The organism is Modestobacter caceresii (assembly GCF_000761485.1).
Lineage (GTDB): Bacteria > Actinomycetota > Actinomycetes > Mycobacteriales > Geodermatophilaceae > Modestobacter > Modestobacter caceresii.
The window spans coordinates 56,688-102,720 of record NZ_JPMX01000021.1; the positions used below are offsets into that span (position 1 = coordinate 56,688).

The following is a 46,033-nucleotide window of genomic DNA, read 5'->3' on the forward strand; positions in this document are numbered from 1 at the left end:
GTCGGCCTCCGCGCCGCCCGGCACGTCCGTCGACCGTGGTGTCGTCGCGTGCTCGCTCATCCCACCCAGCTTGGCATCCCGGCCCCGGCCGGCGACAGGCCCGCCGGGGCGGCCGGGGCGGCCGCCGGCGCCGGGCGGGGCCCGATCCGCCGGCCGCGCACGAGCCGCACCTGCACCCCGACGTAGCAGTGCGCTCCCGAGGGGACCCACGGGCCGCCCCCCAGACCGTCGAGACGACGCACCTCGGCCGGGTCGGCGATCAGCCGGGACGGTCCCACCACGGTGACGTTCCACCCGGTGCGGGCGCCGACGTCAACCTCGTCCACCTCGAAGGCGACGACGGCACCCCGGCTGGCTGCGGCCACCGCACTGCCCGGGTGGGTGGGGACGTAGATCTCCCGGCCGCCCCGGACGAAGGTGACCGGCTGGACGGCGGGCAGCGCACCCTCGGTGAAGGCGATCCTGCCGATGGCGGCGGTGTCCAGCAGGCGCAGGCACTCGGCCTCGTCCAGCGCCCGTGCGTCGCGGTCGTCGTCCAGGGTGTCCACGGGGCCTCCTCGGGGTCTGTGCCGGGACGGGCCCGTAGGCCGCCGTCCCGCCCATCGTCGCGAGCCGGGTCGATCGGTGCCGGTGTCCTTGGTCCTCTCCTGGGGTCCTTGGTCCTCTCCCGGGTCCTCGCTCGTCTCGCCGGGTCCTGAGGCCGCTCCTGGCGTAGTCGGGAGCTCGGCGCCCACGGTTCTTGTGATCGCGGCCACATGGTGACTAGCCTGTGGCGGACTTCGAACGAAGCGCTCGATGATCGAGCTGCGGTCAAAGGAGACCTCATGGGACGAAGGACCGCGACGACGCGCACCGCCGCACTGCTGGCGGCGATGACACTCAGCCTGGCGGCCTGCGCCGAGTCCGACGACGGCGGTGGCGGCGGCGGCGGGGGCAGCGCCGAGGAGACGGGCCCGATCAAGATCGGTGCCGTCCTCGACATCACCGGCGCCGGGGCGTCCCTCGGGGTGCCCGAGCGCCAGGCCCTCGAGCTGCTCGCCGGGCAGCTGGAGGAGGAGGGCGGCATCGACGGCCGCGAGGTCGAGCTGATCATCGAGGACAACCAGTCGACCGAGGACGGCGCCGCCAAGGCGATGAACAAGCTGGTCAACGAGGACGAGGTCGACATCGTCCTGGGCGCCAGCCGCACCGGTCCGAGCCTGGCGATGCGGCCGATCGCGGAGTCCACCGAGACGCCGATGATCTCGCTCGCCGCGAACCAGGCGATCGTCGAGGGCTCGGAGTGGGTCTTCAAGACCGCCCAGAACGACCGGGTCGTGATCGAGCGCATGATCGATTACATGGCCGAGCAGGGCTGGAGCACCATCGGCCTGGCCCGCGACGCCTCGGGCTTCGGCGAGGGCGTCGCCGAGATGTTCGACGAGATCGGCGCGGAGCAGGGCATCTCGGTCGTCGCGACGGAGAAGTTCGCCCCGGACGCCACCGACTTCACCGCGCAGATGGTGAACCTGCGCAACGCCGGTGCCGACGTCAACGTGATCTGGGGGATCCCCCCGGCCGCGGGTCTGGCCCAGCGGGCGTACGACCAGCTGGGCATCGAGACGCCGGTGATGCAGAGCCACGGCATCGGCAACCAGGTCTTCCTGGACACCGCCGGGGACGCCGCCGAGGGCATGGTCGCGCCGCTGGGCCGCCTCGTCGTCGCCGAGCAGCTGCCCGACGACGACCCGCAGAAGGAGATCATCACCACCTTCATCGACGACTACACCGCCGAGTTCGGCGCCGGGCCGTCCACCTTCTCCGGGCACGCCTACGACGCCTGGCAGCTGGCCGTCGACGCCCTGCGCGAGGAGGGCACCGACCCCCAGGCCATCCGCGACCACCTGGAGAGCGTCACCGACTTCACCGGCATCAGCGGGGTCTTCACGATGACCCCGGAGGACCACGCGGGGCTGTCGAAGGAGGCCCTCGCGCTGGTCACCGTGGAGAACGGTCAGTGGCAGCTGGTCCCGGACCAGGGCGACTGACGCCCGCCGTGAGCGTCGTCGCCAGGTCCTGCAGGGGCTCCTTGCCCCCGGTCCAGCCGGCGGACGGGTGCGAGGTGGGTCGGTGACCGACCTGCTGCAGCTGCTGTTCGCCGGGCTCAGCCAGGGTGCGGTCTACGCACTCGTCGCCATCGGCTTCGTGGCGATCTTCACCGTCAGCGGGGTCATCAACCTGGCCCAGGGCGAGTTCGCCGCCCTGGCCGGGTTGGTGGCCATCTCCGCGGTGGGCAGCGGGCTCCCGCTGCTCGCCGCGGTGGTCCTCGCCGTGGTGTCGGTCGCCCTGGTCGCCGTGATCATGGAGCGGCTGGTCATCTTCCCGGTCAAGCGGATGACGACCCTGGTGTCGTTGATCCTCACGCTGGGTGTCTCCACCGGGCTGAAGGCCCTGATGCTGCTGGTCTACGGCCCGAACGCGGAGGGGCTGACCCCGCTGACCCCGGGCGGCTTCTCCGTCGCCGGGGTGAGCATCCGCTACCAGGAGCTGTGGATCCTGCTGATCGCCGGGATCGTCTCGCTGGCGGTCTACTGGTTCTACGAGCGCACCCTGGCCGGCAAGTCGCTGCGCGCCTGCGCCGAGCAGCCGGTGGCCGCCCGGCTGGTCGGCATCTCGCTGACCAAGGCCTCGCTGATCAGCTTCCTGATCGCCGGGACCGTCGGGGCGATCGCCGGCGTGCTGGCCAGCCCGATCTTCTTCACCTCCTGGGAGTCCGGGCTCACCCTCGGGCTCAAGGGCTTCGTCGCGGCCACCCTGGGCGGGCTGATCTCGGTGCGCGGTGCCGTGCTCGGCGGGCTCCTGCTGGGCGTGCTGGAGACGCTCACCGCCGGTTACATCAGCACCGGCCTGCGGGACGCGGTGGCCTTCCTGCTCCTGATCATCGTGCTCGTCGCCCGGCCCGCCGGGATCTTCGGGCGTTCTGCGGAAGCGAGGGTCTGACCCATGGCCGGTCGACCGGTCCGTCGGCTGCCCCGCATTGGGGCACACAGCCGCCGCAGTCGCCGCGGCGACGTCATCGGCATCGCCGTCGTGGCGCTGCTGATGCTGGCGCTGCCCCTGATCGCCTCCTCCAGCGTCATCAACGTCGGGGTGTACGCGCTCATCTACGCCCTCGCCGCGCTCGGGCTCTCGCTGCTGATGGGCCTGGCCGGTCAGGTCAGCCTGGGGCAGGCCGGCTTCTTCGCGATCGGGGCCTACACCCAGGCGGTGCTGGTCACCAAGTACGAGTGGAGCGGGCTGCCGGCGTCGGTCCTGGCGGTCGCGGTGACGATGCTGGCGGCGCTGCTGGTCGGGCTCCCGCTGCTGAGGCTGCGTGGCCACTACCTCGCCCTGGCCACCCTCGGTTTCGGCGTCATCGTCACCGTGCTGGCCACCGAGTCCGACTTCCTGGGCGCCACCTCGGGCATCTACGGCATCACCAAGCCGGAGATGAACGGCCGCACGTACAACTCGCCGACCGAGTACTACCTGCTGCTGGTCCCGGTCGTGCTGCTGGGGCTGTGGCTGGCCCGCAACATCGTGGAGAGCCGCATCGGCCGCGCGCTGGGCGCGGTCAACGACTCGGAGGTGGCCGCGGAGTCCCTCGGCGTGGACGCCTTCCGGCTGCGGGTGCAGGTCTTCGTGCTGTCGGCGGCCTACGCCAGCGTCGCCGGAACGGCGTTCGCCCACTGGCTCGGGGTGATCAACCCGAACGCGGCCAACTTCCCGCTGTCGGTGAAGTTCCTGCTGATGGCGGTGCTCGGCGGGGTGGGCAGCGTCTACGGCGCGGTCGTCGGCGCCTTCGCCGTCGAGGGGCTGGACGACGGGCTGCGCCGGCTGATCCCGGAGCTGCTGCCCGGCGCGGTCGGTGAGGTGCAGCTGATCGGCTTCGGCATCCTGCTCACCACGATCATGATCTTCCTGCCCGGTGGTCTGCACCAGCTGTGGACCGGGGCGCGGCGACGGATGGCCGGCAGTGCGCCGGAGCCCGGCGACGACGAGGAGGAGATCCACCTGGAGCCGGTGGCCGACGACGTCCCGCTGCTGGCGCGGGAGGGCCGGCCGGCCGCGGGCACGCCGCTGCTGGAGGTACGCGGGCTGACCAAGCGCTTCGGTGGCGTCACCGCCGTCGACGACTTCGACCTCACCGTCTCGGCGGGGGAGATCGTGGCGCTGATCGGGCCCAACGGTGCCGGCAAGACCACCGCCTTCAACATGATCAGCGGTGCGGTCACCCCGACCGCGGGTGAGGTCACGATGGCCGGCACCCGGGTCGAGGGGCGCAAGCCGCACGTGTTCGCCCGGGCCGGGGCGACCCGCACGTTCCAGAACCTGCAGATCTTCACCTCGGCCACGGTGTTGGGCAACGTGATGGTCGGCCGCCACCTGCGCAGCCGCTCGGGGATGCTCGGGGCTGCGCTGGTGCTGCCGGCCCGGCGGGAGGAGCGTGCCGTCGAGGAGTCGGCGCGCGAGCTGCTGGACCTGCTCGGCCTCGGGGAGGACGCCGATCGGCTCGCCGCCGACCTGCCCTTCGGCCGGCAGCGGCTGGTCGAGATCGCCCGGGCCCTGGCCCTGGACCCCGACCTGCTGCTGCTCGACGAGCCGATGGCCGGCCTGTCCGGCACGGAGCGGCGCGAGCTGGCCCGGTTGCTGCGTCGGCTCCGCGCCGGGGGCATGGCCATCGTGCTGGTCGAGCACGACGTCGAGGCGGTGCTCGCCCTCGCCGACCGGGTCGCCGTGCTGGAGGACGGCGTCCGCATCGCGCTGGGCACGCCCGACGAGGTGCGGCACGACCCGGCGGTGGTGGCGGCCTACCTGGGCGTCGAGCCGGAGGACGGCGCCGCGGCCGCGGTCGCCGAGGCGGGCGCACCGTGAGCCGGTCGAGCGTGGGCAGACCGGTCCGTGCCGGGTCCAGGGAGGGACGGCCATGAGCCTGGAGGTCCGTGGACTGCACGCCGGCTACGGCCGGCTGGCGGTGCTGCACGGCATCGACCTGAGCGCGGGGGAGGGCGAGCTGGTCGCCGTCATCGGCGCGAACGGTGCGGGCAAGACGACCCTGCTGCGGGCGCTGTCCGGGCTGCTGCCGGTCACCGCCGGCACGGTGCACCTGGCCGGCACCGACGTCACCGGGTACGGGCCGGAGAAGCTGGCCCGCACCGGGCTGGCGCACGTGCCGGAGAACCGGCTGGTGTTCCCGTCGCTGAGCGTGGCCGACAACCTGGTGCTGGGTGGCTACACCCGGCGGCGGGGGCCGGCGTCCGCCCGGGCGGAGGCCCGCGACCGGGCGATGGCGCTGTTCCCGCGGCTGGAGCCGCGGCTGGAGCAGGCGGCCGGGACGCTGTCCGGCGGTGAGCAGCAGATGCTGGCGATCGCCCGCGGGCTGATGGCCCAGCCCCGGGTCCTGGTGCTGGACGAGCCCAGCGTCGGGCTGGCGCCGCGGCTGGTGGGGGAGATCTTCTCCGCCCTCGGCCAGCTCCGCGACGACGGGCTGACCCTGGTGGTCGTGGAGCAGAACGCCCGGGCCGCCTTCGCCGTCGCCGACCGGGTCTCGGTGATGGACCGCGGGCGGGTGGTGCTCGAGGGCGACCCCGCGGCGCTGTCGACCGACCCGCGGGTGTCCGGCGGCTTCCTCGGCGGCGGCTTCGCGGCCGACGCCGACGCCGATGCCGCCCCTGCTGCCGAGGCTCCCGGTGGGACCCCGGTGGTCCCCAGGTCTGGGAGCGGTGCGACCCGGGCGACCGAGCGGACGTGACCCCGGCGGAGATGGTCGCGCTGCTGCGCGTGCAGCGGCCGGAGCTGGACGGCGACCGGCGCCGGCTGGCCCGCTGCCACACGGTCGCGGACCTGCGGGCCACGGCCCGCCGGCGGCTGCCGCGCGCGGTCTTCGACTACGTCGACGGCGCGGCCGAGGACGAGGTCACGATGCGCCGCAACCGGGCGGCCTTCGACGAGCTGGAGCTGGTGCCCTCGGTGCTCTGCGACGTCGGGGAGGTGGAGCTCGGCACCGAGGTGCTCGGTGCCCGCTCGGCGCTGCCGCTGGTGCTGGGCCCGACCGGGTTCACCCGGATGGTCCACCCGGACGGCGAGCTGGCCGTGGCCCGGGCGGCCGCGGCCCGCGGCATCCCGTACACCGCGGCCACCCTGGGCACGACGTCGCTCGAGGACATCGCCGCCGCGGGCAGCCCGCCGCAGTGGTTCCAGCTCTACGTCTGGCGCGACCGGGGGCTGTGCAAGGAGCTGATCAGCCGGGCCCGGGAGGCCGGCTACCGGGCCCTGGTGCTGACCGTGGACACCCCGGTGCCCGGGGCCCGGGAGCGGGACCTGCGCAACGGCCTGACGATCCCGCCGGAGCTCGGGCTGCGCACGCTGGCCGACGGCGCCCGGCGGCCGCACTGGTGGTGGGGCCTGCTCCGCTCGGAGGCCGTCACCTTCGCCAACGTGCGGCACGTGGCCGGCGGGCCGCAGGCGGTGATGGAGTTCGTGGGCCGGCAGTTCGACCCGACCGTCACCTGGGACGACATCGAGTGGATGGTCGAGGCCTGGGGCGGGCCGTTCGTGGTGAAGGGCGTGCTGACCGCGGCCGACGCCCGGCGGGCCGCGGCGGCCGGGGTGGACGCCGTCGTGGTGTCCAACCACGGCGGCCGCCAGCTGGACCACGTCGGGGCGACGGTGACCGCGCTGACCGAGGTCGTGGACGCCGTCGGCGACGAGCTCGAGGTGCTGGTCGACTCCGGTTTCCGGCGGGGCACCGACGTCGCCAAGGCCCTCGCCCTGGGCGCCCGCGCGGTGCTGCTGGGCCGGCCGCAGCTGTACGGGCTGGCCGTCGGTGGCCAGGCCGGGGTCGAGCGGGCGGTCGACCTGCTCGCCGCCGAGCTGCGCCGGGCGCTGCAGCTGCTCGGGGTCACCGACGTGGCGCAGCTCGACCGCTCGGTGCTGCGCCGCCGCTGAGCCCGCGCCCGGGGGCAGCTCAGCGGGGCTGGGCTGCCCCGTCCCGTCGCGCCCGCGCGGCCGGGCCGATCCGCTGCTCCAGCAGCTCCTCGGGCATCACCACCTGCACCGTCGTCCCGCGGCCGAGCTCCCGGCCCTGGGCGTCGGTGGCCGTGCACGCGCAGGTCAGCCGGTTGCCCGAGACCTCCGTGCAGCGGGCCACCACCGTGACGGTGTCGCCGACCCAGCTGGGCCCCAGGTGCTCGACCGCCACCGACCGGCCGATCCCCGCCGAGCCGGGTTCGAGGTACTGGAGCAGCAGCTTGCGGCCGGCTTCCTCGAAGTGCTTGGCCATGCTGTACGTCGCGTAGACCGGGTGCACCGGGCCGAGTTCGTCGAAGTGCACGGTGAGCTCGGGGGTGACGGCGACCTCCAGCGTCGCGGTCGCCCCCACGGGGATGTCGAGCGCAGGTACGTCGGGCACGGGTCTCCTCAGACAGCGGGGCCGGCGGGGACCACGGGGGTCCCCGCCGGGCGGGCGGGCAGCGGCCGGCCGGTCACAGCCGGGGGATGGCCGACGCCGGGTCCTCGATCGCGTCGGCCACCGCCCGGATGAACCCCGAGGCGGTCCCGCCGTCGCACACCCGGTGGTCGAAGACGAACGACATCTGGGTGATCTTCCGGACCACGATCTCGCCGTCCACCACCCACGGCCGGTCGAGGATGCGGCCGAAGCCGAGGATCGCCACCTGCGGGTGGTTGATGATCGCCGCGCTGCCGTCGACCCGGAACCCGCCGTAGTTGTTCAGCGTGAAGGTGCCGGCGCTCAGCTCTTCGGCGCTGGCGCGGCCCTCGCGCGCCCGGGTGGTGACCGCCCGGATCTCCCGGTCGAGCTGCTCGGTGGTCATCGTCTCCGCGCCCAGCACCGCCGGGACGACGAGCCCGCGGTCGCTCTGCACGGCCAGCCCCAGGTTGACCCGGTCGTGCTCGACGATCTCCTGGCGCTCGGTGTCCAGCCGGGAGTTGAGCACCGGGTACTGGCGCAGGCCGGCGACGACGAACCGGGCCAGGTAGGCCAGCAGCCCCGGCCCGGGATCGCTCGCGGTGCGCGTGCTCTCCCGCAGCGCCACCAGCGGCGTGGCGTCCACGTCGACCCAGACGGTCGCCTCGGGGATCTCCGACCGGCTGCGGGACAGCGCGGCCGACACCGCCCGGCGGAACCCGTTCAGCGGGATCCGACGCTCGCCGCTCTGGGACGCGGCGGGCGCGACGGGCTCTGCGGGGGAGTCCGGTGCCGCCGGCTCGGCGGCGGCCAGCTCCACGTGGGCCCGGGTGATCACCCCACCGCCGTTGGCGGCGGCCAGCCCGTGCAGGTCCACGCCCTTCTCCCGCGCCAGCCGGCGGACCAGCGGGGAGACGACCTGCGGGACGCCGCGGCGGGCACCGGGCTCCTCCTCGGCAGCGGCGGCCGGAGCGGGCTCGGGCTCGGGAGCCGGCTCGGGAGCGGCGGTGGCGGGTGCGGGGTCCGGCCGCCCGGACGGACGGGGGCGGCGGCGCCGTCCCGAGCCGGTGCTGGCCGGCGTGCCGTAGCCGATGAGCACGTTGCCGGAGCCGGCCTGCTCCTCCTCCCGGTATGCCTCGGCCTCCGGGGAGTCGGCGGCGTCGGGCTGGACCGGCGCGGCGGCCGGCTCGGGCGCCGACTCCGCCGCGGTCACCGTGATCAGCGGTTTGCCGGTGAGCACGGTCTCGCCCTCGGCGGCGTGCAGCGTGGCCACCCGCCCGGCGAACGGGGTGGGGACGTCGACCACCGACTTCGCCGTCTCGACCTCCACCACGATCTGGTCGACGGCCACGACGTCGCCCTCGGCCACCAGCCAGCGGACCACCTCGACGTCGGTGAGGCCCTCGCCCAGGTCGGGGAGCAGGAAGGTCTCCGCGCTCACGACAGGTCCCACTGCAGGTCGTCGACGGCGTCGAGCACCCGGTCGACCCCGGGCAGCTGGACGTGTTCGAGCTTGGGCGAGGGGAAGGGGATGTCGAAGCCGACGGCCCGGCGGACCGGTGCGGCCAGGGAGTGGAAGCAGCGCTCGGTGACCCGGGCGACGATCTCGGAGGCGACGCTGGCGAAGCCCGGGGCCTCGGCGACCACCACGGCCCGCCCGGTGGAGCGGACCGCGGCGCAGACCGTCTCGTCGTCGAACGGCACGATCGAGCGGAGGTCGACGACCTGCAGGCTGCGCCCCTCCTGCGCGGCGACCTCCGCGGCCTCCAGGGCGACCGGGACGGAGGGGCCGTAGGCGATCAGCGTGGCGTCGGTGCCCTCGCGGCGGACCATCGCCCGGCCGATGCCGGGCAGCTCGGCGCCGAGGTCGACCTCCTCCTTGGTCCAGTAGAGCTTCTTGGGCTCCATGAACACCACCGGGTCCGGCGAGGCGATGGCCGCGCGCAGCAGGCGGTGGGCGTCCGCGGCGTTGGCCGGGGTGACGACGTGCAGGCCGGGGGTGTGCGCGTAGTAGGCCTCGGAGGAGTCGCAGTGGTGCTCGACCCCGCCGATCCCGCCGGCGTAGGGGATCCGGATGACCATCGGCAGCGAGACCTTGCTCCGGGTGCGGTTGCGCATCTTGGCCACGTGGCTGGTGATCTGCTCGAACGCCGGATAGGCGAAGGCGTCGAACTGCATCTCCACCACCGGCCGCATGCCGTTCATCGCCATCCCGACGGCCATGCCGACGATGCCGGACTCGGCCAGCGGCGTGTCGAAGCAACGGGTGTCGCCGAACTCGGCGGTGAGCCCGTCGGTGATCCGGAAGACGCCGCCGAGGGCGCCGACGTCCTCGCCGAAGACGACCACCGAGTCGTCCTCGGCCATCGACTCCCGCAGGGCGCGGTTCAGCGCCTGCGCCATGGTGAGCTTCTCGTGCCCGACGGTCCCCGTCGTCGCAGTGCTGGTCATCAGTGCTCGTCCTCTCGGCTCAGCTCGTCGGCCACGACGGCGGCCTGCTCGACCAGCTGTGGGGTCGGGGTGGCGTAGACGTGCGCGAACAGCTCGGCCGGCTCCGGGGTGGCGTCCCGGGCCAGCTCCGTGCGCATCCGGGCGGCGAGCTGGTCGGCGTCGGCGGTGACGGCGGCCAGCTGGGCGTCGTCGAGCAGGTCGTGCTGGCGCAGCCAGGTCTCCAGTCGGGTCAGCGGGTCGCGCTGCACCCAGCCGGCCACCTCGTCGTCCTGGCGGTAGCGCCGGGAGTCGTCGGCATTGGTGTGCGGCTGCATCCGGTAGGTGTGCGCCTCGACGAGCTGCGGGCCCTCCCCGGCCCGGGCCCGCGCCATGGCGGTGCCGAGCACGGTGAGCAGGGCCGCGACGTCGTTGCCGTCCACCCGCTCGCCGGGCACCCCGTAGCCGATGCCCTTGTGCGCCAGTGAGGGGGCGACCGACTGCCGGGCGAGCGGCACCGAGATCGCGTACTGGTTGTTCTGCACCAGGAAGACGACCGGCGCCCGGAACACCGCGGCGAAGTTCAGCGCCTCGTGGAAGTCGCCCTCGCTGGTCGCGCCGTCACCGCACAGCGCGAGCGCGACGGTCGGCTCGCCGCGCAGCCGGGCGGCGTGCGCGACGCCGACCGCGTGCAGCAGCTGGGTGGCCAGCGGGGTCGCCTGGGGCGCGACCTTGTACCGGTGGGGGTCGTAGCCGGAGTGCCAGGCACCCTGCAGCGGCAGGAACGCCTCGGCCACGTCGACGCCCCGGATCACCACCGCGGCGGTGTCCCGGTAGGTGGGGAAGAGCCAGTCGTCGTCGGTGAGCACCTGGGCGGCGGCCACCTGGCACGCCTCCTGACCGTGCGAGGAGGGGTAGACGGCGAGCCGGCCCTGGCGGGCGAGCGCGCCGGCCTGGTCGTTGATCCGGCGGGCGGTGGTCAGCCCGGCGAAGGCGCGCAGCAGTGCGGCGTCGTCCGGCAGCTCGTGCGCGGCCTCGGCCACGGTCTGGCCGGTGGGGTCGATCAGCTCGACCGGGTGAGGTGACGGCAGGAGGAGATCCAGGTCACGTGTCATGGTGGGATCGTGGATCAGGCGTCATCTGCGCGCCAGGAGCTGGCCAGATGCGAGAGGACGTCGCGTCGAACCGCCCCGGATCGAGCCAGATGTCCAGCGCCCGACCGTGAAAAACCCGGAGGAGAAGACACGTGGCCAGTGCCCTGGACGACATCGACCGCCGCATCCTGGACGAGCTGACCGCCGACGGCCGGATGCCCATGCGGGCCCTGGCCGAGAAGCTGCACATCTCCCGGGCCAACGCCTACGCCCGCGTCGAGCGGCTGCGGGCCTCCGGGGTGATCCGGGGGTTCTGTGTCGACATCGACCCGGTCGCGGCCGGGCTGGGCACCTCGGCCTACGTCACGCTGAACACCCGGCAGGCCGACTGGCGGCACGTCCGGGAGCGGCTGCGCGCTCTGCCGGGCATCGCGCACATCGGTCTGGTCGGCGGCGAGTTCGACGTCATCCTGCTCGTCCGCGCCCGGGACAACGCCGACCTGCGGCGGCTGGTGCTCGACGAGATCCAGGGCATGCCCGGCGTGCTGAGCTCGCGCACGCTGCTGGTGTTCGAGGAGCCGCCGCCGCTGGCCTGCGCCCGGGTCTGACGGACTGGCAGTCCTCCGGCGGTCGGTGGCGTTCCTGCCGCTGGCAGCCCGGCGCCCGGGGGGTCATCGTGGAGGCACGGCACCTCGCCCGGGGCGCCGACCTGCTGGACGGGGGAGACCGGTGGAGCTGTTCCTGTTCCTGGCCTTCGGCGTCCTGCTGTTCCGCGCCCTGGGGCGGGGCACCCGGCCGGAGTCCACGCGCCCCCGTCCGAGGACCGACACCTGGATCGACGGGTTGGTCGACGCCGTGGCGCAGTTGGCCGGTGACGTCGGCCGCGGGGTGCGCACGCTGGCCCGGCTGGACGCCGACCACCGGGATCGGCGCGGCCGGTCGCCCTGGAGCTGACCAGCCGGCCGCCGCCGACGTGCCCTCAGGCCAGCACCCCGAGGAGCAGCGTCACCGTACCGAAGACCAGGCCCGAGGCGATCAGCGTGACCGTCGTGTACCCGAGGATGTCGCGCATCTTGAGCCCGGCGATGGCCAGCACCGGGAGCGCCCAGAACGGCTGGATCATGTTGGTCCACTGGTCGCCGTAGGCGATCGCCATGATCGTGATCGCCGGGTCGACCCCCAGGCTCTCCGCGGCCTCGAGCATCACCGGCCCCTGGACGGCGAACTGCCCGCCCCCGGAGGGGACGAAGAAGTTGACCACCCCGGCGGCGAGGAAGACCAGCAGGCCGAACGTGGCCGGCGAGGCGATCCCGACGAAGGCGTCGGAGAACACGGCGATCAGGCCGGTCGTCGACATGATCCCCATGATCCCGGCGTACAGCGGGAACTGGAGCAGGATCTCCCCGACGTTGGCGGCGGCGTTCTTCACCAGCGCGATGAGCTCGAAGGGGTTACGGACCAGCAGGAAGATCAGCGCCAGGAACGTCCAGTTGACGATGTCCAGGGTGGCGCTGCCGCCGTCGACGTAGTGGTGCACCAGGTAGGCGACCAGCGCCACGCCGACCAGGGTGGTCACCAGCCGGCTGGCGTCGACCCGGTCGGCCGGGGTGACGACCTCGTCGTCCAGCGGCACCGCGTCGGCGTCGCGCACGCTCGCCGGGAGCTCGACCACCCGGTCATCGCCACGAGGGGCGACCGCGGCCAGGGCCAGGCCGACGACCAGGATCGTGGCCACGGCGGCGGTGATGTTCCACCAGGTGAAGGTGGTCTCGCTGACCGGGATCGTGCCGCCGAGGGTCTCGGCGAGGAAGGAGTCCTCGGTCGCGGCGGTGAGCGGGCCGGAGCCCGAGTAGCCCATGTGCCAGATGACGTAGCCGGAGTAGCCGGCGGCCACCAGCAGCGGGAAGTGCAGGCGCAGGCCCCGCTCCCGGCCCTGGACGGCGAGCTCCCGGGCCAGCAGTGCACCGACGACCAGGCCCAGTCCCCAGGTGATCAGCGACGCGAGCGCCGCGATGACGAAGACGTAGAGGTAGGCCTGCAGCGCCGTCTTGGGCACGGCGGCCAGCCGGGTGAGCAGCCGCCGCACCGGCCCGGTGTTGGCCAGGGTGTGCCCCAGCAGCAGGATCAGCGCGATCTGCGTCATGAAGGCCAGCAACCCCGACAGCCCATCGCCCCAGCCATCCAGGACGTCGACCGGGCCGGCGTCGGTGAGCAGCAGCGCGAGCAGGGCCACGACGAGGGTCAGCACGACGGCGAAGACCAGCGCGCTGGGGATGTACCGCTCGACGACGGCGTTGACCGGCCGCATCAGCGAGGAGAGGCCGCTCGACCGGCCCGGTGAGCTGGCTCCGGGGTCGGTCTCGGTCCTCGGGGTCCTGGTCATCAGCGCTCGCTCTCGGGGGAGCCGGGTGGTCGGTGGCCACGCCGGGACGGGCAGACAGGGCACCGGCCGCCCGACGGGGAGCCCCGAGGACGGCGGCGGTCCAGAGATCCTGGCATCCGGGCCGGTCCCGCGCGAGGATGAGGCGGCAGACTGGGCAGGTGCTGGTCGCCGAGCGGGACACGGGATGGGACGCGTGAGCGCGAGGCTGAGTGGGGCCCGGACGCTCCGGGACCGCTGGGCGGCCGGGGAGGCGTGCCACGGGATCTGGAGCCAGCTGCCCGGCGTGGTGACCGCGGAGCTGCTGGCCCGCAGCGGCGCGGACTTCGTCGTGCTGGACCTGCAGCACGGCGCGCTCGCCGAGGCGGAGCTGCCCGGTGTCACCGCGGCGGTGACCGCGGCCGGCTCGGTGCCGCTGGTCCGCACCCGCAGCGCGCACTTCGCCGACGTGGGCCGGCCGCTGGACCTGGGTGCCCACGGCGTCCTGGTCCCGAACGTGCTCGGTGCCGACCACGTGCGGGAGGTCGTCGCCGCCTGCCGCTACGCGCCGCAGGGCAACCGGTCGGCCGGGCGGCTGTCCGGCGGGGCGGACGAACCGCTGGTGCTCGTCGTCCTGGAGACCGCGCAGGCGCTGGCCGAGCTCGACGCCGTCCTGGCCGTCGACGGCCTCGACGGGGTCTACGTCGGCCCAGTCGACCTGGCCTCCTCCCTGGGGCTGGCCGGCGACCCGGCGCAGCTGCGGGAGGTCCTCTCCTCGGTCATCACGCGGGCCCGGGCCGCCGGCGTGCCCGTCGGCGTGCACGCGTTCGACGGCGCCGGGGCGGCGTCCTACGCGGCACAGGGGGCCACGATCGTCACCGCGGCCATGGACACCACCGCGCTCGCCACCGCCCTGGCCGAGCAGCTGCGGACGGCCCGCGGGGCCTGAGCGGCCAGGCGCGTGCCACCCCGCCGCCGGACGGGGCGGGTTGAGTCGGCAGCGCTGGGGCAGTGGTGTGGTGCACGCTACATCGAGGACAGGAGCAGGTCATGGACACCGACGTGTCGGCGGTCGTCGAGCAGATCTACCAGGACGTCCTGCAGCGGAACCCCGGGGAGACCGAGTTCCACCAGGCGGTCCGCGAGGTGCTGGACTCGCTGGCCGTCGTGCTGGCCCGGCACCGCGAGTACACCGAGATGAAGACGATCGAGCGGATCTGCGAGCCGGAGCGGCAGGTCATCTTCCGGGTGCCGTGGCAGGACGACCGGGGCGAGGTGTGGATCAACCGTGGTTTCCGGGTGGAGTTCAACTCGGCGCTGGGCCCCTACAAGGGCGGGTTGCGGTTCCACCCGTCGGTGAACCTGGGCATCGTGAAGTTCCTCGGCTTCGAGCAGATCTTCAAGAACGCGCTCACCGGCATGCCGATCGGCGGCGGCAAGGGCGGTTCGGACTTCGACCCCAAGGGCCGGTCGGACGCCGAGGTGATGCGGTTCTGCCAGTCGTTCATGACCGAGCTGTACCGGCACCTGGGCGAGTACACCGACGTCCCGGCCGGGGACATCGGGGTCGGCGGGCGCGAGATCGGCTTCCTGTTCGGCCAGTACAAGCGGATCACCAACCGGTACGAGTCCGGCGTGCTCACCGGCAAGGGGCTGGGCTGGGGCGGCGCACAGGTGCGCACCGAGGCGACCGGCTACGGCGCGGCCTTCTTCGCCGCGGCGATGATGGAGGTGCGCGGTGACTCCTTCGACGGCAAGCGGGTGACCGTCTCGGGCTCGGGCAACGTGGCGGTCTACGCGATCGAGAAGGTGCACCAGCTCGGCGGCACGGTGGTGGCCTGCTCGGACTCGGCCGGCTACGTGGTCGACGAGAAGGGCATCGACCTGGAGGTGCTCAAGCAGGTCAAGGAGGTCGAGCGGGCCCGGATCAGTGGTTACGCCGACCGGGTGGCCTCGGCCCGCTTCGTCGAGGGCGGCAGCATCTGGGACGTCCCGTGCGACGTCGCGATCCCCAGCGCCACGCAGAACGAGCTGGACGCCGACGCAGCCCGCGCGCTGGTCGGCAACGGGTGCCGCTACGTGGTCGAGGGCGCCAACATGCCGACCACGCCGGACGCCGTGCGGGAGCTCCGCGGCGGCGAGGTGGCGTTCGCCCCGGGGAAGGCGGCCAACGCCGGCGGGGTGGCCACCTCGGCGCTGGAGATGCAGCAGAACGCCTCCCGGGACCGCTGGACCTTCGAGCACAGCGAGCAGCGGCTGGAGGAGATCATGCGGGCCATCCACGCCCGCTGCCACGAGACGGCCGAGGAGTACGGCGCCCCCGGCGACCTGGTGCTCGGCGCGAACGTGGCCGGCTTCCTGCAGGTCGCCGAGGCCGTCCACGCGCACGGCCTGGTCTGACCGAGCCCTGGCCTGACCGGAGCTCCGGCCCGCTCGGCTCAGGCGGAGGAGCGGGACGCCGGGACGGCCCCGGCGGGCGCGGGGTCGCCGCCGGGTTCGCCGGTCGCGTTGGCGGAGAAGGCCACGTCCGACCGGCCGCGCTCGAGCTGCTGGGGCCGGGTCCCGCGCGGCGGCGTGGGCAGCGCGCCCGGGTGCGCCCGTCCCCATTCCGTCTCCACGTCGCTGAGCAGCGCCTCGAGGTAGGAGCGCAGCTGCACCCGGCAGGCCTGACTGAAGGCCTTGAGGTAGGCGACCTGCTCCTGCAGCTCCTCGGACTCCGGCTGGCGCGTGTCGCCCATCGGGAGGCCGTTGCCCCGCATCGCCGCCACGGCCTCCTGCGCCGCCTCGATGATCGCGCCGGCCTTCTCCCGCGCCGCGGTGAGCTGCTCCTCGTACTGCGCGCGCGCCTCGCTGGTCATCTGCCGGCTGAAGTCCTCAGCCTCGGCCACGTACTCGTCGGCGGTCAGCTGCGCGGTGGCGAGGATGCCGACGGCCTGGTCGCTGGGGGAGGGCCGGGACGCCGCGGCGTCCACCTGCTCCTGCAGCGACTGCAGGTGCGCGCGCAGCTGGGCGTTCTCCTCGGCGAGCTGGACGTTCTCCCGCGCGAGCCGGCCGTTCTCGTCGGTGAGCTGGGCGAGCCCGTCGGCCGCCCGCGTCACGAAGGCGTCGACCTCGCGGTCGGTGTAGCCGGGGTGCAGCATGCTCGCCGGGGTGAAGTGGACGGCGCGGAGGTCATCGGCCGTGGGCGGCCCCGCCTCGTAGCCGGACCCGGAGTGGCTGGTGGTCATTCGGTCACCTTCCCGTCGAGAGTCGGGCTCGGTCGGCTGGGGCCGAACACCTCGGTGCGGATGCGCGACATGGGCACCCCCGAGTGGATGAGACGGGTCACGGTGTCCTCGATCATGGCCGGGTTGCCGGCGATGTACACGTCCCGGCTGTTCCAGGGGCCGTGCCGGAGGACGACGTCGCCGATGTCCCCGTGCTCGGAGGGCGAGCCCTTCTCCTGGGAGACCGCCGGTGTCACGGTCAGCCACGGGTGCTCCTGCTCCAGGCGGCGCAGGTCGGCCCGGTCGTAGAACGCGTCCTCGGTCCGCGCGCCGACGAAGAGGTCGACCCGCCGGGGCGGTCCGTGCCGGGCGACCTGGTCGACGACCGCCTTCAGCGGCGCCAGCCCGGTACCGCCGGCGACCAGCAGCAGGTCGCGGTCGGACTCGGTGTCCAGGCCGAGGTGCCCGACCGGGGGCCCGAGCCGCATCACGTCGCCCACCTGGGTGAGCCGGACCAGCGCGGAGCTGACCGGGCCGCCGTCGCGGGCCTTGACGTGCAGCTCCAGCACGCCGTCGGGGCGGGGGGCGTTGGCGGGGGAGTACCACCGCCACAACCGCGGGCGCTGGTCGATCTCCAGCGAGATCGCCTGCCCGGGCAGGTACTCCAGCGGCGTCCGCGGGCGCACGTGCACGACGGCGACGTCCAGGGTGCGCCGCTCGTGCGCGACCACCTCGGCCTCCCACCAGGCCGGCTGCTCGGCTGCCTCGTCGGCCGCACCGATCATGACCTCGGCGATCAGGCCGTAGGCCTCGGTCCAGGAGGCGGCCAGTTCCTCGTCCCAGTCGTCGTCGAAGTGCTCGAGGGTGGTCAGCAGGCTGGCCCCGACCGCGGGGTAGTGGGCGGCGAGCGCGCCGAACTTGCGGTGGTCCCGCCCGAGCTGCTGCAGGATCGGCACCAGCGCCTCGAGGTCGTCGACCCGGGCCATGACCTCACCCAGGGCGGCGAACAGCCGGTCGCGCTGGGTCGCCATGGACACCGGGAACATGTCCCGCGTCTCCGGGTGGGTCAGGAACAGGTGGGAGTAGAACCACAGCGGGACCTGGTCTCCGTGGGCGGCCGCCCTGCTGAAGCTGGCCCGCATCGCGGGGATGTCCATGCACCCTCCTCGTCGCTGGTCGGGATCTGCGGTCAGTGGGCCGGCTGGGGAGCGGTGCCGGGCTCGGCCCCGTGGCCGAGCCGTGCCTCGCGCGTCTCGCCCACCTCCGCTCCACCCCCGTGGACGGGTCCTGCGGCCACTGCTGTGCGTCCGGGCGCCTCGCGGCGCACCCGGCGTGCTCCCGACGGCCTCACCGGGCGTAGTCGGGAGGACACGGACATCGGAGGCAGTCTGGTCGACCCCGCCATCGGGTGCCACTCCGGGGGGCCGGCCGTGGGTCGGTTGAGCCGCGACACCCCGGCCGGCCACCGACGCCGGGAGGTCTCTCCGTGCCCGGCCCGGCGGAGCCGGCGGGGTGCTCCAGCAGCGGCGGCTCGCCGGCGGCCCAGGCCTGCAGCACCGGGTCCACGAACCGCCAGGCCTCCTCCGCCTCCGCGGCGCTGACCGCGGTCCGGCTGCTGCCGGAGAGCACGTCGGTGAGCACCGCGCTGTAGGCCATGCGCTCGCCCGGTGCGTGCACCGCCACCCCGGCGCCGGCCTGCTCGGCGCCGTCCAGCGGGACCTGCAGCCGGTCCTCGGCGACCCGCTCGACCCCCGGCGGGCACTGCGCGGGCGCCGGCGCCCGGAGGTGCAGCACCACGTGCTTGCGGTCGGTGGCCAGGGCCTTGCCGGTGCGCAGCACGAACCGGGTGCCGGCCCACCGGGGCGTGTCCACGGTGAACTCCAGCTCGGCGAAGGTCTCGGTGCACCGGGCCGGGTCGACGCCGTCCTCGTCGACGTAGGCCCGGGTGGACGGGCCGGCCGTGTAGCGCGCCCGGCGGGTGGCCCCCACCTCGGGCACCCGCACCGCCCGGAGCAGCTCCAGCCGGACACGGTGCAGGTCGGCCTCGGCCGACGTCGCGGGCAGCTCCATCGCCAGCACGGTCAGCACCTGGACCAGGTGGTTCTGCAGCACGTCGCGCACCGCGCCGGTCCGGTCGTAGAAGCCGGCCCGGCCGCCGACGTCCAGCGTCTCCTCCCAGACGACGTCGACCCGGGCGAGGTGCTCGGCGCTCCACCGCCCGGCCAGGACGCCGCCGGGCTGCCGGAGCTCGAACAGGGCGGCCACCGCCGGCATGCCGAGGAAGTGGTCGACCCGGAAGGCCGCCTCCTCGACGTCGCCGGTCGCCTCCGCCAGCAGCGCGTTCAGCGCCTGGGCGTCGGGCCGGTCCCGGCCGAACGGCTTCTCCACCGCGATCCGGCTGCCCGCCGGGAGCCCGGCCGCCCCCAGGGCCCGGACGGCCGCCGGGAACAGCACGGGCGGCAGCGCCAGGTACCCGGCCACCGGCCCGGTCCCGGGGAACGCGGTCACCGCGGCCGCGACGGTGTCCGGCTCGGCCAGGTCGACCCGGCGGTAGCGGGCGGCGTCCACCAGCGCCTGCCGGGCGCTCGCCGGCAGGTCACCGGCGTGCTCCCGCAGCCGGGCGGCGACGTGCTCGGCGAACCGGGCGTCGTCCCAGTCCTGCTCGGCGGCGCCCAGCAGCTGCAGCCCCGCCGGCAGCCGGCCCGCCGCGAGCGACTCGGCGAGGGCGGGCAGCAGGAAGCGGCCGGCCAGGTCGCCGGTGGCGCCGAGCAGGAGCAGCCGGGTGATCACCGGCCGACGGAGTCCCGCCAGGAGTGCTCGGGCGCGAAGCCGAGCACCCGGCGGGCCTTGTCGATCGACAGCAGCGTGTCGTGCTCGCCGACCTCCCGGCGGCGCGGGACGCCGGGGAACTGCGCGTCCAGCAGCTCGTCGTTCGGCCGGGCGGAGACCGTGTCGGCGTTGGCCACGATGAACACGTCGGCCCCGGGCTCGCGGTGCTCCAGGCCGCGGCGCACCGCCTGGGCGCCGTCGCGGGCGTCGATGTAGCCCCACAGGTTCCAGCGCCGCAGGGCCGGGTCGGCGTCGTAGCCGGGGAAGGCGGCGTAGTCCTCGGGGTACATGACGTTGCTGAACCGCAGCCCGGTCATCGACAGGTCCGGGTGCCAGCGGCACAGCTGCCGGGCCAGCTCCTCCTCCAGCGTCTTGACCAGCGAGTAGGTGGTCGTCGGCCGGGGCGCGTACTCCTCGTCGACCGGGACGTAGGGCGGGGCCTCGTCGAAGGGCAGCCCCAGCACCGTCTCGCTGGAGGCCCACACGATCTTCCGGACGCCGGCCCGCAGCGCGGCGCTGTAGACGTTGTACGAGGCGGTCATGTTGTTGGCGAAGGTGGCCGCGTTCGGCAGGAGGCCGGGAGCCGGGACGGCGGCGAGGTGCACCAGGGCGTCGATCGGCGCGCGGTGCTCGTCGAAGCCGGCCAGCGCCTCGACCGCCTGGCCGGCGTCGGTGAGGTCGACGACCGCGGACTCCACGTCGGCCCGCGGGCTGGGCACCCGGTCCAGGGCGAGGACGTCCCAGCCCTGCTCGACCAGGTGGGTGACCACCGCCCGGCCGAGCTTCCCGCTGCTGCCGGTGACCGCTGCCCGCGCCATGGTGCTCCTCTGTCCGTCGACTGGTCTCGCAGGCGATGTGCCCGGGACAGCCTCACCCGTGCCGGGCCCGGCCGCACACCGGAGCGGGATCATGGCAGCCATGACGGCGAGCGGGAGGTCGAAACCGGTGCCCGACCTGATCGCCCCCGGGCTGGACGTGCTGTTCTGCGGGATCAACCCGTCGCTGCGCTCGGCGGAGACCGGTCAGCACTTCGCCCGGCCGGGCAACCGGTTCTGGCCGGCGCTGCACCTGGCCGGCCTCACCGCGCGCCGGCTGACCCCGGCGGAGGGCCCGGAGCTGCTGCGCCACGGGCTCGGGGTGACCAACGTCGTCGACCGGCCGACCCGGACGGCGGCCGAGCTGGACCCCGCCGAGCTGCGGGCCGGCGCGGAGGCGCTCGAGGCGCTGGTGGCCCGGTACCGGCCGCGGGTGCTCGCCGTCCTCGGGGTCACCGCCTGGCGGCAGGCCTTCGACCGGCCGCGGGCCACGCTGGGGCGCCAGCCCGAGCGGGTCGGCGGGGTGACCACCTGGGTCGCGCCGAACCCCAGCGGGCTCAACGCCCACCACCAGCTGCCCGACCTGGCCCGGCTGTACCGGGAGCTGCGCGACGCCCCGGAGGTCAGCGGCTGAGCTCGCGGAGCACCCGGCGGGCGTGCCGGTCGAGCACGACCTCCTCGTCGGCCGGGACGACGAGGGCGCGCACCGCCGCTCCCGGGGCGGACAGCTCCCCGGGGGCGGACGCCGCGGGGTCCAGGACGACGCCGAGGTGGGCCAGCCGGTCGGCGACGGCGGCGCGCACGGTCGCCGAGTGCTCGCCGACGCCGCCGGTGAACACGAGGGTGTCCAGGCCGCCGAGCACCGCGGTGTACCCGGCGACGGCGACCGCCACCGACCGGCTGAGGACGTCGAGGGCCAGCCGGCTGGCGGTGTCCCCGGCCTCTGCCCGGGTGGTGATCTCACGGACGTCGGTGGAGCCGGCGATCCCGGTCAGCCCCGAGCGGTGGTCGACCAGGTCGCGCAGCTCCTCGACCGACCAGCCGCGGTCGGCCAGGAACAGCAGCGCGTCGGGGTCCAGGTCGCCGCTGCGGCTCGCCGACAGGACGCCGCCGGTGGGGGAGAAGCTCATCGTGGTCGCCACCGACCGGCCCCCGGCCACCGCGGTGACGCTGCAGCCGCCGCCCAGGTGGGCGATCACCGCCCGGCCGAGCTCGGGCACGGTGTCGACCACGTGCTCGAGGTTGAGCCCGTGGAAGCCGTAGCGCCGCACCCCGAGCGCGTCGACCTCGGCCGGCAGCGGCAGCCGCCGGGCCTCCTCGGGCAGGTCGGCGTGGAAGGCGGTGTCGAAGCAGGCGACGTGCGGCAGGTCGGGCCACTGCGCCCGTGCCGCCGCGATCTCCGCGACGTCACCGGGCAGGTGCAGCGGGGCGAAGGGCGCCAACGCCCGCAGCGAGGCGAGCAGGTCGTCGTCCACCAGTTCCGGGTGGACGTGCTCGGGCCCGCCGTGCACCACCCGATGGGCGACCGCGACGAGTTCGATGCCCTCGGCGGCCACCCGGTCGGCCAGCTCGGCGACCGCGGTGCCCGGGTCGTCGACCGGCCGCGCGACGTGCACGTCGAGCAGCCGGTGCCCGGCGGCGTCGTGCACGGCGGCCTTCAGCGACCGGGAGCCGGGGTTGACGGCGAGGACGGCTCCGTCGGTCACCCGCGCCCCGCCCCCCACGTCCAGTCCCGGACCTCGGGCATGTCCTCCAGGTGCTCGCGGACGTACCCGTGGTGCCGGTCGAGCTGCGCGCGGCAGAACCGGACCAGCTCCGCGCCCCGCTCCGGCGCCCGCCGCGAGCGGCGCAGCGCCTCGATCACCAGGTGGTACCGGCTCATCCGGTTGAGCACCACCATGTCGAAGGGGGTGGTCGTCGTCCCCTGCTCCTCGAAGCCGCGCACGTGGAAGCGGGCCGGGTCGGGGCGGCCGTGCAGCAGCTGGTGCACCGCGCGCGGGTAGCCGTGGAAGGCGAAGACGACGTCGGTGTCGCGGGTGAACAGCTCGTCGAACCGCTGCTCGGGGAACCCGTGCGGGTGGTCGTCGTGCGGGAGCAGCGCCATCAGGTCGATCACGTTGACCACCCGCACCCGCATCGCCGGCGCCCACTCGCGCAGCAGCTCGGCGGCGGCGAGGGTCTCCATCGTCGGCACGTCGCCGGCGGCGGCGAGCACCACGTCGGGCTCGGCCTCGCCGTCGTCCTCGGTGCCGGCCCAGTCCCACACCGACGCCCCGGCCGCGGCGTGGGCGTGCGCCTGCTCCAGCGTCAGGTACTGCAGGTGCGGCTGCTTGTCGGCGATCAGCAGGTTGACGTGGTCGGTGCTCTTCAGGCAGTGCTCGGCGACCGACAGCAGGGTGTTGGCGTCCGGCGGCAGCCAGACCCGCACCACCTGCGGGGACAGCGGGATCACCGTGTCCAGCAGACCGGGGCCCTGGTGGCTGAACCCGTTGTGGTCGTTGCGCCAGCAGGTGCTGGTCAGCAGGATCGTCAGCGACGACACCGGTGCCCGCCAGGGCAGCGTCGCGGCGTGCTGCAGCCACTTCACGTGCTGGATCACCATCGAGGCGCTGACCATGGCGAAGGCCTCGTAGGTGGCGAAGACGCCGTGCCGGCCGGACAGCAGGTAGCCCTCCAGCCAGCCCTGGCACAGGTGCTCCGACAGCACCTCCATGACCCGCCCGTGCGGGGAGAGGTGGTCGTCGGTGGGCAGCACCTCGGTCTGCAGGCAGCGGTCGGTCACCTCGAACACCGACTGCAGCCGGTTGCTGGCCGTCTCGTCGGGACAGAACAGCCGGAAGGTCCCGCCGCCGTCCTCCGTGGTCGTGCGGGCGTAGACGTCGCGCAGCAGCTCACCGAGCGGGTGGGTGGTCTGGGCGAAGGTGGCACCCGGCGCGGGGACGTCGACCGCGTAGCGCTCCAGTGCGGGCAGGTCCAGCGGGGTGCGCCGCAGCCCGCCGTTCGCGTACGGCGTCGCCCCCATCCGCAGACCGCCCGCGGGGGCCAGCGCGGCCAGCTCGGGAACCAGCGCGCCGTCGGCGGTGAAGAGCGTCTCGGGGGAGTAGGAGCGCAGCCACTCCTCCAGCAGCGCCAGGTGCGCGCCGTCGGTCTGCACGCCGGACAGCGGCACCTGGTGGGCGCGGAAGGTGCCCTCGACCTGCACGCCGTCGACCTGCGCCGGGCCGGTCCAGCCCTTCGGCGTGCGCAGCACGATCGCCGGCCAGCCCGGGCGCACGTCCTCGGCCCCGCCGCGGGCGGCGGCCTGGATCTCCCGGATCCGGTCGTGCGAGGTGCGGACGGCGGCCTCCAGCTCCCGGAACACCGCGCGCGGGTCGTCGCCGGAGACGAACACCGGCGCCCAGCCCTGGCTGGTCAGGTAGCCGCTGATCTCCTCGTCCGACGATCGGCCCCACACCGGCGGGCTGTTGATCTTGTAGCCGTTCAGGTGCAGCACCGGCAGCACGGCGCCGTCCCGGCGGGCGTCCAGGAAGGCGGGGATCTTCCAGGAGCCGGACAGCGGGCCGGTCTCCGCCTCGCCGTCCCCGACCACGCAGGCCACCATCAGGTCAGGGGAGTCGAAGGCCGCCCCGGCGGCGTGCACCAGCGCGTAGCCGAGCTCACCGCCCTCGTGGATGCTGCCCGGGGTCTGCACGCTCACGTGGCTGGGGACGCCGCCGGGGGTGGAGAACTGCCGGAACAGCCGGTGCACCCCCTCCTCATCCCGGCTCACCTGCGGGTAGACCTCGCTGTAGGTGCCCTCCAGGTAGGTGGCGGCGACCAGTGCCGGGCCGCCGTGCCCCGGCCCGGCGACGTAGAGACACGGGGTGCCGGTGCGCCGGATCAGCCGGTTGAGCTGTGCGTACAGCGCCGACAGCCCGGGGCTGGTGCCCCAGTGGCCGAGCAGCCGCGGCTTGACGTCGGCGTGTGCGAGCGGCCGGCGGAGGAGCGCGTTGTCCCGCAGGTAGATCTGGCCGACGGTGAGGTAGTTGGCCGCGGCCCACCACCGCAGGTCCAGGTCGAGCTCGTCGTCGGGGTAGTCCGCCGTCGTTCCCTGCTCCGTCATGGGCTCCACACTGTCGGTCGCGGGTGAACGCCGGGGGTCCGGCACCGGTTGCGATCGTGTGCGGACCGGGCCGCCGGGCGCACGGGTCGAAGGTCCCGTCACCCCAGCAGGTCAGTGAGCTCCAGGACGCCGCCCTCGGCCTCGAACTCCGCCTTCGCCGCGGCCAGCACGGCCGGGTCGACCAGCGCGTCCAGGGCGGTGAGCGCCAGGCCCACCGCGCCGTCCAGCACCGCCCGGTCACCGGCCGGTGAGGCAGCGGCCTCGGCGAAGCCGGTGGTGTGCATCGAGGTGTCCGGGCCGGCGATGGCGATCATCGGGTGGATCGAGGGCACCCGGACGCTCACGTTGCCCAGGTCGGTCGACCCGGCCAGCGACGCCGGGGTCACCCCGGGCGGGAGGGCGGTGCGGCCGCGGCGGGCCTGGTGACGGGTCCACCGGGCGGCGAGCTCCAGGTTGGCCCGGATCGGCAGGTAGGCCGGCAGCTCGTCCCAGAACAGCTCGTACCCGCAACCGGTCATCGCCGCCGCGGCGGCCATGACCGCCTCCACCCGGCGGCTCAGGTCGGCCAGCGTCTCCGGCGTCGCGGACCGCACGTAGTACAGCGCCTCGGCGGTCTCCGGGACGACGTTGGGCCGCTGCCCGCCGTCGGTGATGACGCCGTGCACCCGGTCGGTGTCCGGGACGTGCTGGCGCAGCATCGCCACGCCGTTGTAGCCGGCGACCACGGCGTCCAGCGCGTTGCGGCCCATGAAGGGCTGGGCCGAGGCGTGCGCGGCGATGCCGGTGTAGACGACCCGCAGCTGGCGGCGGCCGAGGAAGGGCTGCACCGCGGCGTCGTAGGAGAACGGGTGCAGCATCACCACGGCGTCGATGCCGTCGAAGGCGCCGGCGCGGGCCATCAGCTCCTTGCCGCCGCCGCCCTCCTCGGCCGGGGTGCCCAGCAGCAGCGCCGTCCCGGCGACCCCGCCGTCGGCCAGCACGGCGGCCAGGCCGAGGAAGGCGCCCACGGCGGATGCGCAGATGACGTTGTGACCGCAGCCGTGGCCGATGCCGGGCAGTGCGTCGTACTCCGCCAGCACCGCCACCGTCGGCCCGCCGCTGCCGACGCGGGCCCGCAGCGCCGTCTCCAGGCCGAACACCCCGACCTCGGCCTCGATCCCGGAGCGGGCGAGCAGGTCGGCCACCGCCCGGGCCGAGCGGTGCTCCTCGTAGCCCTCCTCGGGATGGGCGTGCAGGTCGTGGCTGAGCCCCAGCAGGTCCGCCGACGCCGCCTCGATCGCCTGCTCCACCATGGCCAGCAGCTCCTCGGGGGCGCCGTCGTGCGCCGAGGAGAGCGGCTCGGCGGACGCGGCCGCGCGGTCGGTGGCCGCCCGCAGCTGGTCCAGGTGGGCGGTGTCGGCCGGGCGGGGGAGCCGGGCGTCGGCGTGGTCGGTCATGTGCCGTGTCTACCCGGTGCCGGGGCACCCGGGAGGGCCAGCGGGGAACGATCTCGGACGGCAGGTGGTTGAGCGCTTGACGGACGGCGCCCCTCGTCGTCCCCGAGCCCCAGGAGGACCCCATGCACCTCGGCGCCGACAGCTTCGTCTCAGCGGTGACCGACCCGACCACGGAGCGCCTCGTCGGCCCCGAGAAGCGGATGGCGGACCTGCTCGAGGAGATCGAGCTCGCCGACCGCGTGGGGCTGTACTCCTTCGGGATCGGCGAGCACCACCGCAGCGAGTACTACGACTCGGCGCCGGCGGTCATCCTGGCGGCCGCCGCGGCGCGGACCTCCCGGATCCGGCTGGGCAGCGCGGTGACCGTGCTCAGCGCCGCCGACCCGGTGCGGGTCTTCCAGCAGTTCGCCACCCTCGACCTGATCGCCAAGGGCCGGATCGACCTGGTGGTCGGGCGCGGTTCGTTCACCGAGGCGTTCCCGCTGTTCGGCCTCTCGCTGGGCGACTACGACACGCTCTTCAGCGAGAAGCTCGACCTGCTGCTGCAGATCCGCGACTCCGAGCAGGTCACCTGGTCCGGTCGGCACCGCCCGGCGCTGACCGGCCAGGGCGTGTACCCGCGGCCGCTGCAGGACCCGCTGCCGATCTGGGTCGGCGTCGGGGGCAGCCCCGAGTCCTTCGCCCGGGCCGGCCTGCTGGGCCTGCCGCTCATGGTGGCGATCATCGGCGGCGAGCCCCGCCAGTTCGCGCCGCTCATCGATCTCTACCGCCGCGCCGGCGCCCAGGCCGGGCATGCTCCGGAGAAGCTGCAGGTGGGGCTGCACGTGTTCGGGTACGTCGCCGACAGCAACCAGGCCGCCGCGGACACCATCTACCCGGGCTGGCACGAGATGTTCGCCAAGATCTCCCGCGAGCGCGGCTTCTCCCAGCCGTCCCGGGCCCAGTTCGACGCCACCAGCGGGCCGAACGGCGCCTTCTTCATGGGCGACCCGGACACCGTGGCCGAGAAGCTGGTGCGGATCTCCGGGCAGCTCGGCGGGGTCGACCGGATCTCCCTGCAGATGACCAACCCGCGGCTGGCGCACGCCGACCTGCTGCGCGGCATCGAGCTGCTCGGCACCGAGGTGGCGCCGAAGGTCGCTGCCGCTTCCTGAGTTCACCGGCGCACCTCGGGTCGTCGCGCCGGGCAGGTGGGGCTGGCACGCTTCCCACCTGGCACCGGGGACGTGACGGCGGCGCAGCAGGTGATGGCGCAGCGTGCGCGGGCGGCACGAGCGCTCCTGGCTGACCGGTGCAGACCCGGATTGCTGTGACTGGGCAGAACTGTCGTACCCCGTCCGTAGGTTCGGGGTGTGTTCGAGGCCGGTGGGTTCGGGGTGGCGGTGACGGTGTCGCCGCGGTCCTCCGTGTCGGCGTCGCTGGCCGAGTTGCCGCCGCCGGTGGGGGTGACGCGTCGGCGGACTCGGTTGTCGGAGGTGTTGGAGCCGCGGGGTTTCTCCGATGCGGGGTTGGTGGGGGAGTTGGGTGCGCTGGCCGATGTGCGGGCGCAGCTGGCTGCGTATGAGGCGGTGGTGGTGGCGGAGTTGGCTCGGCGTCGGCCGGTGGAGTGGGATCTGTCGGAGGAGGAGCCGGGTCGCGGGGCCGAGGGGTGGCGGCCGGTGCGGGTGCCGGTGGGGGTGTCGGAGTTCTTGGCCGATGAGCTGGCGGTGGTGGCGGGCATCTCGCCGACGGCGGCCACGGTGCTGGCCGAGCGGTCGCTGGTGCTGGTGCGGGAGCTGCCGGCCACGTGGGCGGCGCTGGCCGATTCGCTGATCGACCCGCCGCGGGCGAACGCGATCGTGGCGGCGTTGGGCGGTCAGTCGGAGTCGGCGGGTGGTCGGGTCGATCCGGCGGTGGTGGCTGAGGTGGAGGCGCAGGCGCTGGAGTGGGCGGTGGCGGGGGAGACGCCGCGGCGGTTGCAGGAGCGGACGGCGGCGGCGTTGATCGCGCTGGACGAGGCGGCGGCCGATCGGCGGCGGAAGCAGGCCGAGCGGCTGACCGATGTGACCACCCGGGCCACCGCCGATGGGATGGGTGAGCTGATCGCCGGGATGTCGATGCCGGTGGCGGTGGCGTGCCGGGAGACGGTGGACGCCTACGCGCGGATGGCGAAGGCCGAGGGTGACGTGCGGCCGATCGGTCAGCTGCGCACGCAGGTGATGGCCGATCTGATCCTGCGTCCGTGGGACACCACGCGGGAGCCGGTGACCGCGCATCTGCGCGTGCACGCGCCGCTGCCGGCGCTGCACACCCGCCCCACGAACGGTCGGGTCACGCCAGGCGGTGCGCCCAGTGCACCGGGCGGTGGCCTCCGCGCGTCGGGCGGTGCGCCCAGCTCACCGGGTGATGGGCGCAGCGTGCCACGCGATGACCGGGACACGGCGACGGTCGACGGGGCGCCGATCACCGCCGGGCAGTTGCGAGAGCTGCTGGAGCAGTTGGACGCGATCTGCCCCGGTGGGCTGCAGGCACCCACCGGCGGCACCCTGGGCATCGACCTCGCCGACCCGGTCAGCGGGGCGCTGCGGGCGACGGTCACCCGCCCGAAGCTGGAACGGCTGGCCCGCCGCTGCTGTCCCGACCATCCGGCAGGCACCGACTGCGGGTGCGCGGTGCTGGACCGGCCACCGGCGGTCGACCGGTACACGCCCACCCCCGCGCAGTACCGCTTCGTCCGAGCCCGGGACCGCACGTGCCGGCATCCCGGCTGCCGGCGCCCGGCCGCCCGCACCGACCTCGACCACGTGCGCGCCCACCGCGACGGCGGAACCACCGACTGCACCAACCTGTGCTGCCTGTGCCGACGACACCACCGGCTGAAGACCCACGCGCCCAGGTGGCGCTTCACGATGAGCGACGACGGCGTCCTGACGGTCACCACACCCTCCGGAGCCACCCGCACCACCCGACCACCGGACCTCCAGACGCCTGCTGCCTTCCAGCTGTTCGGCGGTAGGAGCTCACCGCCGGATGACGACGACCCGCCCCCGTTCTGACACCCATGGCCTTCGGCTGCCTCGACGGGCGGACGTCGCGGACTCCTCTGGCAGACCACGTGGCCTTCGGCTGCCTGGGACTGCGGAAGTCGTGGACCTCTTCCGCAGCGCGCAGAGGCCGGGGAGACGGTCGGTGGGCTCTCGGTCCGGGCGCCATTCGGTTGTGCGCGGCCGGGTTTCGACCCCTGCTGTGTGCCCGATGTGCGTCGACGGGGAACATGTGTGGGTGAGCGGGGGAGGAGTGCCGGGGACGCCACAGGCCCCAGACCCCGCCTCCGGCGCGTCACCGGCGGGCCTGCGGAGTCGTCGCCGGCGGGTGGTCGGCACCCTGCTCCGGGTTCTCCTGCTGGTCGCGGTCGGTGCGGCGGTCGTCGTCTTCCGGGACCGGATCGCCGAGTGGTGGGACGGCCTGGTGGGCGTCGCCTGGTCCTGGGTCGTCCTCGCCGCGCTGACCCAGTTGCTGTCCCTGCACTGCCTGGCGCTGCAGCAGGGTGTGCTCGTGCGCGCGGGCGGCGGCGACGTCCCGCTGCGCCACGCCTCGACCACCATCTACGCCGGCAACACCATCGCCTCCACGGTCCCGGTCGCCGGGGCCGCGGCGAGCGCGGCGTACACCTACCGCCGACTGCACGCGCTGGGCAACAGCCCCGCCCTCGTGGGCTGGGCGCTCGCCGTCTCCGGGATCGCGGCCACGGCCACGCTGGCAGTGGTCCTCGCCGTCGGGTCCGCGGCCACCGGCTCGCTCTGGGGCTCGCTCGGTGCCTTCCTCGCCACGGCGGCCGGCGTCCTGCCGGTGGTGGGGCTGGTGCTGGTCCTGCGGCACGAGCGGTCGCGCACCGTGGTGGTCCGGCTGGCCACTGGCGTCGTCACGACGCTGGGCCGCTGGGTGCGCTCGCTGCGGGGCAGGCAGGTGGAGCGGCGGATCGAGGAGCTGCTGACCTCCCTGGGTGCCTTCCGGTTGTCCTTCGGTGCCGCGTCCGCCGCCGGCCTGCTCGCGCTGGCCAACTGGGTGTTGGACGTCGCCGCCCTGGCGCTGGCCCTGGTGGCCGTCGGCGCGCCCGTCCCGTGGCAGGGGCTGCTGCTCGCCTGGGGCGCCGGCGCGCTGGTCTCCTCGGCGCGGCTCACCCCGGGCGGCATCGGGGTCGTGGAGGCGGCGCTGGCCTCGGCGCTGGTCGCCGTCGGCCTCCCGGCGAGCCAGGCGGTGCCGGCCGTGCTGGTCTACCGGCTGGTCAGCCTCTGGCTGCTCGTCGGGATCGGGGCGTTGCTCCTGTTGGCCGACCCGGGCTCCACGGCGCGCGGGGGTCGCCGCCGGCACGCCGACACCCCCGCGAGCTGACCCGCGCGACCGCCCCGGGACGGCGCCGTCTCGTTTCGTGCGGTCCCCGACGGGCACACCGGCTGGCGTGCGTGACCTCCCCGAAGACTCCCCGTCCGGCCCGGCCACCGCACGCAGCGGCCGGGCGCCCGGCGTCCCACCCACCTTCGTCGACGGCACCCGGCTGTGGGTCGACGCCCGCCTGCGCGTGCTCGTCCAGGCCCGCATCGAGGCCCGGCTGCTGCGTCGGCTCGGTGGCCCGGTGCTCGACGGCCGGGTGCTGGAGCTGGGCACCGGTCGGCGCGGCACCGGCCTGCGGTCGGCGCTGGACACCTTCGGCGCCGCGCACGCCGACGGGGTCGAGATCTTCCCCGCCAGCGTGGCGGACTGCCGCGCAGCGGTGCGCGACCTCGGTGACCGGGTGCAGGTCAGCCAGGGCGACGCGACCCGGCTGAGCGCGGACGACGCCACCTACGACGCGGTGTTCGGCTGGCACGTGCTGCACCACACCGAGGACTGGCGGGCCGTGGTCGCCGAGGCCGCGCGGGTGCTGCGCCCCGGCGGCCGGTTCTACTCCTGCGAGATGACCGCCCGCTTCATCGACAGCCGGGTGCTGCGCGCGGTCTCCGCCCACCCGGCCGACGGTGACCGCCCCACCCCCGCGACCCTGGCCGCCGCGTGCCGGGCGGCCGGGCTGACCGTCACCGCGCAGGAGACCCGGCTGGCCGGCTGCTGGACTGCGCTCGTCGCCACCCGGTCGTGACCGCGCCGGGAGACGGCTCCGGGCACTCCACGACCGGCACGCTCGCCACCGCCCTCCGGCTGCTCCGCCGGCACGCCCCGGCCGCCTTCCTCGCCTCCGTCCTCGCCACCGCCGTCAACACCGTCCCCGACGTGCTGCGGCAGGTGCTGGTCTGGGACGACCCCCGCCTGTGGGCTGCGCTCGCCGTCGACGTCGTCGGCTTCCTGACCGCCCTGGTCGCCCAGCTGTGGGTGACCGGTGCGCTCGCCGGCCTGCTCGACCGCGGGCGGCTCACCCTGGCCGGTGCCCTGCGCCGGGGGACCGGACTGGCGGTCCGGGCCGTGCGGCGCGCGCCCGGGACCGTGCTGGCCGGGGTGGTCACCGGCGGGGCGGTGTCGGCGCTGCTGACCCTGCCGGCGTCCATCGCCGCACTGGGCGCCGGCCGGGTGCTCGGGCCGCTGGACTCACCCGACGTCGGTGCCTTCGCGGTGGCCACCGTCAGCGACGTCGTGGCCAGCGCGGCCACGCTGCCCTACCTGGCGTTCGTGCTGGTGTCGGTGGCCACCGGTTTCCGAGCCGGCCGGGCGGGCACCAGCCGGGCATGACCTTGAACTGGGACGTGACCCGGAAGAGCATCGGCACGCTGTCGATCTGGCTGGGCACCGGCGCGCTGTTCGCCCCGCGGGCGATCACCCGGGCGCTGGGGGTCGACGAGCGTGCCACCGGCAACGACATCGCGCTGCCGCTGCTGGTGCGGCTGATCGCCGCCCGGAACATCGCGATGGGCGCGGCCCTGCTGGTCACCCCCGTGCCCCAGGCCCGGCGCACCACGGAGGTCACCCTGCTGCTCACCGCGCTGGACGGCGCGGCCGTGCTGGTCGGTCGGCGCGGCGGCGACATGGCCGACCGGAGCGTGGGGCTGTCGATGACCGTCCTCGGGCTGGCCGCGGCCGGCGCCGCCCACTGGCACCGCCGCTGACCCGCCCCGGTCAGTCGGCCGTCGGGCCACCGGCGAGCAGGGCACGCACCGCGTCGATCGTGTCGGCCTCGGCCGGGGTCTTGTCCGGGCGGTAGCGCAGCACCCGGGCGAACCGCAGCGCGACGCCGCCGGGATAGCGGGTGCTGCGCTGGGCGCCGTCCACCGCGATCTCGACCACGAGCTCGGGGCGCAGCAGCACGCCCCAGTCGGGGCGCTCGGCGGCGTGCTCGGGGAACGTCCGGGTCTGCCAGGCCAGCAGCTCGTCGGTCATCCCCTTGAACGTCTTGCCGACCATCACCGGCTCGCCGCCGTCGGGGTCGCGGGCCCCGAGGTGGATGTTGGAGAGGGAACCCGCTCGTCGTCCGTAGCCCCACTCGGCACCGAGCACGACCAGGTCGAGGGTGTGCACCGGCTTGACCTTCTGCCACGCCTTGCCGCGGCGACCGGCGGCGTAGGGCGCGTCCAGCGCCTTGAGCACCACGCCCTCGTGCCCGGCGGTCAGCGCGTCGTCGAGCACCCCGGCGGCCTGCTCCGGGGTGGGCCGGCGCACCCCGGGCATCCGCAGCGCCGCGTGCGCGTCGTCGGCCAGCAGCCCGGCCAGCGCGTCCAGCCGCATCGCCAGCGGCTCGTCGAGCAGGTCACGGCCGTCCAGGTGCAAGACGTCGAACAGGAACGGGCTCAGCAGGACGCCCGCGTCAGCCGACTCGCTGCCGAAGCGGCTCATGGTGTCCTGGAAGGCGCGCGGCCGGCCGTCGTCGTCCAGCGCGAGGGTCTCCCCGTCGAGCACGGCGGTGTCACACGGCAGCGCCCGGACCCGCTCGACCAGCTCCGGCACGCCGTCGGTCACCTCCCGCAGCGATCGGGTCCACACCCGGACGACGTCGCCGTCCCGGTGCACCTGGATCCGGGCGCCGTCGAGCTTGAACTCGACGGTGACGTCGGCACCGAGGTCGTCCAGCGCGGCGTCCAGCGACGACCCGGGGCTGGCCAGCATCGGCCGCACCGGGCGGCCCACCTCCAGCCGGACGCCCGCCAGCGCCGCGGCCCCGCCGGCCATCGCCAGCGCGGCGGTCTCCGGCAGCCGGCCGGAGAGCATGAAGGCCCGGCGGACGACGGGGGCCGACACCTCGGCAGCGGCGGCGACGGCATCCAGCACGACGCCCTCCAGCGCACCCTGCCGGAGCTCGCCGGTGAGCAGCCGGACCAGGAACTGCTGCTCCTCCGGGGTCGCCGCGTCGAGCAGCCCGCCCAGGACGGCGTCACGCCGCGCCGCGGACCCGGCCCCGGTCGTCCCCGCCAGTTCGGTCAGCGCCGAGTCGACCGCCGTGACGGTCAGCGACGGCGCGGCCGCGGTGCCCCCGCCCAGCCGGGACAGCGTGCGCCAGCCGACGCCGAGCCGGCCCTGGCGGGGTTCGCCGGCCAGCCACCCGGTGACCGGCACGACCTCATCGGGGGCGGCGGCCCGCAGCAGTGCGGCGATGGCCGCGGCCTTGGCGGTGCGGGACCGGGTGGCCGTGACCGCGGTGGACGCGGCGAGGACGTCGGCGACCAGCACCCGGTCATGCTTGCAGTCCATCGGGCTGCACGGTGGACGTTCCCCGTCCACACAGTCCGATGCAGCAAGCCGCACATCGCGGGGCGCCCTGCGCGCAGTCCGTGGCGCCCCCCGCGCCATTGATGTCCAGATGCGGCCAGGGACTCAGGAGCGGATCCGGCGTTGCCCTTGCGCGGCAGGAACGCCAGCGGTTCCCCGGTGCCAGCGGTCCCGTGGTCGAGAAAGGCCCACAGCGGGTGGTGCGGGGCCGACATGCCTGCCGAATTGCCATGACGATGCCGGGCTCACTTCCAGTGACGCAGGACCACCGTCCCTTCGCCGAGCGGGACAAGAGATCCGACGTTCTCTGCATGCGACACGACCTCGCCCGCGAGCATCTCGGTGTCCGTCATGCGGTCCGCCCCTTCGGAGAAGTGGGTGAGGTCCTCGTGGATGATGTGAACAGCGCCGACTCCGTCTTGGATGATGACCGTCAACTCCACATGGTCATCGACATGCTGCATGTGTCTTGTCCCCAGCAGCTTGAGTTCAGGTTCCGTACTCCGATCCAGCAGCTCCTCCACCCGCTGACGGACTCTCTCTGCATCGATCAATCTGGCTCCTCGTTCCTCCAGTGCTACTACCGGAGCGGCTCGTAGGGGCGTGTGTAGTAGACACTCGCGCCGTCCACGTGAGCAGGCGTGGGAGCCTCGGGCCAGGGCGGTCGGTACCCCAGCCGGCCGGAGGACTCCCGTTCCGGGCCGCCGCAGGCCAGGATGCGCCCATGGACGTCGACGCACGGCTCCGCGAACTCGGTCTCGAGCTGCCCTCCCCGATGGGCCCGGGCGGCAACTACCTGCCGGCCATGCCCGCCGGGGACCTGCTCTTCCTCTCCGGCATGGGCCCGGTCCGGCCCGACGGCACCCTGGTCACCGGCAAGGTCGGCGACGGTGGCCTGGACCTGGAGACCGCGCGGGAGGCCGCGCGGCTCACCGGGCTGCAGCTGCTCGCCGCGCTGCGCGCCGAGCTCGGTGACCTCGGCCGGGTGCGGCAGGTGGTGAAGCTCTTCGGGATGGTCAACTGCCGGCCCGGGTTCAACCGCACGCCCGCCGTGATCGACGGCTGCTCGGACCTCCTCGTCGACGTGCTCGGCGACGCCGGCCGTGGTGCCCGGTCGGCATGGCCGAGCTGCCGTTCGACATCGCCGTGGAGATCGAGGCCGTCGTCCGCATCACCGCGTGAACCCGTTCCCCGCCGAGAGACCCCAGGAGACGACGTGCTGCTCGAGACGATGACCTCCGACGAGGTGCAGGCCGCGCTCGCGGACGGACGGTGCGACGTCATCGTGCCGTGCGGCGCGGTGGAACAGCACGGCCCGCACCTGCCGCTGGACGTGGACGCGGTGCACGCCGACCGGCTGGCGGTGGAGCTGGCGCAACGGCTCGGGACGGCGCTGGTCGCCCCCACGATCCGGGTGGGCGTCTCACCGCACCACATGGGGTTCGCCGGCACGATCAGCCTGCGCCCGGAGACCTTCGAGGCGGTCTACACCGACTACTGCCAGAGCCTGGCCGCGCACGGCTTCCGGTCCATCCTCTGCTTCTCCGCCCACGGCGGGAACTTCGCCCCGCTGGCGGAGATGGCGGAGCGGCTGGACGCCGCCGTGGGACCGGACTGCCGGGTGGTCGTCTACTCCGACCTCCTCGGCCTGGTCGACCTCTGGCGGTCCGCCGTCGCCGACGCCGGTGGGGACCCCGAGGGGGTCGGCGGGCACGCCGACGTCGCGGAGTCCTCCGTCTACGCCGTCCTCCGGCCCGGGCAGGTGCGCACCGAGCGGCTGGTCCGCGGGTACACCGGGCCGGTCGACGACGCCCTGCTGCAGCGGATGTTCACCGGCGGCATCCGGGCGATCTCTGACACCGGGGTCATGGGCGACGCGCACGGGCTGTCCACCGCCATCGGCGAGCTGTGCCTGAAGCGGGTCGCCGACTCGCTCGCGGCCCACTTCACGCAGCGACTGGAGGCCGTGCGGACGGAGCCCTGAGCGGGGGAGGATGCCGGGATGCCGCGCCTGCTGGTCGTCCACCACACGCCCTCGCCGGCCCTGCAGGCGGTGCTGACCGCCGTCCGCGAGGGCGTCGCGCTGGTCGAGGAGGTCGAGCTGACCGTGCGGCCCGCGCTGTCGGCGGGGGCGGCGGACGTGCTCGCCGCCGACGGCGTCCTGCTCGGGACTCCGGCCAACATCGGGTACATGTCCGGTGCGCTCAAGCACTTCTTCGACACGGTCTTCTACCCGTGCCTGGACGCCACGGCCGGGCTCCCGTACGGGGTCTACGTGCACGGCAACGACGACACGGCCGGCGCACTGGCCAGCGTCCAGCGGATCACCGGGGCCCTGGGCTGGCGGCAGGTCGCGACGCCGCTGAGCCTCACCGGCGCGCCCGGTGCGGCGGACCTCGAGGCGTGCCGGGAGCTGGCGGCGACGGTCGCGGTCAGCCTGTGACCGGCCACCGACCTCGACCCGATGGGACGGCGGGAGCGGTGCCGAGTCCAGGATGAGCCGGCGGCGAGGCCCGGGAGGAGGAGCGACCATGCAGGTGGAGATGACCGACGCGACCGAGCAGCACCGCTACGAGGGGCGCGTCGACGGCGAGCTGGCCGCGGTCGCGGAGTACCTGAAGACGGCGGAACTCGTCGTCTTCTCGCACACCGAGGTGTTCCCCGGGCACGAGGGCCGGGGAATCGCCTCCGACCTGGTGCGCCAGGCGCTGGAGGACGTCCGTCGCCAGCAGTTGCAGGTGTTGCCGCTGTGCCCCTTCGTCGGGGCGTGGATCGCCCGACACCGGGCCGACTACGGCGACCTGGTCTACCGCTCGCGTACGACGGCCACGCCCGGCCGGGACTGAGCCCTCGGGCGGACGGTGCGTCGTCGCGGTGTGCGCCGGGTCGCCGCGACGCGTGCCACCATGACGGCGTGGCTTCCACCTCCGCCTCGGCCAGCGCGCTGCTGCACCACGTGCGCACCGGCCGCGCGCGCAGCCGCGCCGAGCTGGTCGCGCTGACCGGCTCGTCCCGGAACACGGTGAGCGCCCGGGTCGACCAGCTGATCGCGGCGAACCTGCTCGAGGAGGGCGGCCGCGGCTGGAGCACCGGTGGGCGGCCACCGACGCTGCTGCGCTTCAACAGCCGGGCCGGGTGCGTGCTCGCCGTCGACCTGGGCGTGACCAGCGTCGACGTCGCGGTCACCGACCTCTCCGCGGAGATCCTGGCCACGGTGGGTCACCCCATCGACATCGCCGAGGGGCCCGGCCCGGTGCTGGCCGAGGTCGACCGGCTGGCCCAGGGGGTGCTCGCCGAGGCGGGCCTGACCCCGGCCGACGTGTGCGCCGTCGGGGTCGGCGTCCCTGGTCCGGTGGAGTTCTCGACCGGTCGGCCGGTGCACCCGCCGATCATGCCGGGCTGGCACGACCACCCGATCCCCAGCGCCTTCGGCCGGTACGACTGCCCGGTCTTCGCCGACAACGACGTGAACGTCATGGCCCTGGGCGAGATGGGCATCGCCGGGTCGACCGAGGACGTGCTGGTGATCAAGGTCGGCACCGGCATCGGGTGCGGCATCGTCGTCGACGGGCAGGTGTACCGCGGCGCGCAGGGCAGCGCCGGCGACATCGGGCACATGTCCGTCCCGCCGCCGCACGGGGAGCCCGTGCTCTGCCGGTGCGGCAACGACAACTGCCTCGAGGCGATCGCCGGTGGCGGGGCCCTGCTCCGCGACGCGCTGGCGGCCGGCCTGCCGGTGACGACGACGCGCGAGCTGGTGCAGCTGGCCGCCCACGGTGACGGGCCGGCCCTGGAGCTCGTCCGCAACGCCGGCCGGACGATCGGCACCGTGCTGGCCAGCCTGGTGAACTTCTTCAACCCGCACCGGATCGTGATGACCGGTGGGGTGGCGCAGGCCGGGCCGCCGCTGCTGGCCGGCATCCGGGAGGCCGTCTACGGCCGCTCGCTGCCGCTGGCCGCTCGGGCGCTGGACATCTCGGTGAGCGCGGCGCCGGACTTGTCCGGGCGGCTCGGGGCCGCGCTGATGGCGATCGAGGGCTTCCTGGACGAGGACTCCGCCTACCAGGTGGCACGCGCCGACGCCGGCTCCGTCGAGGCCCCGACCGCCCGCTGACCTCGGGGTCCGCCCCCTCGGGCAGTCCGTTCCCAGGCCGACGTGCAGGGGCTCGCGGCTGCCCTGCTGTCGTTGCGGTTCGGTAACGCCGCTGTGGTCTCTTGACCCCTGTGTGACGCCGGACATAGTGTCCCGCCTGACGTACTTCTGTTCAGTGTTGAGCATAAGTCTGGAGTGGTGGCATGACCGGCGTCCTGTTCGCCCGGCACGGGGTCCCTGCGTGAGCACTCCGTCGGCGACGCCGCTGCTGGAGATGCACGGCATCGTCAAGCAGTTCCCCGGCGTCCGCGCCCTCGACGGCGTCGACCTCGACGTCCGGGCCGGTGAGGTGCACTGCCTGCTCGGCCAGAACGGCGCGGGCAAGTCCACCCTGATCAAGGTGCTCGCCGGCGCGCACCAGCCCGACGAGGGCCGGATCACCTGGGACGGCGCCCCGGTCACCCTGGGCGATCCGCAGGCGGCCATGTCGCTGGGCATCGCCACCATCTACCAGGAGCTGGACCTGGTGGCCGGGCTGTCCGTCGCCGACAACGTGTTCCTGGGCCGGGAGCGGTCCCGCCTGGGGATCACCCGACCCGCCCAGGCCAACCGGGCCGCCGGGGAGCTGCTGGCCCGGCTGGGACACCCGGAGATCCGGCCCACCGCCGAGGTCGGCTCGCTGTCGGCAGCCGCGCAGCAGATGGTCAGCATGGCCCGGGCGCTGTCCCAGGACGCGCGGCTGATCGTGATGGACGAGCCGTCGGCCGTGCTGGACAGCGAGGAGGTCGAGCACCTCTTCCAGGTCATCCGCGACCTCACCGCCGACGGGGTCGCCGTCGTCTACATCTCCCACCGGCTGGAGGAGATCCGCGAGGTCGGCGACCGGATCACCGTGCTCAAGGACGGCCGGACGGTGGCCACCGGGCTGCCGGCGGCCGACACCTCGACCCGGGAGGTCATCACGCTGATGACCGGCCGGACGATCGAGTACGTCTTCCCCACCCGCCGCGAGTTCCCCGGCCAGGCCGCCGAACCGGTGCTGCAGGTGCAGGACCTCTCCCTGGCCGGCACGTTCAGCGACGTCTCCTTCGCCGTCCGACCGGGGGAGGTGCTCGGCCTGGCCGGGCTCGTCGGCTCGGGCCGGTCGGAGATCCTCGAGACGGTGTACGGCGCCCGGCGGGCCACCACCGGCACGGTGCAGATCGCCGGACGCCGGCTGCGGCCCGGCAACGTGGCCGCCGCCGTCGACGCGGGGGTCGGGCTGGCGCCGGAGGAGCGCAAGAGCCAGGGCCTGCTGCTGACCGAGCCGATCTACCGCAACATCACGCTGTCCAGCCTGGCCCGGTTCGCCCGCGGTGGCCTGCTGTCCGGGGGAGCGGAGAAACAGGCCGCCCGGGACCAGGCCGAGGCGCTCGACCTGCGGCCGGTCGACGTCGACCGCGAGGTGCGCACGCTGTCCGGCGGCAACCAGCAGAAGGTCGTGCTGGCCCGCTGGCTGCTCCGCGACTGCAAGGTGCTCCTGCTCGACGAGCCCACCCGGGGCGTCGACGTCGGGGCGCGCTCGGAGATCTACGCACTGATCCGGGAGCTGGCCGACCGCGGCGTGGCCGTGGTCGTCGTCTCCAGCGAGATCCCGGAGGTGCTCGGCCTGGCCGACCAGGTGCTGGTGATCGCCGACGGCGCCATCGTCGCCCGCGGTCCGGCCGACGAGCTCGACGAGCACCGCGTGCTCGACCTGGTCATGGAAGGAGCGGCCCCGACCCCGGGCGCCGCACGCGAAGGGGACGTGGCGTGATGAGCGAGACCACCACTGCGACTCCGCCGGCGGGCAGCGCGGCCGGCGCCTCCGACGGCGGGGGCAAGGGGCCGGGCCTGCTGGCCGGCCCGCTGGGCCGGAACCTCGGGCTGGTCGTGGCCCTGCTGGTGCTCTGTGTCGTCGGCGCCATCACCGCGCCCGGACGCTTCGTCGACGTGGACAACGTCCTGACGATCCTGCGGCTGGCCGCCGTCGTCGGCGTGGTCAGCGTCGGGATGACCTTCGTGATCATCGGTGGCGGGATCGACCTGTCGGTGGGCGCGCTGGTCGCGCTCTCCTCGGTCTGGGCGACCACGCTGGCCACCCAGGCGATGGCGGCGGACTTCCACTGGATCGTCATGGTGTTCACCGCGATCGCGGTCGGCGCCGGGGCGGGGTTGATCAACGGGGTCGTCATCGCCTACGGGAAACTGGTCGCCTTCATCGCCACCCTGGCGATGCTCGCGGCCGCCCGGGGCCTGGCGGAGATCATCGCCAACCGGCGGACCCAGATCGTCCAGGACCGCGGCTTCATCGACTTCTTCGGCGGCGACGTCCTCGGCATCCCGACCCTGGTGATCATCTTCGCGCTGGTCGCCGCGGCCGGCTGGGTGCTGCTCAACCGCACCACGTTCGGCCGCCGCACCTTCGCCGTCGGCGGGAACGCCGAGGCCGCCCGGCTGGCCGGCATCCGGGTGCAGCGGCACACCGTGTGGCTCTACGTGCTGTCCGGGGTCACCTGCGGCATCGCCGCAGTGATGCTGATGGCCCGGACGACGACCGGCAGCTCCACCCACGGCACCCTGCTGGAGCTGGACGCGATCGCCGCCGTCGTCATCGGCGGGACCCTGCTGGTCGGGGGGCGCGGCACCATCGTCGGCACCGTGCTGGGCGTGCTGATCTTCACCACGCTGGGCAACGTCTTCACGCTGAACAACCTGTCCAGCTCGGCACAGGCCGTCGCCCGCGGCGTGATCATCGTGCTCGCCGTCCTGCTCCAGCAGCGGCTGGCCCTCGGCGGCGCCCGGCCGCGGAAGAAGGCCCGCGGCGGCGGCTCCAGCGGCGTTGCTGCCCCCGGCAACCCGGCCGGTGCCCAGCCCGGCGGGTCGGCCGCCGACGGCGGGCCGGCCGGTGCCCGCCCCGGCGACTCCGGCGGTCGCCCCCCGCACTGAGCCCGCTGCGGCGGGATCAGCACCGTCGGCCGGCCCGCCCGGCCTCCGGCGCACCACCCGAACCACCCCGAACCCCCGACTCCTGGCTGCGCGGCCAGGGCGGCGATCTGCGAGGAGAGAACATGTCTGCAACGAGGCAGCGTCCGTACGGTCGCCTGCTGACCACCGCCGTCTGCATGGTGGGGGCCGGTGCCCTGGTGGCCGGCTGTACCAGCAACACCCCGGAGAGCTCCGGCTCCGACGAAGGCGGCGGAGACGTCGTCGCCAGCTCCAACGACGAGACCGGCGAGACGGTCCGGATCGGGTTCTCCGCGCCGGCCGCCGACCACGGCTGGATGGCCGGCATCAGCAACGCCGCCCAGGCCGAGGCCGAGCGGTACGAGGACGTCGACCTGGTCATCGCCGAGGGCACCAACGACCCCAGCACCCAGATCTCCCAGGTGGAGACCTTCATCAACGAGGGCGTCGACGCGATCGTGCTGCTGCCCTTCGACGGCGCCGCGCTCACCCCGGTGGCGCTGCGGGCGATGGAGGCCGGCATCCCGGTGATCAACGTCGACCGGGAGTTCTCCAGCCCGTTCGCCGCCCGCGCCACCATCCTGGGCGACAACTACGGCATGGGCGTCTCCGCCGGCACGTACATCTGCTCCCGGCTGGGCGACCAGCCCGACGCCGTCGTCGCCGAGATCGCCGGCATCGACTCGCTCCCGCTGACCCAGGAGCGCAGCCAGGGCTTCGCCGACGCACTGGCCGACTGTGGCCTGGACGTCGACAACCGGGTGGCCGCGGAGTTCACCGTCGAGTCCGGTGAGGAGGCGGCGGCCAACCTGCTGCAGGCCGCACCGCAGATCGACGCGCTGTGGAACCACGACGACGACCAGGGCGTCGGCGTGCTGGCCGCGATCAACAACGCCGGCCGCGACGAGTTCTTCATGGTCGGCGGGGCCGGCTCGGCCAACGCCATGCGGGACATCCAGTCCGGCGAGTCGGTGCTCGAGGCGACCGTCATCTACCCGGCGACCCAGGCCGCCGACGGCATCGCCCTGGCCCGCCTGATCGCCCAGGGCAAGAGCATGTCCGACCTGGTGTCCCAGGAGGTGCCGCGGGAGATCGTGCTGAACGCGCCGGTGGTCACTGCTGAGAACGTCGACCAGTACATCGACGACGCGTTCGAGTCCTGACCGGCTGACCGGTGCCGCCGGTGACCCCTCCGGTCACCGGCGGCACCGGTCCCACCCATGGAGCCTGCGATGACCCTCCCTGCCCGGCCGGCGCTGCGCGTCGGACTGATCGGCCACGCCTTCATGGGCGCGGCGCACTCCCACGCCTGGCGCACCGCGCCGCGCTTCTTCGACCTGCCCCTGACCCCGGAGCTGACCGTGCTGGCCGGCCGGGACCCCGCGGGGGTCGCCGCCGCGGCCGGCCGGCTCGGCTGGGCCGACACCGAGACCGACTGGCGCCGCGTGCTGGATCGGGACGACGTCGACCTGGTCGACATCTGCACCCCCGGGCACACCCACGCCGAGATGGCGATCGCGGCGCTGGCGGCCGGCAAGCACGTGCTGTGCGAGAAGCCGCTGGCCAACTCCGTCGCCGAGGCCGAGGCGATGGCCGAGGCCGCCGAACGGGCCGCCGGCTCCGGCGTGCGGGCGATGGTCGGCTTCACCTACCGGCGGGTGCCGGCCATCACCCTCGCCCGGCAGTTGGTCGCCGACGGGCGGCTGGGCCAGATCCGGCACGTGCGGGCGCAGTACCTGCAGGACTGGATCGCCGACCCCGCGGCGCCGATGTCCTGGCGGCTGGAGAAGGACAAGGCCGGCTCCGGCGCGCTGGGCGACATCGGCGCGCACATCGTCGACCTGACCCAGTTCATCACCGGGCAGACGCTCACCGGCGTCAGCGCGCTGCTGGAGACCTTCGTCAGCAAGCGGCCGCTGCCGGCCAGCAGCGGGAAGCTCGGCGGGGTCGGTGGCGAGGGGATGGGGGAGGTGACCGTCGACGACGCCGCCGTCTTCCTGGGCCGGTTCACCGGGGGAGCGCTCGGCACGTTCGAGGCCACCCGCTTCGCCCTCGGCCGGAAGAACGCCATCCGGATCGAGGTGAACGGCTCGGCCGGCAGCCTGGCCTTCGACTTCGAGGACATGAACGTCCTGCACTTCTTCGACGGCGGCGAACCGGCCACGACGGCCGGCTTCCGGCGGATCGTGGTCACCGAGCCCGAGCACCCCTACGTCGGGGCCTGGTGGCCGGCCGGGCACGGGCTGGGCTACGAGCACGGCTTCATCCACCAGGTCGTCGACCTGGTCACCGCGCTGGCCGCCGGGGAGCAACCCACACCGTCGTTCGCCGACGGCCTGCAGGTGCAGCGGGTGCTGGCCGCCGTGGAACGCAGCGCCGCCGACAACTCCGCCTTCACCGAGATCTAGGAGCTCCGCCATGCCCCGCCCCGTCACCCTGTTCACCGGCCAGTGGGCCGACCTGCCGTTCGAGGAGGTGTGCCGGCTGGCCTCCGGGTGGGGCTACGACGGCCTGGAGATCGCCTGCTGGGGCGACCACCTCGACGTCGTCCGGGCCGCCGAGGACCCGGCTTACGTCAAGGAGCGGCTGGACCTGCTCGACCGGCACGGCCTGTCGGTGTTCGCGATCTCCAACCACCTCAATGGCCAGGCGGTCTGCGACGACCCGATCGACGAGCGGCACCGCGGCATGGTGAACGCCCGGGTGTGGGGCGACGGCGATCCCGAGGGCGTGCGGCAGCGGGCGGCGGAGGAGATGAAGGCGACCGCGCGGGCGGCCCGGGCGCTGGGCGTCGACGTCGTCGTCGGGTTCACCGGGTCGAAGATCTGGAAGACCGTGGCGATGTTCCCGCCGGTGCCCGAGTCGATGATCGACGAGGGGTACGCCGACTTCGCCGCCCGCTGGAACCCGATCCTGGACGTGTTCGACGAGGTCGGCGTGAAGTTCGCGCACGAGGTGCACCCGTCGGAGATCGCCTACGACCACTGGACGACGGTGCGCACCCTGGAGGCGATCGGCCACCGCGAGGCGTTCGGGCTGAACTGGGACCCCAGCCACTTCGTCTGGCAGGACCTGGACCCGGTCGGCTTCCTCTGGGACTTCAAGGACCGGATCTACCACGTCGACTGCAAGGACGCGAAGAAGCAGGTCGGCAACGGGCGCAACGGCCGGATGGGGTCGCACCTCCCGTGGGCCGACCCGCGGCGCGGCTGGGACTTCGTCTCCACCGGGCACGGCGACGTCCCGTGGGAGGCCTGCTTCCGGATGCTCAACACCATCGGCTACGCCGGCCCCATCTCCGTGGAGTGGGAGGACGCCGGGATGGACCGGCTGGTCGGGGCGCCCGAGGCGCTGGAGTTCGTCCGCCGGCTGGCGTTCGACCCGCCGTCCGCGGCCTTCGACGCAGCCTTCTCCAGCGGGAACTGAGGACGGCACCCCACCGGTGCCCGCGCACGGGGGCGGGCACCGGATGGGGCGTTCGCCCGATGTGCCGTCCCGTCCTCGGCGAGCACCCTCGGCTGCACCACACCGAGGGAGGACCCGATGACCGCCACCGTCAGCGACACCGAGCTCAAGGCACGCCACCGCGCCATGTGGGCCACCGGGGACTACCCCCGGATGGTCGACACCTTCCTGACCCCACTCGGGCCCCGGCTGGTCGACGCCTGTCAGCTGACCGCCGGGGACCGGGTGCTCGACGTCGCCGCCGGCACCGGCAACGCGTCCCTGCCCGCGGCCGCCCGCGGGGCCCGGGTCACCGCCAGCGACCTCACCCCCGAGCTGCTCGCCGACGGCCGCCGGCGGGCCGAGGCCGCCGGGCTGCACCTGGAGTGGACGGAGGCCGACGCCGAGCACCTGCCCTTCGACGACGCCTCCTACGACGTCGTGATGTCCGCGATCGGCGTCATGTTCGCCCCGCACCACCAGGAGTCGGCCGACGAGCTGGTCCGCGTCTGCCGGCCCGGCGGCCGCATCGGCCTGCTCTGCTGGACGCCCGACGGCATGCTCGGCGCGCTCTTCGCCACCATGAAGCCGTTCATGCCACCCCCGCCGCCCGGCGCTCAGCCCCCGCCGCTGTGGGGGAGCGAGGAGCACCTTCGGGGGTTGTTCGGCGGCCGGGTCGAGTGGACGACGCTGGACCGGGACGTCCTCGAGGTCACCGCGTTCCCGGAGGTGCACGGTTACGGCCGGCACTTCACCAGCTGCTACGGCCCGACGATCGCGGCGCGGGCCAACGCGGCCAGGAACGGGCTGGAGCAGGAGTTCGACGCCGCACTGGACGCCTTCTGCGAGGAGTGGGACCGCGGCGCACCGGGCGCGGCCCGCTACGAGATGCAGTACCTGCTCGCCGTGGGCACCCGGCGCTGAGCACGTAGAGGGTCCTCACCGGGCCCCGTGCGTGGGACGCTCGTCGGGTGCCGGGGTCCGGCGGGGCTGCGCTGCTGGGGGCAGGCAGGCAGGCGCTGGAACGGGCGGACTGGGAGTCCGCCCGCTCCGCGTTCGCCGCTGCCCTCGGCGCGGGTGGTGCGGCCGACGCCCGCGACGGGCTGGCCGAGGCCCAGTGGTTCCTCGGCCGGGTCCCCGAGGCGATCGCCTTGCGCGAGCAGGTGTTCGAGGAGCACGTGCGTGCCGGGCGCTGTGCCGAGGCCGCCCGGAGTGCGGTGTGGGTCGCCCACCAGCACCTGCTGAGCGGCCGCGGCTCCGCGGCCCGCGGCTGGCTGGCCCGGTCCGAGCGGGTCATGGCCGGTCAGCCGCTCTGCGCCGGGCACGGCTGGGTGGCGGTCGAGGCCGCCCGGCAGGCGGCGACGGTGGCCGAGCAGGCCACTGCTGCGGCGCACGCCCTCGAGGTCGCCCGGGCCATCGGGGACGGCGACCTGGAGGTGCTCGCGATCAGCCTGCTCGGGTGCGCCGAGGTGCGGGCCGGGCGCTGGGGGCCCGGGCTGCGACTGCTCGAGGAGGCCATGGCGGCCGCGACGGCCGGCCGGGTGACCGACCTGCACACGCTGGGTGAGGCCTACTGCAACCTGGTGCTCGGCTGCTCCTGCGCCGGGGAGTGGACCCAGGCCGCCGAGTGGTGCGAGCACGTGGAGTCCTTCGCCCGTGGCTCGGCGATCAAGCCGCTGTTCGGTGCCTGTCGCACGGTGCACGCCGACCTGCTGATCGCCGGCGGCCGGTGGGCCGACGGGGAGGCGGCCCTGCAGGAGGCGCTGGCCGTGGACGCCGAGCAGCTGCCGGAGGTGAGCGCCCCGACGGTCGCCTCGCTGGCCGAGCTGCGGGTCCAGCAGGGGCGGCTGCGCGAGGCCGCGCAACTCCTTGCCGGCCGGGAGGAGCACCCGGCGGTGCTGCGCGCGCTGGCGCTGCTGCGGCTGGCCGACGGGCACCCGCGGCAGGCGGCCGTCCTGCTGGAGCGCGGCCTGCGGGCGGCTCCGGACGACGCGGTCTCGGCCGGCGGCCTGCTGTCCCCGCTGGTGCACGCCCGGCTCGCCCTCGGCGACGTGCCGGGTGCCCGGACGGCGGCCGACGAGCTCGCGACGCTGGGTGCGGCGACCGGCATCCGGCTGCTGGCGGCCCGGGC

At 74.4% G+C, this 46,033-nt stretch carries 43 protein-coding genes (1 of these 43 running past the window's edge); 27 read left to right on the plus strand and 16 right to left on the minus strand.

The features are described 5' to 3' along the window. A protein-coding gene (locus tag IN07_RS06485; protein ID WP_064972371.1) for a sensor histidine kinase crosses the window boundary here: on the minus strand, positions 1–60 show its beginning. 1,689 nt of this gene lie to the left of the window's left edge; the window shows 60 of its 1,749 coding nt (coding positions 1–60); its start codon is at positions 58–60; the stop codon falls past the left edge of the window. After that, positions 57–548 carry a pyridoxamine 5'-phosphate oxidase family protein gene (locus IN07_RS06490; RefSeq protein ID WP_197058373.1) on the minus strand — a complete coding sequence of 164 codons (492 nt, stop codon included), beginning with the start codon at positions 546–548 and terminating at the stop codon, positions 57–59. The genes IN07_RS06485 and IN07_RS06490 overlap by 4 nt, the downstream gene beginning before the upstream one ends. 276 nt (positions 549–824) lie before the next feature. Here IN07_RS06490 and IN07_RS06495 point away from each other — a divergent pair, with 276 nt between their 5' ends. The 5 genes from IN07_RS06495 (at position 825) to IN07_RS06515 (ending at position 6,966) form a co-directional block, all read left to right on the plus strand. After that, on the plus strand, positions 825–2,027 hold the full coding sequence (locus IN07_RS06495) for an ABC transporter substrate-binding protein (RefSeq protein ID WP_036334492.1): 1,203 nt from the start codon (positions 825–827) through the stop codon (positions 2,025–2,027). Between the two features lie 82 nt (positions 2,028–2,109). Beyond that, positions 2,110–2,979, plus strand: a complete 870-nt coding sequence (locus tag IN07_RS06500) for a branched-chain amino acid ABC transporter permease (protein WP_036334495.1) — start codon at positions 2,110–2,112, stop codon at positions 2,977–2,979. Between the two features lie 3 nt (positions 2,980–2,982). Then, a complete protein-coding gene (locus tag IN07_RS06505) occupies positions 2,983–4,893 on the plus strand; it encodes a branched-chain amino acid ABC transporter ATP-binding protein/permease (RefSeq protein WP_081975236.1) in 1,911 nt (636 codons plus the stop codon). A 52-nt stretch (positions 4,894–4,945) separates the two neighbouring features. Then, on the plus strand, positions 4,946–5,770 hold the full coding sequence (locus IN07_RS06510; RefSeq protein ID WP_064972372.1) for an ABC transporter ATP-binding protein: 825 nt from the start codon (positions 4,946–4,948) through the stop codon (positions 5,768–5,770). Then, positions 5,767–6,966 (plus strand): alpha-hydroxy acid oxidase, encoded by a 1,200-nt coding sequence (locus IN07_RS06515; protein ID WP_197058374.1) that lies wholly within the window; start codon positions 5,767–5,769, stop codon positions 6,964–6,966. The genes IN07_RS06510 and IN07_RS06515 overlap by 4 nt, the downstream gene beginning before the upstream one ends. A 19-nt stretch (positions 6,967–6,985) precedes the next feature. Here the strand turns inward: IN07_RS06515 and IN07_RS06520 are convergent, their stop codons facing one another. The 4 genes from IN07_RS06520 to pdhA all read right to left on the minus strand — a co-directional run bounded on the left by IN07_RS06520 (position 6,986) and on the right by pdhA (position 10,989). After that, a complete protein-coding gene (locus IN07_RS06520; protein ID WP_197058375.1) occupies positions 6,986–7,429 on the minus strand; it encodes a thioesterase family protein in 444 nt (147 codons plus the stop codon). Positions 7,430–7,502: 73 nt separating this feature from the next. Beyond that, on the minus strand, positions 7,503–8,888 hold the full coding sequence (locus IN07_RS06525) for a dihydrolipoamide acetyltransferase family protein (protein ID WP_036334497.1): 1,386 nt from the start codon (positions 8,886–8,888) through the stop codon (positions 7,503–7,505). After that, positions 8,885–9,898 (minus strand): alpha-ketoacid dehydrogenase subunit beta, encoded by a 1,014-nt coding sequence (locus IN07_RS06530; protein ID WP_052090947.1) that lies wholly within the window; start codon positions 9,896–9,898, stop codon positions 8,885–8,887. Before IN07_RS06530 ends, IN07_RS06525 begins: the two co-directional genes overlap by 4 nt. Beyond that, positions 9,898–10,989 (minus strand): pyruvate dehydrogenase (acetyl-transferring) E1 component subunit alpha, encoded by a 1,092-nt coding sequence (gene pdhA, locus IN07_RS06535; protein WP_036334498.1) that lies wholly within the window; start codon positions 10,987–10,989, stop codon positions 9,898–9,900. The genes IN07_RS06530 and pdhA overlap by 1 nt, the downstream gene beginning before the upstream one ends. 131 nt (positions 10,990–11,120) lie before the next feature. On the opposite strand from pdhA, the gene IN07_RS06540 reads away from it, so the two are divergent. Together IN07_RS06540 and IN07_RS06545 are read left to right on the plus strand one after the other, a co-directional pair. Beyond that, positions 11,121–11,576, plus strand: coding sequence for an Lrp/AsnC family transcriptional regulator (locus IN07_RS06540; RefSeq protein WP_036334499.1), 456 nt, complete (start codon positions 11,121–11,123; stop codon positions 11,574–11,576). Positions 11,577–11,697: 121 nt separating this feature from the next. Continuing rightward, on the plus strand, positions 11,698–11,922 hold the full coding sequence (locus tag IN07_RS06545) for a hypothetical protein (protein WP_036334500.1): 225 nt from the start codon (positions 11,698–11,700) through the stop codon (positions 11,920–11,922). A gap of 25 nt (positions 11,923–11,947) precedes the next feature. On the opposite strand, the gene IN07_RS06550 is transcribed toward IN07_RS06545, so the two are convergent. Beyond that, positions 11,948–13,351, minus strand: coding sequence for a short-chain fatty acid transporter (locus IN07_RS06550; RefSeq protein WP_197058376.1), 1,404 nt, complete (start codon positions 13,349–13,351; stop codon positions 11,948–11,950). A gap of 193 nt (positions 13,352–13,544) precedes the next feature. On the opposite strand from IN07_RS06550, the gene IN07_RS06555 reads away from it, so the two are divergent. Further along, complete coding sequence (locus tag IN07_RS06555; RefSeq protein WP_064972373.1) at positions 13,545–14,276, plus strand: HpcH/HpaI aldolase family protein; 732 nt, start codon at positions 13,545–13,547, stop codon at positions 14,274–14,276. A gap of 101 nt (positions 14,277–14,377) precedes the next feature. Continuing rightward, positions 14,378–15,727, plus strand: a complete 1,350-nt coding sequence (gdhA, locus tag IN07_RS06560) for an NADP-specific glutamate dehydrogenase (RefSeq protein WP_036334502.1) — start codon at positions 14,378–14,380, stop codon at positions 15,725–15,727. A 38-nt stretch (positions 15,728–15,765) separates the two neighbouring features. On the opposite strand, the gene IN07_RS06565 is transcribed toward gdhA, so the two are convergent. The 4 genes from IN07_RS06565 to IN07_RS06580 form a co-directional block, all read right to left on the minus strand. Further along, positions 15,766–16,554, minus strand: coding sequence for a DivIVA domain-containing protein (locus IN07_RS06565; protein ID WP_052090951.1), 789 nt, complete (start codon positions 16,552–16,554; stop codon positions 15,766–15,768). Beyond that, positions 16,551–17,690, minus strand: coding sequence for a globin domain-containing protein (locus IN07_RS06570; protein ID WP_036334503.1), 1,140 nt, complete (start codon positions 17,688–17,690; stop codon positions 16,551–16,553). The genes IN07_RS06565 and IN07_RS06570 overlap by 4 nt, the downstream gene beginning before the upstream one ends. A 190-nt stretch (positions 17,691–17,880) precedes the next feature. Next, complete coding sequence (locus IN07_RS06575; RefSeq protein ID WP_064972374.1) at positions 17,881–19,323, minus strand: glucose-6-phosphate dehydrogenase; 1,443 nt, start codon at positions 19,321–19,323, stop codon at positions 17,881–17,883. Then, a complete protein-coding gene (locus IN07_RS06580; protein ID WP_036334504.1) occupies positions 19,320–20,180 on the minus strand; it encodes an NAD-dependent epimerase/dehydratase family protein in 861 nt (286 codons plus the stop codon). Before IN07_RS06580 ends, IN07_RS06575 begins: the two co-directional genes overlap by 4 nt. Positions 20,181–20,307: 127 nt before the next feature. Between IN07_RS06580 and mug the strand changes: the two genes are divergently transcribed. Continuing rightward, positions 20,308–20,811, plus strand: coding sequence for a G/U mismatch-specific DNA glycosylase (gene mug, locus IN07_RS06585; RefSeq protein ID WP_036334506.1), 504 nt, complete (start codon positions 20,308–20,310; stop codon positions 20,809–20,811). On the opposite strand, the gene IN07_RS06590 is transcribed toward mug, so the two are convergent. The 3 genes from IN07_RS06590 to IN07_RS06600 form a co-directional block, all read right to left on the minus strand. Next, positions 20,801–21,883 carry an acetate/propionate family kinase gene (locus IN07_RS06590; RefSeq protein ID WP_036334568.1) on the minus strand — a complete coding sequence of 361 codons (1,083 nt, stop codon included), beginning with the start codon at positions 21,881–21,883 and terminating at the stop codon, positions 20,801–20,803. The genes mug and IN07_RS06590 overlap by 11 nt on opposite strands. After that, positions 21,880–24,279, minus strand: coding sequence for a phosphoketolase family protein (locus IN07_RS06595; protein WP_036334508.1), 2,400 nt, complete (start codon positions 24,277–24,279; stop codon positions 21,880–21,882). The genes IN07_RS06590 and IN07_RS06595 overlap by 4 nt, the downstream gene beginning before the upstream one ends. Before the next feature lie 98 nt (positions 24,280–24,377). Continuing rightward, positions 24,378–25,715, minus strand: a complete 1,338-nt coding sequence (locus tag IN07_RS06600; RefSeq protein WP_052090954.1) for a M20 family metallopeptidase — start codon at positions 25,713–25,715, stop codon at positions 24,378–24,380. A gap of 122 nt (positions 25,716–25,837) precedes the next feature. Here IN07_RS06600 and IN07_RS06605 point away from each other — a divergent pair, with 122 nt between their 5' ends. From IN07_RS06605 to IN07_RS06630, 6 genes are all read left to right on the plus strand, one after another. Beyond that, complete coding sequence (locus IN07_RS06605; RefSeq protein WP_036334509.1) at positions 25,838–26,869, plus strand: Atu2307/SP_0267 family LLM class monooxygenase; 1,032 nt, start codon at positions 25,838–25,840, stop codon at positions 26,867–26,869. 321 nt (positions 26,870–27,190) lie between these two features. Continuing rightward, on the plus strand, positions 27,191–28,750 hold the full coding sequence (locus IN07_RS06610; RefSeq protein WP_156119062.1) for an HNH endonuclease signature motif containing protein: 1,560 nt from the start codon (positions 27,191–27,193) through the stop codon (positions 28,748–28,750). 316 nt (positions 28,751–29,066) lie between these two features. Further along, positions 29,067–30,086 carry a lysylphosphatidylglycerol synthase transmembrane domain-containing protein gene (locus tag IN07_RS06615; RefSeq protein WP_036334510.1) on the plus strand — a complete coding sequence of 340 codons (1,020 nt, stop codon included), beginning with the start codon at positions 29,067–29,069 and terminating at the stop codon, positions 30,084–30,086. A 67-nt stretch (positions 30,087–30,153) separates the two neighbouring features. Further along, positions 30,154–30,828: a class I SAM-dependent methyltransferase gene (locus IN07_RS06620; RefSeq protein ID WP_081975239.1), complete on the plus strand. Its 675-nt coding sequence runs from the start codon at positions 30,154–30,156 to the stop codon at positions 30,826–30,828. Then, positions 30,825–31,412 (plus strand): hypothetical protein, encoded by a 588-nt coding sequence (locus tag IN07_RS06625; protein ID WP_036334511.1) that lies wholly within the window; start codon positions 30,825–30,827, stop codon positions 31,410–31,412. The genes IN07_RS06620 and IN07_RS06625 overlap by 4 nt, the downstream gene beginning before the upstream one ends. Continuing rightward, positions 31,409–31,786, plus strand: a complete 378-nt coding sequence (locus IN07_RS06630) for a DUF4267 domain-containing protein (RefSeq protein WP_036334513.1) — start codon at positions 31,409–31,411, stop codon at positions 31,784–31,786. Before IN07_RS06625 ends, IN07_RS06630 begins: the two co-directional genes overlap by 4 nt. Before the next feature lie 10 nt (positions 31,787–31,796). On the opposite strand, the gene IN07_RS06635 is transcribed toward IN07_RS06630, so the two are convergent. Together IN07_RS06635 and IN07_RS06640 are read right to left on the minus strand one after the other, a co-directional pair. Next, positions 31,797–33,362 (minus strand): ATP-dependent DNA ligase, encoded by a 1,566-nt coding sequence (locus IN07_RS06635; RefSeq protein ID WP_231558027.1) that lies wholly within the window; start codon positions 33,360–33,362, stop codon positions 31,797–31,799. Between the two features lie 263 nt (positions 33,363–33,625). Then, the gene (locus tag IN07_RS06640) at positions 33,626–33,904 is read right to left on the minus strand and encodes a hypothetical protein (protein WP_156119063.1); all 279 of its coding nucleotides are present in this window, start codon (positions 33,902–33,904) and stop codon (positions 33,626–33,628) included. A 200-nt stretch (positions 33,905–34,104) separates the two neighbouring features. Between IN07_RS06640 and IN07_RS25670 the strand changes: the two genes are divergently transcribed. The 11 genes from IN07_RS25670 to IN07_RS06695 form a co-directional block, all read left to right on the plus strand. Beyond that, entirely contained in the window at positions 34,105–35,364 is a 1,260-nt protein-coding gene (locus tag IN07_RS25670) for an Atu1372/SO_1960 family protein (RefSeq protein ID WP_197058378.1), read from the plus strand. Between the two features lie 18 nt (positions 35,365–35,382). After that, a complete protein-coding gene (locus tag IN07_RS06650) occupies positions 35,383–35,823 on the plus strand; it encodes a flavodoxin family protein (protein ID WP_036334516.1) in 441 nt (146 codons plus the stop codon). An 88-nt stretch (positions 35,824–35,911) separates the two neighbouring features. Beyond that, on the plus strand, positions 35,912–36,226 hold the full coding sequence (locus tag IN07_RS06655; RefSeq protein ID WP_036334517.1) for a GNAT family N-acetyltransferase: 315 nt from the start codon (positions 35,912–35,914) through the stop codon (positions 36,224–36,226). Between the two features lie 68 nt (positions 36,227–36,294). After that, complete coding sequence (locus tag IN07_RS06660) at positions 36,295–37,494, plus strand: ROK family protein (protein ID WP_036334519.1); 1,200 nt, start codon at positions 36,295–36,297, stop codon at positions 37,492–37,494. A 220-nt stretch (positions 37,495–37,714) separates the two neighbouring features. Beyond that, complete coding sequence (locus IN07_RS06665) at positions 37,715–39,268, plus strand: sugar ABC transporter ATP-binding protein (RefSeq protein ID WP_231558028.1); 1,554 nt, start codon at positions 37,715–37,717, stop codon at positions 39,266–39,268. Beyond that, positions 39,268–40,440, plus strand: coding sequence for an ABC transporter permease (locus tag IN07_RS06670; RefSeq protein ID WP_036334521.1), 1,173 nt, complete (start codon positions 39,268–39,270; stop codon positions 40,438–40,440). Before IN07_RS06665 ends, IN07_RS06670 begins: the two co-directional genes overlap by 1 nt. 122 nt (positions 40,441–40,562) lie before the next feature. Then, positions 40,563–41,621 (plus strand): substrate-binding domain-containing protein, encoded by a 1,059-nt coding sequence (locus IN07_RS06675; RefSeq protein WP_036334522.1) that lies wholly within the window; start codon positions 40,563–40,565, stop codon positions 41,619–41,621. 69 nt (positions 41,622–41,690) lie between these two features. Continuing rightward, positions 41,691–42,866 (plus strand): Gfo/Idh/MocA family protein, encoded by a 1,176-nt coding sequence (locus IN07_RS06680; RefSeq protein ID WP_036334524.1) that lies wholly within the window; start codon positions 41,691–41,693, stop codon positions 42,864–42,866. Positions 42,867–42,876: 10 nt separating this feature from the next. Beyond that, on the plus strand, positions 42,877–43,884 hold the full coding sequence (locus tag IN07_RS06685) for a sugar phosphate isomerase/epimerase family protein (protein WP_036334526.1): 1,008 nt from the start codon (positions 42,877–42,879) through the stop codon (positions 43,882–43,884). A 117-nt stretch (positions 43,885–44,001) separates the two neighbouring features. Further along, positions 44,002–44,826 carry a class I SAM-dependent methyltransferase gene (locus tag IN07_RS06690; protein ID WP_036334527.1) on the plus strand — a complete coding sequence of 275 codons (825 nt, stop codon included), beginning with the start codon at positions 44,002–44,004 and terminating at the stop codon, positions 44,824–44,826. 47 nt (positions 44,827–44,873) lie between these two features. Continuing rightward, positions 44,874–46,033: tetratricopeptide repeat protein (locus IN07_RS06695; RefSeq protein ID WP_036334529.1), on the plus strand; the 1,160-nt coding region annotated here is incomplete at its 3' end.

What these genes read in the sequence shown, in the direction of transcription:
- IN07_RS06495 (WP_036334492.1), top strand. Translation starts at nt 825, where the DNA reads ATGGGACGAAGGACCGCGACGACGCGCACCGCCGCACTGCTGGCGGCG.
- IN07_RS06505 (WP_081975236.1), top strand. Translation starts at nt 2,983, where the DNA reads ATGGCCGGTCGACCGGTCCGTCGGCTGCCCCGCATTGGGGCACACAGC.
- IN07_RS06510 (WP_064972372.1), top strand. Translation starts at nt 4,946, where the DNA reads ATGAGCCTGGAGGTCCGTGGACTGCACGCCGGCTACGGCCGGCTGGCG.
- IN07_RS06530 (WP_052090947.1), bottom strand. Translation starts at nt 9,898, where the DNA reads ATGACCAGCACTGCGACGACGGGGACCGTCGGGCACGAGAAGCTCACC.
- pdhA (WP_036334498.1), bottom strand. Translation starts at nt 10,989, where the DNA reads ATGACACGTGACCTGGATCTCCTCCTGCCGTCACCTCACCCGGTCGAG.
- IN07_RS06550 (WP_197058376.1), bottom strand. Translation starts at nt 13,351, where the DNA reads ATGACCAGGACCCCGAGGACCGAGACCGACCCCGGAGCCAGCTCACCG.
- gdhA (WP_036334502.1), top strand. Translation starts at nt 14,378, where the DNA reads ATGGACACCGACGTGTCGGCGGTCGTCGAGCAGATCTACCAGGACGTC.
- IN07_RS06565 (WP_052090951.1), bottom strand. Translation starts at nt 16,554, where the DNA reads ATGACCACCAGCCACTCCGGGTCCGGCTACGAGGCGGGGCCGCCCACG.
- IN07_RS06570 (WP_036334503.1), bottom strand. Translation starts at nt 17,690, where the DNA reads ATGGACATCCCCGCGATGCGGGCCAGCTTCAGCAGGGCGGCCGCCCAC.
- IN07_RS06580 (WP_036334504.1), bottom strand. Translation starts at nt 20,180, where the DNA reads ATGGCGCGGGCAGCGGTCACCGGCAGCAGCGGGAAGCTCGGCCGGGCG.
- IN07_RS06595 (WP_036334508.1), bottom strand. Translation starts at nt 24,279, where the DNA reads ATGACGGAGCAGGGAACGACGGCGGACTACCCCGACGACGAGCTCGAC.
- IN07_RS06600 (WP_052090954.1), bottom strand. Translation starts at nt 25,715, where the DNA reads ATGACCGACCACGCCGACGCCCGGCTCCCCCGCCCGGCCGACACCGCC.
- IN07_RS06605 (WP_036334509.1), top strand. Translation starts at nt 25,838, where the DNA reads ATGCACCTCGGCGCCGACAGCTTCGTCTCAGCGGTGACCGACCCGACC.
- IN07_RS06630 (WP_036334513.1), top strand. Translation starts at nt 31,409, where the DNA reads ATGACCTTGAACTGGGACGTGACCCGGAAGAGCATCGGCACGCTGTCG.
- IN07_RS06635 (WP_231558027.1), bottom strand. Translation starts at nt 33,362, where the DNA reads ATGGACTGCAAGCATGACCGGGTGCTGGTCGCCGACGTCCTCGCCGCG.
- IN07_RS25670 (WP_197058378.1), top strand. Translation starts at nt 34,105, where the DNA reads ATGGACGTCGACGCACGGCTCCGCGAACTCGGTCTCGAGCTGCCCTCC.
- IN07_RS06650 (WP_036334516.1), top strand. Translation starts at nt 35,383, where the DNA reads ATGCCGCGCCTGCTGGTCGTCCACCACACGCCCTCGCCGGCCCTGCAG.
- IN07_RS06655 (WP_036334517.1), top strand. Translation starts at nt 35,912, where the DNA reads ATGCAGGTGGAGATGACCGACGCGACCGAGCAGCACCGCTACGAGGGG.
- IN07_RS06670 (WP_036334521.1), top strand. Translation starts at nt 39,268, where the DNA reads ATGAGCGAGACCACCACTGCGACTCCGCCGGCGGGCAGCGCGGCCGGC.
- IN07_RS06675 (WP_036334522.1), top strand. Translation starts at nt 40,563, where the DNA reads ATGTCTGCAACGAGGCAGCGTCCGTACGGTCGCCTGCTGACCACCGCC.
- IN07_RS06680 (WP_036334524.1), top strand. Translation starts at nt 41,691, where the DNA reads ATGACCCTCCCTGCCCGGCCGGCGCTGCGCGTCGGACTGATCGGCCAC.
- IN07_RS06685 (WP_036334526.1), top strand. Translation starts at nt 42,877, where the DNA reads ATGCCCCGCCCCGTCACCCTGTTCACCGGCCAGTGGGCCGACCTGCCG.
- IN07_RS06690 (WP_036334527.1), top strand. Translation starts at nt 44,002, where the DNA reads ATGACCGCCACCGTCAGCGACACCGAGCTCAAGGCACGCCACCGCGCC.